Origin of the sequence: Mesorhizobium sp. LCM 4576, from assembly GCF_001854815.1 — a bacterium.
In the GTDB taxonomy this organism is placed as follows: Bacteria; Pseudomonadota; Alphaproteobacteria; order Rhizobiales; family Rhizobiaceae; genus Mesorhizobium; species Mesorhizobium plurifarium.
The window spans coordinates 461,370-519,040 of the sequence record NZ_MDDT01000089.1 but is presented as its reverse complement, the minus strand read 5'-3'; the positions used below and the strand labels follow the sequence as shown (position 1 = coordinate 519,040).

General features: G+C 65.3%; 45 protein-coding genes and 1 pseudogene (2 of these 46 cut by a window edge). 23 read left to right on the top strand and 23 right to left on the bottom strand.

Going from position 1 to position 57,671, the window contains the following annotated elements; translation table 11 throughout:
* The 4 genes from LCM4576_RS34065 to LCM4576_RS34050 all read right to left on the bottom strand — a co-directional run.
* On the bottom strand, nt 1–183 hold the 5' portion of the coding sequence (locus LCM4576_RS34065; protein WP_071036825.1) for a carbohydrate ABC transporter permease. The gene continues 630 nt to the left of window position 1, outside the view; 183 of the gene's 813 nt are visible here — the first part of the coding sequence; the start codon lies at nt 181–183; its stop codon lies off the left edge, out of view.
* Nucleotides 184–194: 11 nt separating this feature from the next.
* Entirely contained in the window at nt 195–1,061 is an 867-nt protein-coding gene (locus LCM4576_RS34060) for a carbohydrate ABC transporter permease (RefSeq protein ID WP_041009099.1), read from the bottom strand.
* A 98-nt stretch (nt 1,062–1,159) separates the two neighbouring features.
* A complete protein-coding gene (locus LCM4576_RS34055) occupies nt 1,160–2,434 on the bottom strand; it encodes an ABC transporter substrate-binding protein (protein ID WP_071036625.1) in 1,275 nt (424 codons plus the stop codon).
* 240 nt (nt 2,435–2,674) lie between these two features.
* A complete protein-coding gene (locus LCM4576_RS34050; RefSeq protein WP_071036823.1) occupies nt 2,675–3,592 on the bottom strand; it encodes an AraC family transcriptional regulator in 918 nt (305 codons plus the stop codon).
* Between the two features lie 240 nt (nt 3,593–3,832).
* Between LCM4576_RS34050 and LCM4576_RS34045 the strand changes: the two genes are divergently transcribed.
* Nucleotides 3,833–5,236 carry an MATE family efflux transporter gene (locus tag LCM4576_RS34045; protein ID WP_071036624.1) on the top strand — a complete coding sequence of 468 codons (1,404 nt, stop codon included), beginning with the start codon at nt 3,833–3,835 and terminating at the stop codon, nt 5,234–5,236.
* A gap of 40 nt (nt 5,237–5,276) precedes the next feature.
* Here the strand turns inward: LCM4576_RS34045 and LCM4576_RS34040 are convergent, their stop codons facing one another.
* The 4 genes from LCM4576_RS34040 to speB all read right to left on the bottom strand — a co-directional run bounded on the left by LCM4576_RS34040 (nt 5,277) and on the right by speB (nt 8,731).
* Nucleotides 5,277–5,924, bottom strand: coding sequence for an amino acid ABC transporter permease (locus LCM4576_RS34040; RefSeq protein ID WP_071036622.1), 648 nt, complete (start codon nt 5,922–5,924; stop codon nt 5,277–5,279).
* On the bottom strand, nt 5,921–6,589 hold the full coding sequence (locus tag LCM4576_RS34035) for an amino acid ABC transporter permease (RefSeq protein WP_040987022.1): 669 nt from the start codon (nt 6,587–6,589) through the stop codon (nt 5,921–5,923). The genes LCM4576_RS34040 and LCM4576_RS34035 overlap by 4 nt, the downstream gene beginning before the upstream one ends.
* Before the next feature lie 151 nt (nt 6,590–6,740).
* Complete coding sequence (locus tag LCM4576_RS34030; RefSeq protein WP_071036621.1) at nt 6,741–7,541, bottom strand: transporter substrate-binding domain-containing protein; 801 nt, start codon at nt 7,539–7,541, stop codon at nt 6,741–6,743.
* A 134-nt stretch (nt 7,542–7,675) separates the two neighbouring features.
* Nucleotides 7,676–8,731 (bottom strand): agmatinase, encoded by a 1,056-nt coding sequence (speB, locus tag LCM4576_RS34025; protein WP_041009112.1) that lies wholly within the window; start codon nt 8,729–8,731, stop codon nt 7,676–7,678.
* Nucleotides 8,732–8,936: 205 nt separating this feature from the next.
* On the opposite strand from speB, the gene gcvA reads away from it, so the two are divergent.
* The 8 genes and pseudogenes from gcvA (at nt 8,937) to LCM4576_RS33985 (ending at nt 18,095) form a co-directional block, all read left to right on the top strand.
* Nucleotides 8,937–9,911, top strand: coding sequence for a transcriptional regulator GcvA (gene gcvA / locus LCM4576_RS34020; RefSeq protein ID WP_071036620.1), 975 nt, complete (start codon nt 8,937–8,939; stop codon nt 9,909–9,911).
* A gap of 219 nt (nt 9,912–10,130) precedes the next feature.
* A complete protein-coding gene (pncB, locus tag LCM4576_RS34015; RefSeq protein WP_071036619.1) occupies nt 10,131–11,435 on the top strand; it encodes a nicotinate phosphoribosyltransferase in 1,305 nt (434 codons plus the stop codon).
* Between the two features lie 183 nt (nt 11,436–11,618).
* Complete coding sequence (locus LCM4576_RS34010; protein WP_071036618.1) at nt 11,619–13,058, top strand: hypothetical protein; 1,440 nt, start codon at nt 11,619–11,621, stop codon at nt 13,056–13,058.
* A 154-nt stretch (nt 13,059–13,212) separates the two neighbouring features.
* Nucleotides 13,213–14,517, top strand: coding sequence for an ABC transporter substrate-binding protein (locus LCM4576_RS34005; protein ID WP_071036617.1), 1,305 nt, complete (start codon nt 13,213–13,215; stop codon nt 14,515–14,517).
* A gap of 291 nt (nt 14,518–14,808) precedes the next feature.
* Nucleotides 14,809–15,687: pseudogene (locus LCM4576_RS34000) on the top strand (branched-chain amino acid ABC transporter permease); the annotation flags it as partial.
* A gap of 32 nt (nt 15,688–15,719) precedes the next feature.
* Complete coding sequence (locus LCM4576_RS33995) at nt 15,720–16,649, top strand: branched-chain amino acid ABC transporter permease (protein ID WP_071036616.1); 930 nt, start codon at nt 15,720–15,722, stop codon at nt 16,647–16,649.
* Complete coding sequence (locus LCM4576_RS33990; protein ID WP_071036822.1) at nt 16,646–17,374, top strand: ABC transporter ATP-binding protein; 729 nt, start codon at nt 16,646–16,648, stop codon at nt 17,372–17,374. The genes LCM4576_RS33995 and LCM4576_RS33990 overlap by 4 nt, the downstream gene beginning before the upstream one ends.
* A complete protein-coding gene (locus tag LCM4576_RS33985) occupies nt 17,367–18,095 on the top strand; it encodes an ABC transporter ATP-binding protein (protein ID WP_071036615.1) in 729 nt (242 codons plus the stop codon). The genes LCM4576_RS33990 and LCM4576_RS33985 overlap by 8 nt, the downstream gene beginning before the upstream one ends.
* Nucleotides 18,096–18,217: 122 nt before the next feature.
* On the opposite strand, the gene LCM4576_RS33980 is transcribed toward LCM4576_RS33985, so the two are convergent.
* Both LCM4576_RS33980 and pncA read right to left on the bottom strand, forming a co-directional pair.
* Nucleotides 18,218–19,639 carry a sodium:proton antiporter gene (locus tag LCM4576_RS33980; protein WP_071036614.1) on the bottom strand — a complete coding sequence of 474 codons (1,422 nt, stop codon included), beginning with the start codon at nt 19,637–19,639 and terminating at the stop codon, nt 18,218–18,220.
* 208 nt (nt 19,640–19,847) lie between these two features.
* Entirely contained in the window at nt 19,848–20,462 is a 615-nt protein-coding gene (gene pncA / locus LCM4576_RS33975; protein WP_071036613.1) for a bifunctional nicotinamidase/pyrazinamidase, read from the bottom strand.
* A gap of 308 nt (nt 20,463–20,770) precedes the next feature.
* On the opposite strand from pncA, the gene LCM4576_RS33970 reads away from it, so the two are divergent.
* The 5 genes from LCM4576_RS33970 to LCM4576_RS33950 all read left to right on the top strand — a co-directional run bounded on the left by LCM4576_RS33970 (nt 20,771) and on the right by LCM4576_RS33950 (nt 27,355).
* Nucleotides 20,771–21,628 (top strand): xanthine dehydrogenase family protein subunit M, encoded by an 858-nt coding sequence (locus LCM4576_RS33970; protein WP_071036821.1) that lies wholly within the window; start codon nt 20,771–20,773, stop codon nt 21,626–21,628.
* Nucleotides 21,625–24,408 (top strand): molybdopterin-dependent oxidoreductase, encoded by a 2,784-nt coding sequence (locus LCM4576_RS33965; RefSeq protein WP_071036612.1) that lies wholly within the window; start codon nt 21,625–21,627, stop codon nt 24,406–24,408. Before LCM4576_RS33970 ends, LCM4576_RS33965 begins: the two co-directional genes overlap by 4 nt.
* Nucleotides 24,405–25,946 (top strand): hypothetical protein, encoded by a 1,542-nt coding sequence (locus LCM4576_RS33960; protein ID WP_041003849.1) that lies wholly within the window; start codon nt 24,405–24,407, stop codon nt 25,944–25,946. The genes LCM4576_RS33965 and LCM4576_RS33960 overlap by 4 nt, the downstream gene beginning before the upstream one ends.
* The gene (locus LCM4576_RS33955; protein ID WP_071036611.1) at nt 25,946–26,830 is read left to right on the top strand and encodes a UPF0280 family protein; all 885 of its coding nucleotides are present in this window, start codon (nt 25,946–25,948) and stop codon (nt 26,828–26,830) included. Before LCM4576_RS33960 ends, LCM4576_RS33955 begins: the two co-directional genes overlap by 1 nt.
* 63 nt (nt 26,831–26,893) lie before the next feature.
* A complete protein-coding gene (locus LCM4576_RS33950) occupies nt 26,894–27,355 on the top strand; it encodes a MarR family winged helix-turn-helix transcriptional regulator (protein WP_071036610.1) in 462 nt (153 codons plus the stop codon).
* A 250-nt stretch (nt 27,356–27,605) separates the two neighbouring features.
* Here LCM4576_RS33950 and LCM4576_RS33945 read toward each other — a convergent pair whose 3' ends face one another.
* Complete coding sequence (locus tag LCM4576_RS33945; RefSeq protein ID WP_071036609.1) at nt 27,606–29,294, bottom strand: hydantoinase B/oxoprolinase family protein; 1,689 nt, start codon at nt 29,292–29,294, stop codon at nt 27,606–27,608.
* A 1-nt stretch (nt 29,295) separates the two neighbouring features.
* Nucleotides 29,296–31,368, bottom strand: a complete 2,073-nt coding sequence (locus LCM4576_RS33940; protein WP_071036608.1) for a hydantoinase/oxoprolinase family protein — start codon at nt 31,366–31,368, stop codon at nt 29,296–29,298.
* A 220-nt stretch (nt 31,369–31,588) separates the two neighbouring features.
* Between LCM4576_RS33940 and LCM4576_RS33935 the strand changes: the two genes are divergently transcribed.
* The 5 genes from LCM4576_RS33935 (at nt 31,589) to LCM4576_RS33915 (ending at nt 38,553) form a co-directional block, all read left to right on the top strand.
* Nucleotides 31,589–32,416 (top strand): ferredoxin--NADP reductase, encoded by an 828-nt coding sequence (locus tag LCM4576_RS33935; RefSeq protein WP_071036607.1) that lies wholly within the window; start codon nt 31,589–31,591, stop codon nt 32,414–32,416.
* A gap of 416 nt (nt 32,417–32,832) precedes the next feature.
* Nucleotides 32,833–33,888: a deoxyribose-phosphate aldolase gene (gene deoC / locus LCM4576_RS33930; RefSeq protein ID WP_071036606.1), complete on the top strand. Its 1,056-nt coding sequence runs from the start codon at nt 32,833–32,835 to the stop codon at nt 33,886–33,888.
* Nucleotides 33,889–34,054: 166 nt separating this feature from the next.
* A complete protein-coding gene (locus tag LCM4576_RS33925; RefSeq protein ID WP_071036605.1) occupies nt 34,055–36,430 on the top strand; it encodes an aldehyde dehydrogenase family protein in 2,376 nt (791 codons plus the stop codon).
* Nucleotides 36,431–36,804: 374 nt separating this feature from the next.
* Nucleotides 36,805–37,536: an SDR family oxidoreductase gene (locus LCM4576_RS33920; RefSeq protein WP_071036604.1), complete on the top strand. Its 732-nt coding sequence runs from the start codon at nt 36,805–36,807 to the stop codon at nt 37,534–37,536.
* 171 nt (nt 37,537–37,707) lie between these two features.
* Nucleotides 37,708–38,553 (top strand): fumarylacetoacetate hydrolase family protein, encoded by an 846-nt coding sequence (locus tag LCM4576_RS33915; RefSeq protein ID WP_071036820.1) that lies wholly within the window; start codon nt 37,708–37,710, stop codon nt 38,551–38,553.
* A 206-nt stretch (nt 38,554–38,759) separates the two neighbouring features.
* Here LCM4576_RS33915 and LCM4576_RS33910 read toward each other — a convergent pair whose 3' ends face one another.
* The 6 genes from LCM4576_RS33910 to LCM4576_RS33885 form a co-directional block, all read right to left on the bottom strand.
* On the bottom strand, nt 38,760–39,758 hold the full coding sequence (locus LCM4576_RS33910) for an ABC transporter ATP-binding protein (RefSeq protein WP_071036603.1): 999 nt from the start codon (nt 39,756–39,758) through the stop codon (nt 38,760–38,762).
* Between the two features lie 15 nt (nt 39,759–39,773).
* A complete protein-coding gene (locus LCM4576_RS33905) occupies nt 39,774–40,832 on the bottom strand; it encodes a Gfo/Idh/MocA family protein (protein ID WP_083361613.1) in 1,059 nt (352 codons plus the stop codon).
* 240 nt (nt 40,833–41,072) lie between these two features.
* Nucleotides 41,073–41,912 carry a carbohydrate ABC transporter permease gene (locus LCM4576_RS33900; RefSeq protein WP_071036601.1) on the bottom strand — a complete coding sequence of 280 codons (840 nt, stop codon included), beginning with the start codon at nt 41,910–41,912 and terminating at the stop codon, nt 41,073–41,075.
* A gap of 8 nt (nt 41,913–41,920) precedes the next feature.
* On the bottom strand, nt 41,921–42,850 hold the full coding sequence (locus LCM4576_RS33895; RefSeq protein ID WP_071036819.1) for a carbohydrate ABC transporter permease: 930 nt from the start codon (nt 42,848–42,850) through the stop codon (nt 41,921–41,923).
* A gap of 242 nt (nt 42,851–43,092) precedes the next feature.
* Complete coding sequence (locus LCM4576_RS33890) at nt 43,093–44,367, bottom strand: ABC transporter substrate-binding protein (protein ID WP_071036600.1); 1,275 nt, start codon at nt 44,365–44,367, stop codon at nt 43,093–43,095.
* A gap of 159 nt (nt 44,368–44,526) precedes the next feature.
* The gene (locus tag LCM4576_RS33885; protein ID WP_071036599.1) at nt 44,527–45,435 is read right to left on the bottom strand and encodes an N-acetylmuramic acid 6-phosphate etherase; all 909 of its coding nucleotides are present in this window, start codon (nt 45,433–45,435) and stop codon (nt 44,527–44,529) included.
* Between the two features lie 200 nt (nt 45,436–45,635).
* On the opposite strand from LCM4576_RS33885, the gene LCM4576_RS33880 reads away from it, so the two are divergent.
* The 4 genes from LCM4576_RS33880 (at nt 45,636) to nagA (ending at nt 49,575) form a co-directional block, all read left to right on the top strand.
* On the top strand, nt 45,636–46,517 hold the full coding sequence (locus tag LCM4576_RS33880) for an N-acetylglucosamine kinase (protein ID WP_040979935.1): 882 nt from the start codon (nt 45,636–45,638) through the stop codon (nt 46,515–46,517).
* Between the two features lie 90 nt (nt 46,518–46,607).
* Nucleotides 46,608–47,387, top strand: a complete 780-nt coding sequence (locus tag LCM4576_RS33875) for a GntR family transcriptional regulator (RefSeq protein ID WP_071036598.1) — start codon at nt 46,608–46,610, stop codon at nt 47,385–47,387.
* The gene (locus LCM4576_RS33870) at nt 47,384–48,418 is read left to right on the top strand and encodes an SIS domain-containing protein (protein WP_040979932.1); all 1,035 of its coding nucleotides are present in this window, start codon (nt 47,384–47,386) and stop codon (nt 48,416–48,418) included. Before LCM4576_RS33875 ends, LCM4576_RS33870 begins: the two co-directional genes overlap by 4 nt.
* Nucleotides 48,415–49,575: an N-acetylglucosamine-6-phosphate deacetylase gene (nagA, locus tag LCM4576_RS33865; protein WP_071036597.1), complete on the top strand. Its 1,161-nt coding sequence runs from the start codon at nt 48,415–48,417 to the stop codon at nt 49,573–49,575. The genes LCM4576_RS33870 and nagA overlap by 4 nt, the downstream gene beginning before the upstream one ends.
* Nucleotides 49,576–49,843: 268 nt before the next feature.
* Here the strand turns inward: nagA and LCM4576_RS33860 are convergent, their stop codons facing one another.
* The 5 genes from LCM4576_RS33860 to LCM4576_RS33840 all read right to left on the bottom strand — a co-directional run.
* Nucleotides 49,844–51,367 carry a malonyl-CoA synthase gene (locus LCM4576_RS33860; protein ID WP_071036596.1) on the bottom strand — a complete coding sequence of 508 codons (1,524 nt, stop codon included), beginning with the start codon at nt 51,365–51,367 and terminating at the stop codon, nt 49,844–49,846.
* A gap of 92 nt (nt 51,368–51,459) precedes the next feature.
* Entirely contained in the window at nt 51,460–52,197 is a 738-nt protein-coding gene (locus tag LCM4576_RS33855) for a GntR family transcriptional regulator (RefSeq protein ID WP_071036595.1), read from the bottom strand.
* 260 nt (nt 52,198–52,457) lie between these two features.
* Complete coding sequence (gene rpe / locus LCM4576_RS33850; RefSeq protein WP_071036594.1) at nt 52,458–53,135, bottom strand: ribulose-phosphate 3-epimerase; 678 nt, start codon at nt 53,133–53,135, stop codon at nt 52,458–52,460.
* A 192-nt stretch (nt 53,136–53,327) separates the two neighbouring features.
* On the bottom strand, nt 53,328–57,173 hold the full coding sequence (locus tag LCM4576_RS33845; RefSeq protein ID WP_071036593.1) for a hypothetical protein: 3,846 nt from the start codon (nt 57,171–57,173) through the stop codon (nt 53,328–53,330).
* On the bottom strand, nt 57,170–57,671 hold the end of the coding sequence (locus tag LCM4576_RS33840; RefSeq protein ID WP_116389958.1) for a hypothetical protein. Its footprint extends 1,493 nt past the window's final position; only the last 502 of its 1,995 coding nucleotides appear in the window; its start codon lies beyond the right edge, outside the window — the gene reads right to left on this strand; the stop codon is at nt 57,170–57,172. The genes LCM4576_RS33845 and LCM4576_RS33840 overlap by 4 nt, the downstream gene beginning before the upstream one ends.

Here is a 57,671-nt window from a genome sequence, read left to right as displayed (position 1 = left end):
GCTGTCGCGGCCGAGGATGTAGCTGATGTTGGCCAGCGTCGGCGTGAAGACCACTTTCGGCACGCGCGTGATGATGTCGACATTGTTCTTCAGCGCGTTGAGCGCCGTCCACACCAGCGGGAACACGGCCAGGAATCCGGCCAGCGCCAGTATGGCCTTGGCGATCAGTCGGCCCGGTCTCATCCGATATTGCTTCATGCCTGCACCCGCTTCCAAAGCATGGTGAAGGTGATGACCGTCGCGATCATCATCAGCACGGCCATGGCCGAAGCGTAGGAGACCTTGCCGGACTCGATGAAGCCTTGCGAGAAGGCGTACATGTCGAGCGTCTCGGTCGCGACGCCCGGTCCGCCGCGCGTCATCACATAGATCAGGTCGAAGGAGCGCAGCGACTCGATCATCTTGACGAACATCAGGCTGATCAGCGGTGCCTTCAGCATCGGCAAGGTGACATAGGCATGGATCTGCCAGCGCCTGGCGTGATCGAGCCGGGCCGCCTCGATCGGCTGCGGCGGCAAGGTCTCGAGCAGCTTCAGCACGATGACGGCGAAGAACAGCCCCCATTGCCAGACATCCACCGATGCGACGGCGAAGAGCGCGGTGCCCGGCTTGGACAGCGGATCGAAAATCAGCCCGCCGGTGATCAGCCGGTAGGGGTAGGTCGCGATGCCGTAAAGCGGGTGATAGGCGAACTTCCAAACGAAGGCGGCCGAGACGCGCGGCAAAAGCACCGGAATGATGAACAGAAGACAGTAGAAATTGCGCAGGCGTGGGCCGGCGACCTCGAACATCAGCACGCCGAGCCCGACCGCTACCACCATCGTCGCGATGACTGTGACGATCTCCCATTTCACCGAGACCCAGACGGCGTTGAGGAAGCGGCGGTCGAGGAAGAGATCGGCGAAGTTCGAGAACCACACCCAGGAATAGCCGGTCGTGCTCAGCTCGCGGTTCTGCAGCGCGATGACGATGGCATAGAGCGTCGGCACCATCGACAGCACCAGAAGGATGGCTAAGGTCGGAACCAGAAATGTGACTGGCAGGGAAGAGCGTCGGCGCATGGCCTATCCTCGGGTGTATTTGGGTCGTTGGTAGAACCCGCGGCGCGGATCCCGGCATTCCTTCGAATGCCGTGGACCGTACGCCGCGGGCGGGAGGATTACTTCTTCTTCACCAGCTCGTTGGCATAGGCCTCGAGCTCGTTGAGGCCGCCCTTGATGTCGGTCCGCGTGCCGGTGACCAACTCCTCCAGGATGATGCCCCAGCGGTCGCCGAGATCGGGCCAGCGCGGATCCTGCCAGAAGTTCACCGCGGTCACCTTGCCGGTTTCGGCCAGCGCCTGACCGAGATCGGCGCCGTAGATGTCGGCGAATTCCTTGCTGGAAAGAATGCTGGTGCGGTTCAGCTCGCCGAACTGATGCGCATCGAGCCGGCGCTTCTCGTTCTCCTTCGACGTTGCCCAGGCGATGAACAGGCCGGCGCATTTCTTAGCCGCGTCATCGGCATTGGCCTTGGTGCCGATGGCGAGCCCATGGCCATAGCCGCCGCCCGGCAACGGCGAGGGCGGCGGCAGGAAGCCGACCTTGCCGACCACCTGCGAGGTCTTCGGGTCGACCGCCATGCCCGACAGCGGCGTCGATTCGACGAGGATGGCGACCTGGCCGGAGAGGAAGGCGCCGGTCGATTCATCCCAGCTGCCGGTCTGCGTGCCGGGCGCCGAGTCCTTGAACAGCTTCAAATAGGTCTCGGTCGCCTTCACGGCGGCGTCCGAATTGAAAGCCGGCTTGTCGCCGTCGAACCACTTGCCGCCATAGGCCTTGAAGAACGGCATCCAGCGCCAGACATTGGCGCCCGAGCCGCGCGCGCCGCGCAGCGCGATGCCGTACATGCCCTTGTCGGCATTGGTCAGCTTCGGCACGTCGGCGATCAATTCGTCCAGCGTCTTCGGCGGCTGGACGCCGGCGGCTTCCAGCACGTCCTTGCGGTAGACCATCAGGTCGCCGCCGCCGGTCAGCGGCGCGAACCAGACCTTGCCGTCATAGGTGGCGACCTTCTGGCGGCCGGGATCGAAATCGGCGTAGTCGTAGTCTGCCGGGTAATAATCGGTCAGCGGCACGATCCAGCCCGAGGAGGCGAACAGAGCCACATTGGCCTCGTCGACATAGTAGACGTTGTAGTTGCCGAYGGTGGAGGCATCGGCGCGCGACTTGGCGCGGCGGTCGTTCTCGTTGAGGTAGTCGATCTGGAAGCCAGCGCCGGAGAGCTTCTTGAACTCGTCCTTGGAGTCCTCCAGAAGCGTCAGGCCGTCGCGCGGCTGCGCCAGCACCTTGACCGGCGCCGAGCAGACGGGCGCCTGGGCAAGTGCTGCGGTTGACACGGAAGCGGTAAGCACGAACGCTGCGCCGAGGCTGGCAGCGAGCCGGTTTGAATTCATTGGTTTTCTCCTCCAGGAACACTCGCGAAAAGCGGCAGGTCCTTGGATTAGGCGACCCTCACCGTCRCCCGCAGGACCTTCCACCCGTCGCCAAAATGAGCAGTTGGAGAGGGCGAGGCTAGAAGCCCCGTTGCAGCAGATCTGTACTTTTATGCATTGTGCGGCGCAAAAGATGGCGCGGGCAGAGTCTGTCCGTCACACGAGTATCAGTGCCATCGGAGCATTYGGCTCTCGGCTGTCCTACGCCCTTAGCGTCAGGCGCTGCCGCGACAGCTTGCGATAGGATGACGGCGTCATCTTGTGCTTGCGCAGGAAGGCGCGGTTGAAGTTCGAGATGTTCATGTAGCCGACCTGGAAGCAGATGTCGGTGATCGGGATATCGGTGTCGGCGAGCAGCTTGCAGGCCTGCCAGAGCCTGAGCTTGGCRAGGTGGTCGCTGAAGGAATTGCCGGTGTTCTTCTGGAAGAAGCGGGAAAAACTGCTTTCGCTCATGYCGGCCAATGCCGCGACGTCCGGCAGCCTCAGGTCCTCGGCGAAATGCTGGAACAGGTAGGTCAGCGAGCGTTGCACGATATCCAGCGACTCCGCGTCGAGAAGCGGGGAGAAATCCGGCGACGACAAAAGCTGGTATTCGTCGGTGGTGGCCAGAAGCTCGAGCAGCTCGAGGAACATGCGGAACCGCGCCAGCCCATGCACCTCGCCCATCCGTTCCATCAGCTCGGCGCCGTCGAGCGCCGTCCGGCCATGGAAGACCATGCCGCGCAGCGAGCGTTCCAGGAACGGCTCCAGCTCGCGCAGTTCCGGCAGCAGCCCGGATGAACCGCGCAGCCGCTCGGGATCGAACTGCAGCACGATATCGCGGCCCTCGATCAGTTCGCCGGGCTGCACCGCCGTCACCCAGTCATGCGGCAGCCCGCCGCCGACGATCGTCAGGTAGCCCGGCCCGAACTCGCCGATATGGTCGCCGACCAGCACCACGCCGGACGATTTCCTGAGCAGGTGGATTTCGTATTCCGGATGGAAATTCCAGACATTGCGCTCCCACGGATAGTCGTCCAGCCGCCACAGGAAACTTTCGCTTGCCTCCGTCACGATGTGCTCGAAGGCAGGCGCCGTGCGCGGAATCGCGGCTGTATTTTTTCTGCGCCTGAACGGCATCATTCCTCCCGGCACGGCGCGCCTGCGCATGCTCAGGCCATCCGTAACAGTCGAAGGCCGGCAAATGAAAGGGGCGTCGCGGAATCTGGGCTCCGCCTGGATCAATCGCTGCCCGGACCTCCTCCCTTGCCAAAATGTCGCTTTTCATTCACAAGGCGACGCAAATGGCGCCATTTCGCGCCATTGTTGTGCGGCTTCCGGCCCTTTGGCCGACGCGCCGTGTTCTGAAAGAGCGGAACAATGTCTGCGATCGAAGCCGGCGCTCGCGCGCCGGAAAACCTTTGGCGTCAGGAAATCAGGGCGACGATCGCGCTCGCCTGGCCGATGGTGCTGACCAATCTCGGCCAGACGGCCATGACCGCGACCGACGTCATGATGATGGGCCGGCTCGGGCCCGATACGCTCGCCGCGGGCGCGCTGGGCTCCAACCTCTATTTCATGCCGCTGATCTTCGGCCTCGGCCTGATGCTGGCGACCTCGCCGATGATGGCGACCGAGCTCGGCCGTCATCGACACTCCGTGCGCGACCTGCGCCGCACCGTGCGCCAGGGCCTGTGGCTGGCGATCCTGATCTCGATCCCGATCTGGATCTTCCTTTCGCATGGCGAAGAGGTTCTTCTGGCCATGGGCCAGAAGCCGGAGCTTGCGCATCAGGCCGGCATCTATCTGCACTGGCTGCAATGGGCGGTGCTGCCCTTCTACGGTTATATCGTGCTGCGCTCCTTCATCTCGGCGCTGGAGCGGCCCGGCTGGGCGCTGATCATCGTTTTCGTCGCGGTCGCCTGCAACGCCTTCTTCAACTGGGTGTTCATGTTCGGCAATCTCGGCGTCAAGTCGATGGGCATTGCCGGTTCCGGCCTCGCCACCACCTTGTCCAGCACGCTGATGTTCGTCGGCCTGGGGGCGGTGGTGATGCTCGAGAAGAAGTTCCGCCGCTACCGTCTGTTCGGCCGCTTCTGGCGTTCCGACTGGCCGCGTTTCCGCGGCCTGCTCAGGCTCGGCATGCCGATCGCCGGCATCCTTGCCTTCGAGGTGACGATCTTCAACGCGGCGGCCCTGCTCATGGGCCTGATCGACGCGGATTCGCTGGCCGCCCATGCCATCGCCATCCAGATCGCCTCGATCTCCTTCATGGTGCCGCTCGGTCTCAACCAGGCGGTCACGGTCCGTGTCGGCCTGGCGCATGGCGCCGGCAATCCGGAAGGCGTTTCGCGCGCCGGTTGGACCGCTTTCGTCATCGGGGTTTCCTTCATGGCGCTGATGGGCCTGGTGATGATTCTGTGGCCGCATCTCCTGATCGGCGCCTTCATCGATCTTGCCGATCCGGCCAATGCCAGGGTGATCACGCTTGCCGTGTCCTTCCTTGGGTTCGCGGCGCTGTTCCAGATTTTCGACGGCGCCCAGGCGGTCGCCGCCGGCATGCTGCGCGGGTTGCACGACACCAAGGTGCCGATGATCTATGCGGCGATCGGCTATTGGGGCGTCGGCCTGCCGCTCGGCGTGCTGCTCGCCTTCCATTTCGGCTTCAACGGCGTCGGCATCTGGATCGGCCTGGCGTCGGGACTGGCCGTGGTGGCGGCGCTRCTGCTCGCGCGCTGGCTCAGACGCGACCGCATCGCGCCGGCGCTGTCCTTCGGGCATTGACGAGAAAGGCTGCCGRCATGACCGGCAGTCTTGAGCCGGCTCAGCGCACCGGCGCCTGCTTTTCGAGCCGCCGTGCGTATTGCGTCAGCGGAAAACACATGACGAAGAAGATCAGCGCCACCAGCCCGTAGACCTTGAACGGTTCGAAGGTCGCGTTGTTGATGGCGTTGGAGGTCCTGACCAGCTCCTCGAAGCCGATGATCGAGGTCAGCGCCGTCGATTTGATGAGCTGCACCAGGAAGCCGACGGTCGGCGCGCGGGTGATGGCGAAGGCCTGCGGCAGGATGATCAGCCTGAGTTCCTGCAGATAGTGCAGCCCGAGGCTGGCGCCGGCGTCCCATTGGCCGCGTGGCAGTGCGTCCACGCCGCTGCGCCAGATCTCGGCCAGATAGGCGCTGGCGAAGAAGGTCAAGCCCAGCGCCGCCGCGGTCCACGGCTCGATGYGCAGCCCCAGCATCGGCAGGCCGAAGAACATCAGGAAGAGCTGCATCAAAAGCGGCGTGCCCTGGAACAGCGCGATATAGCCCGAGGCGATGCGCTTCACCCATTTGTTTTTGGCGATGCGGAAGAACAGCACGACCAGCCCGACCAGCGCGCCGCCGATGAAGGCGGCGAGCGACAAGAGCACCGTCCAGCGCGCGGCGAGCAGGAGGTTGCGCACGATATCCCAGAAGGTGAACTCGATCATGACACGCCTGCTCCAAGCGCCCGGCGCCCGCTGGCGACCAGCAGCCGGCGCAGCCCCATCGACAGGCCGAGATAGACCATCGTCACCACGAAATAGGTCTCGAAAGCGCGGAAGGTGCGGGCCTGCAGCATATCGGCCTCGTAGGTCAGTTCGCGTACCGCGATCTGCGACACCACGGCCGATTCCAGCATCATGATGACGATCTGGCTGGTCAGCGCCGGGTAGATCACCTTCAGCGCCTGCGGCAGCACGATCTTGACGAATACTTGGCGGGGCCTGAGGCCGAGAGCCAGCGCTGCCTCGGTCTGGCCGCGCGGCACGGCGTCGAGCCCGGCRCCGACGATCTCGATCGTATAGGCCGCCATGTTGAGCGTCATCGCCAGCATCGCGGCCAGGATCGGGTCCAGCCTGATCCCGAGCGTGGGCAGCCCGAAGAAGATGAAGAACAGCTGCACCAGGAACGGCGTGTTGCGCATGACCTCGACATAAACGCCGATGGCCAGCTGAAGCGGCTTGGGGCCGTTTCTTTTGCCGGCGGCGCCCAGGATGCTGAGGAAGGTGCCGGCGAGCGTGGTGACGGCGATCAGAAGCAGCGTCATCGCCGCGCCGCGCGCGATCACGCCCGCCGCACCCGCAAGCCAGCCGAAGTCGAGGCTGTAGCCCATGGCGATTGACCTTGTTGAAGGCGCCCGGCCTAGAGCAATTCCAGGAAAAGTGTGAAGCGGTGAGGTTCGGCTTCGCCGTAACTTTCCGTCCGGAATTGCGTGAAAACAAAGAGAAGGTTCGGCGCCCGTTACGGCGCCGAACCGATCGGCATCAATCCTTGAGGTTGTCGGGATTGAGCGGCGTCTTCAGCCAGGCCTTCGAGCTCTCGTCCAGCTTGCCGTCGGCAAGCATCTTGGCGACGGCGTCGTTCACCGCCTTCTTCAATCGCTCCTCGTTCTTGTTGAGGCCGATATGCGAAGGCGAAGTGAGCAACTGGAATTTCTGTTCGGGCTTCAGCGCATCCTRCTTGGCCAGCACCTGCGCGCCGACATCGTTGCCCACGACCATCAACTGCGTCTGGCCGGAGATGAAAGCCTGGATGACGGAATTGTAGTTGTCGAAGCGGCGGATATCGGCGGAAGCCGGCGCCGCCTGGGTCAGCGAGGTGTCCTCCAGCGTGCCGCGATTGACGGCGATCGACTTGTCGGCGAGGTCTTCCTTGCCTTTGACGGCGAGCTCGGCCGGGCCGATGACGGCGATGTAATAAGGCGCGTAGGCGGCCGCGAAATCGATCACCTCAGCGCGCTCCTTGGAGTAGCCGACGCTCATCAAGATATCGACGCGCTTGTCGGTGAGATAAGGGATGCGGTTCTGGCCGGTGACGCTGACCAGGTTGAGCTTCACCTTCAAGGCATCGGCGATCGCCTGCGCCACGTCGATATCGTAGCCCTTGATGCTCATATCGGCGCTCGCCGAGGAGAAGGGCGGGAAGTCCGAGAAGATGCCGACATTGATGGCGCCGGCCTTGGTGATGTCGTCGACGGCATCGGCCTTGGCGGCTTGGGTGGCGAGACCGGCGCCGAGCATCATGGCTGCCGCGATGGCGGATTTCAGAGCATTGCGAAGAGTCATTTTTGGGTTCCCCTGCTGGAAGCTTGTTTGTTGCGTCCGGCCGCCGGCTCCAGCGCGGCGGCCGTATTGGCTAAGCAATTCCAGGAAAAGTGTGACGCGGTTTTCCGTCCGGAATTGCGTGAAATTACGATGTCTCAACCCTTCTTGATCGCCGGGCTGAACACCATCAGGCTCAGGATCTCGAACAGGACCTGGGCGCCGACATGGGCGGTGTTCGTGGTCGCGTCATATTGCGGGGCCACCTCGACGACGTCGCCGCCGACGATGTTGAGGCCTTTCAGCCCGCGCAGCAATTCGAGCACCTCGCGCGTCGTTAGCCCGCCGACTTCCGGCGTGCCGGTACCCGGCGCGAAGGCCGGATCGATGCTGTCGACGTCGAAGGAGATGTAGGTCGGGCCGTCGCCGACGATTTTGCGCGCCTTCTCGATGATGGCCGGGATGCCGAGCCCGGTTACTTCCTCGGCATGCACGACGGTCATGCCGGACTCGTAGGTGAACTCCCACAGATATTCGGCCGAGCCGCGGATGCCGATCTGGATCGTGCGCGAGGGATCGAGCACGCCGTCCAGCACCGCGTTGCGAAACGGCCCGCCATGGTGGAACTTGGTCATGTCGAACAGCCCGCTGGTGTCGCAATGGGCGTCGATATGGATCATGCCGACCGGCGCCTTCTTGCCGACCGCCTTCAGGATCGGATGGCTGATCGAATGGTCGCCGCCGACTGAGAGCGGCAGCACGCCGGCATCGACGATCTGATTGGTGCGCTTTTCGATGTCCTCATGGCTGATCTCCAGCCGGTAGCGGCTGCGGAATGGCGTGTCGCCGATGTCGGCGACGCGAAGCTCATGCGTCGGCGCGCATTCCAGCACGTGGTTGTAGGGACCGATGCGCTCGATGGCGCGCAGCGCGCGCGGCCCGAAGCGCGAGCCGGGACGGTTGGTGACGCCGAGATCCATCGGCACGCCGATCATCGCCACCTGCAGGTCGCCGAAATCCGGGTTCTCGGCAGCGATTTCGCGATAGGGCGCGGCGAGGAAGGTCGGGATGCCGGAATAGGGGGCAAGCCGCGTGCCCGATTTGTTGAAGATCTTGTCGGCGACCTTGCGGAATTTCGGATCGAACATCTCGCCGCCATGGCTCTCGCCATATTTGCGGCGCAACGCTTCGAGCTTGCCGCGATCGTAACCCATGTCCGGTCTCCTCTGCCTGCTGCCCGCACGGACGATTTGCCAAGCCAGCCTGTTGTCAGGCCAGATCGTTACCCGCTGTCCCTTGCGGATTTTCACGTCTCTTGAAAGCTGTTCCGGACAAAAGTGTCGGGCAGCCGCATTGAAAAATCAATTGATATTGTTAGGGTCACTGCTGTGAGAAAATCTCACAAAGTAGGAGCTATCCATGGCCAAGCGCCTGCCGCCGCTGAATCCGTTGCGCGCCTTCGAAGCCGCGGCGCGGCACGCCTCGCTGACCAAGGCGGCGGGTGAGCTGAATGTCACCCATGGCGCCGTCAGCCACCAGATCAAGGCGCTCGAGCAGTCGCTCGGCGTGAAGCTGTTCGAGCGCACAGGTCAGCGGGTGAAACTGACGCCGCATGGCGCGGAGTTCCTGCCGGCGGTCTTGGCCGCCTTCGAGGGCATCGCCGCCGCCACCCAGCGCATGACCAGGCCGGCGAGTGCTGGCGCGCTCTCGGTCTCCTGCGTGCCGGCGCTGTTGCTGCTGTGGATGACGCCGCGGCTCGGCTCCTTCACGACGCAATATCCCGACATCCAGCTGACGCTGATCCCGTCCAACGATCCCAAGGACATCCGTGCCGCGGACATCGACGTCTGCGTGCACTATGGCGACGGCGGCTGGAGCGACTGCTGGATACGCAAATGGTCGGGGCTGGAGCTCTTCCCCGTGGTCAGCCCGACGCTGATCAACAACCGGCCGATCCGCAGCGTCCGCGACCTCGCCGACCATGTGTTCCTGCATGGCGACGATGGCCGCGAATGGCACACCTGGCTGGCCGCCGCCGACGCGCTCGACCTGGAGCGCGGCCGCCGCCACCGTCTGGGTGATGCGCGCATGGCGACGGAGGCCGCCGTGCACGGCCATGGCGTCGCGCTCGGCGATTCCGTCACCGCGCGCGCCCTGCTTGCTAGGGGCATGCTCGTCGCGCCATTCACTTTGTCAGTGCCGGCGGTCGACGATTTCTACGTCGTCTGCCGCAACGAGATGCGTTCGGCGCCGATCGTCCAGTTGTTCATCGACTGGCTGTTCGCAGAGAAGGAGCAGGACGAGGGCCGCGCCGATGCCCCCGTGGCCGGCCGCATGCCGAGCCGCAGGAAACGTCCCGCGCTGAAGGTTGTCGGTGCCAGGGCCCTGTCCTGACGGCTGGACTTGCATAGCTGCTTTTTGTCGGGCCAGCTTGCAAAGCTGCAAGCGCGTTCGAAAATACAATGCTAAGAGGCATTCCCGCGGCTCGATCATGATCCCGAAAAGTGGAAACCTGTTTTCGGAAAAGATCGTGCTCCAACAGAAAGCTGGATCAGAAAGGCGATTCAACGAGACGCCATCCTGATCCGGCGAGCAACGAAAGCGCATTGAGACATGGCAAAGACCGATATAGCGCGCCGCGTCTACAACCACACCTGGAAGCTGGACCCGATCGTCCGCAGCCTGYTGGACACCGACTTCTACAAGCTTCTGATGCTGCAGATGATCTGGGGCATGTATCCCAAGGTCGAGGCCACCTTCTCCCTGATCAACCGCACAACTTCGGTGCGCCTCGCCGACGAGATTGACGAGGGGGAACTGCGCGAGCAGCTCGATCATGCTCGTACGCTGCGCTTCWCGAAGAAGGAGATGATCTGGCTGGGCGGCAATACCTTCTATGGCCGCAAGCAGATCTTCGAGCCGGAATTCCTCGCCTGGCTCGAGGATTTCCGCCTGCCCGAATACGAGCTTTCCAGGCGCGATGGCCAGTTCGAGCTCTCTTTCGCCGGCCCCTGGATGTACACGACGCTGTGGGAAATCCCGGCCTTGGCCATCATCAACGAGCTGCGTTCGCGAGCGGCGATGCGCTCCTTCGGCCCGTTCGCGCTCGATGTGCTCTATGCCCGCGCCAAGGCCAAGATGTGGGACAAGACCGAGCGGCTGAAAGCGCTGCCGGGCATCCGCATTTCCGACTTCGGCACGAGGCGCCGCCATTCGTTCCTATGGCAGCGCTGGTGCGTCGAGGCGCTGAAGGAAGGCATCGGCGATRCCTTCACCGGCACGTCCAACGTGCTTTTGGCGATGGATAACGACCTCGAGGCCTTGGGCACCAACGCGCATGAACTGCCTATGGTCTTCGCCGCCCTTGCCAACTCCGAGGAGGAACTGAGRCAGTCGCCCTACAAGGTGCTGCAGGACTGGCAGCGCTACTATGGCGGCAACCTCCTGATCGTGCTGCCGGACACGTTCGGCACCGCCGCATTCCTGCGCGATGCGCCGGACTGGATTGCCGACTGGACCGGCTTCYGCCCCGACAGCGCGCCGCCGATCGAAGGCGGCGAGAAGATCCTCTCCTGGTGGCGTGAGAAGGGCAAGGATCCCAAGCAGAAGCTGCTCATCTTCTCCGACGGGCTGGAGGTCGAGACCATCGAGGAAGCCTATCGTCACTTCAAGGGCAAGGTGCGCATGTCCTTCGGCTGGGGCACCAACCTCACCAATGATTTCGAGGGCTGCGCGCCGACCGAAACCAAAAGCCTCGACGCCATCTCGCTGGWCTGCAAGGTCAGCGAGGCCAATGGCAGGCCGGCGGTGAAGCTGTCGGACAACCCCGCCAAGGCGACCGGGGATGAGAAGGAGATCAAGCGGTATCTGAGGATTTTCGGCGAGAAGGGGCGGGTGGAGCAGCTGGTGAAGGTGTGAGGCTTAAGGCCTGGACGAATGGAATTCCTGGACAAACCGAGTTCCTTCGCGCCCCCCTCTGTCCTGCCGGACATCTCCCCCACAAGGGGGGAGATTGAGCTCTCATTTCCGGTTTCGCCAATTTTCAACGCTGGAAGGAAAGAGCCGGCGCCCCATCAGCCGATCTCCCCCCTTGTGGGGGAGATGTCCGGCAGGACAGAGGGGGGCGCCGTAGAGCGCCAACCCTGGAGACTGGCGTTTCTTGCATCCACCTTCGCCTTCCTTCCCAACCCCGCCTTCGCCCAYGCCTCCGATCGCGGCCATGTGCTCCTTCTCCCGACGGGCTACTACATCGCCGGCGGCGCTTTTGCCGTGGCGGTCAGCTTTCTCGTCCTGGCGTTGCTGCCGCCCGCCGCGCTCGACAGTTTCTGGCGCCGGCGCCTGTCGCTCTTCACCCTCGGCGATCGCCCGCGCACCATCGTCAGCCTGGTTTCCTTTGCCGGCTTCRCACTTCTGATCGCCGCTGGCCTTTTCGGCAGCCGCGACCCGCTCTCCAACCCGCTCCCCCTTGTCATCTGGACGCTGCTCTGGGCCGGCTTCACCCTGCTGCAAGGCGTCTTCGGCGATCTCTGGTCATGGCTCAACCCGTGGTATGGGCCTTGGCGCTTCGCCTCTCGCATCCTCGGCCTTCGCGCGGACGTCGCAAAGCCGTCACGCCTGCCGTCATGGCTCGGCTTCTGGCCGGCCTTCATGCTGTTCTTCGCCTTCGCCTGGTTCGAGCTGATCGATCCGGCGCCCGACGATCCGGCCCGCCTGGCCTTTGCCGCCGGCCTCTACTGGCTGGCGAGCTTTGTCGCGATGCTCATCTTCGGCTACGACGCCTGGAGCAAGCGTGGCGAATTCTTGACCATCTTCTTCGCCATGGTCGCCCGTTTCGCGCCGTTCGAGCGCCGCGAAGGCCGCCTCTCGCTCTGCTGGCCCGGCGCCAAGCTGCTGGCCGCCGAGCCGCTGCCGATGAGCGGCACGGCCTTTCTTCTGCTGGCGCTGTCGTCGGTGTCCTTCGACGGCCTGTCGAAAACCTTCCTCTGGCTCGGCCTGTTCGGCGTCAACCCGCTGGAGTATCCCGGCCGCACCGCCCTGATCGGCATCGGCAGCTTCGGCCTCGTGCTCACCTTTGTCCTGCTCGCGGCGGTGTTCGCGTTGGCCGTCTTTCTTGGACAGCGGCTCRCCGGCGATGCGCAGCCGTTCGGAAAAGCCGCCGGCCTGCTGGTCTGGTCGATCGTGCCGATCGCGCTCGCCTACCACATCGCGCATTACCTCGCCGTGCTTCTGGTCGACGGCCAGTATGCGCTGGTCGCGCTCTCCGATCCCTTCGCGCTCGGCTGGAACCTGTTCGGCACCGCCAACAGGATGGTCGAGGCCGGCATCGTCGCCGGCGCTCAGTCGGCCTGGTGGCTGTGGAACCTGCAGGCGGGTGTCATCATCGCCGGCCATGTGCTGGCGGTCCTGATCGCGCACGGGCTCGCCTGGCGGCTGCATCCGCAAGCCTCCCGCGCGGCGCTCAGCCAGCTTCCGCTGACACTCCTGATGATCGCCTATACGATATTCGGCCTTTGGTTGCTTGCCACGCCGACGGCGGGATGAGAGAAGGGCGCCGCTGAATACCGTTGGGGAAGCTCGCTTGCCAGCTCACGGCTTTGGTGATTTAGTTTGTACACATGCAATTTTCGCATCCTCCGCGCGAGGAGGATCGAGCCGCCTTATCGCTGGTCAAAACTGAAAAAACAGGGGAACGGACATGGCTGACAAGAACGGATTTTTCGACCTTTCCAAGACGACGCTGTCGCGCCGCACGGCGCTGAAGGGCATGGCCGCAGGCGCCGGCCTCGCGCTGGCCCCCGGCTTCGTCCGCTACAGCCAGGCGCAGAGYTCGGCGCCCATCAAAATAGGTTTCCAGTCRCACCGCACCGGCATCGGCGCCGCCTATGGCCGCTGGTACGAGAAGACCAGCGCCGCCGCCGTCAAGACGATCAACGACGCCGGCGGCATCGGCGGCCGCAAGGTCGAGCTGGTGATCGAGGATGACGGCACCGATCCGGCGCGCGGCGCCGAGGTGGTCAACAAATTCGCCAAGCAGCACAAGACCGACATCGTCTTCGGCACGCTGTTTTCGCATGTCGTGATCGGCTCGGCGCCGGCGGCCGGCGAGAACAAGATCCCCTATTTCGTGGTCAGCGAAGGCCATCACGTCGCCTCCACCAAGCTCAACCGCTACGTCTTCCAGCCCGGCATCACCGACGTGAAGAGCCAGATCCAGTCGATGGCGCCGTGGATTGCCGCCAACGCCGGCAAGAAGGTGACCCAGATCTTCCCCGACTTCGCCTTCGGCTACGACCATCGCGACTACCTGCCGCCGGCGCTGAAGGCGCAGGGTGGCGACGTGATCGCGCAGATCGCCATCCCGCCGACGGAGTCGTCCTTCACGAAATACTTCCCGCAGATCCCAGCCGAGACCGAGGTGATCTACCACGTCATGGTTGGCCCTGCGGTGCTCACCTTCGTCAAGGAGCTCGGCGAGTTCTACGGTTCGCAAGGGCCGCAGCTCTTCGGCTTCATTGACTCACTCGAAGCCGTCGACATCAACAGCCCCGGCCTCGAATTCCTCGACGGCAGCCATTTCTGGGAAGGCTCGCCGCGCTACGCGCAGGCCGACGATTCGGCCGCGCAAAAAGCCTATCGCGCCGCCGTCGRCATCGACGACAATGGCGCCGCCGTCGGCGACCCCAAGGACGTCTCCACTGCCGCCCACATGTTCGGCTGCTGGGAGACGCTCTATGTCGTCAAGAAGGCGATGGAGGATGCCGGCTACAAGGGACCCGAGGACCGCGCCAAGCTGGTCGAGGCCACCGAGGCGCTGAAGGAATTCGCCGAAGGTCCAGAGCATCCGCAGGGCCCGAAGACCTTCAACGGCAAGATCCACCAGTGCTTCGGCATCCAGAACATCTCCAAGGTCGAAGGCGGCAAACTCAAGGTTGTCCACAAGACCAAGATCGAGGACGGCCTCTACGAGCCGGAAGGGGACTACACGACGCAGGCGCTGTAGGTTCATTCCAACCAGCGTGAGCGCCCAGGCCCCCCTCTCTGTCCTGCCGGACATCTCCCCCTCAAGGGGGGAGATCAGCAGCTTGTGCGAAGGCGGCCATCTATCGGCCTTTGCGATTGGCGAAAGCGGTAGGGACAGCCAATCTCCCCCCTTGCGGGGGGTGAGGAGCGGTCCGCGCAGCGGACGGAAAGCCAATTGCTTGGCTTTCCGAGCGACGAACGCCCGGAGCGATAGCGGAGGGCCGGGCCCGGCAGGGCAGAGGGGGGTGCCTCGCGCATCCGTTCGCGTGTAATGCATTTCGGACCCCATCTCCTCCTCGCCGCTCTCGAAGGCCTCGTCACCTCCGCCGTGCTGGCGCTGACGGCGCTCGGCCTGTCGCTGGTGTTCGGCGTCATGCGCGTCGTCAATGTCGCGCATGGCGAGTTCTTCATGCTGGGCGCGGTGCTCGCTTGGGCGGTCTCGACGGCGATTTCCGGCCATCCRGCCATCGGCTTCGTGGCGGCGCTTGTGATCGCGCCCTTGCTCGTCGGGCTGGTCGCGCTCGTCGCCGAGCGCCTGGTGCTGCGCCGGCTGAACTACAATCCGGAAGGCACCATCGTCGCCACCATCGGCATGCTCTACATCATCCAGCAGCTGGCGCTGACCTTCTACGRCCCCGAGGCCCGCCCCGTGGAGCCGCCTTTCAGCTACCGCATCCTTTTGCCGTGGTTCGGCTATTCCGGCTACAAGCTGTCGGTGGTCGCGGCCTCCGCCATTCTGCTCGTCATCACCTGGCTCGTGCTGACCCGCACGAAGATCGGCCTGATCATGCGCGCCACGCAGTATGACCGCGAGACGGCGCAGGCTTTCGGCATCCCGGTCGAGCGCGTCTATGCCGGCGTCTTCGCCGTCGGCGCCATGCTGGCGGCGATCGCCGCCGTGCTGATCGTGCCGATCAGCCAGGCGCATTACCTGATGGGRCAGGACCCGCTGCTGCTCTCCTTCATCGTCGTCATCATCGGCGGTCTCGGCTCGTTGCGCGGCACCGTGGTCGCCGCCGTCCTGATCGGCCTTTCCGACGGCATCGTCTCGATGTTCTTCTCGCCGACTTTGGCCAAGATCATCGCCACGCTGGTGGTCGCCATGGTGCTGGTGTTCCGGCCGCAAGGGTTGTTCGGGACGACGTCCAGAYGAGGRATGCTTCGCCGGCAACGACCTATGCCTTGCATATCGGCGTCATCGCGCTTCTCTTCGCGCTRAACTTCGTCCTGCCGGATTACCACCAGGGCCTCTTCGCCCGCATCATGGCGCTGGCCGTCTTCGCGATGGGCTACAATCTGCTCTTCGGCTATGTCGGCCTGCTCAGCCTCGGCCACGCCATGTTCTTCTCCGCCGGCCTCTATGGCGCGGGCCTAACCGTCTACCACCTCGGCTGGGGCGTCCCGGAAGCTTTTGTCGCCGGTGTCGCCTGTGGCGCGCTGCTCGCCTTGGTCATCGGCCTGCTCGCGCTGCGCACTTCGGGTGTCGCCTTCATGATCGTCACCATGATGTTCGCCCAGGTCTTCTATCTGCTGATTCTTTACTTCGCCGCCTGGACCGGCGGCGACCAGGGCTTGGTCATCCAGCAGGCATCGCGGGTTGTCGCGATCGGCGGCGCCTCCTTCGACCTGACCGATCCGACCGTGCGCTACATGAGCGCGCTGGCGTTGTTCGCGGTCGTGCTCCTCATCACTTTGGCCCTCGTCCGCTCCCGCTTCGGTCGTGTCCTGGTCGCCATCCGCGAGAACGAGGAACGGACCAAGATGCTGGGCTACGACACGGTCGCCAACAAGCTTGCCGCCGTCGTTGCTTCCGGCACCATTTGCGCGGCGTCGGGCGCCGCCTATGCGCTGCTGTTCGGCTATGTCGGCTCGAGCTTCGCGTCCGTGCAATATTCCATCCTGCCCTTGCTCTGGGTGCTGCTCGGGGGTGCCGCGACCACGCTCGGTCCGCTGGTCGGCACGCTGTTCATGTACTATGTCACCGACATCACCAGCGGCTTCACCTCCGCCTATCTCCTGATCGTCGGCGTGGCGCTGATCCTGCTCGTCCTGTTCGCCCCGAAAGGCATTATGGGCAGCATCCGCGAGCGCTGGCTGGGATGGCTGCCATGACGCCGCTGCTCACCACCAAGGGCCTGTCGCGTAATTTCGGCGGCCTGCGCGCCGTCGACGGCGTCGACTTCGCGCTCATGCCCGGCGAGATACGCGCCATCATCGGCCCCAATGGGGCCGGCAAGACCACCTTCGTCAGCCTGCTCTCGGGCCGTATCCGGCCGTCCTCCGGCATGATCGTCTTCGACGGCGCCGACATCACCGCGATGCCGGCTTATAAACGGGTTCGCCTTGGCGTCGCCTATACGTTCCAGATCACCAGCGTCTTCGCCAACCWTACCGCCTTCGACAATGTCGCGCTGCCGGTGCAGCGCACGCTGACCGACGGCCGCTCCAAGGGGCAGGTGAGAAGCGGCGTCATGGCGGCGCTGGAGCGCACCGGCCTTGCCGACCKCGCCGGCACTTTGGCCGCACACCTTTCCTATGGCCATCAGCGCCTGCTGGAAGTGGCGATGGGCCTGGCGCTGAAGCCGCGTTTGCTCATCCTCGACGAGCCGACGCAAGGCCTGGCTGACGGCGAGATCGACAATTTCATCACTTTGGTGCGCGAGATCGCCAAGGACGCCACCGTGCTTTTGATCGAGCRCAACATGCCGGTGGTCATGYAGCTTGCGAACCGCATCACCGTCTTCAATTCGGGAAAGATCCTCGCCGAAGGCACGCCGGGTGAGATCCGCGCCGATGCCGAAGTGCAGGACGCCTATCTCGGAGCGACTCATGGCTGAGCCGGTTGGAACCGATGGCGGACTGCTCACCATCTCCGGCCTCGACTGCTTCTATGGCGAGGTGCAGGTGCTGTACGGCCTCGACCTCGTCTTGAACAAGGGCGAAGTGCTTTGCCTCTTCGGCCGCAACGGCGCCGGCAAGACGACCACGCTGAAGGCGATCGTGGGGCTGGTGCCGGCATCGGCCGGCTCGATCAAGCTGGACGGCAGGGAACTGACCGGGCTTGCCGCGCATGACGTGCCGAAGGCAGGCGTCGCCTATGTGCCGCAGGGCCGGCGTCTGTTCGCCGAGATGAGTGTGGCGGAAAACATCGAGATCGGCTTGATGGCGCGGGGCAAGGGCAAGCAGGCGCGTGAAAACGTCCTCGACCTTTTTCCTTTGCTCAGGGAGCGGCTGAAGCAGCGTTCCGGCACGCTGTCCGGCGGCGAGCAGCAGATGCTGGCGATGGCCCGCGCGCTCTGCCTCGAACCRCAAGTGCTCTTGCTCGACGAGCCGACCGAGGGGCTGATGCCGTCGATGATCGCGAAGATCCGCGAGACGGTGGCCAAGCTGCGCGAGCTAGGCGTCTCCACCATCCTTGTCGAGCAGCGTGTCGATGCGGTGCTATCGGTGGCGGATCGGGTTTGCTTCATCGAGAACGGCCGCAACCGCGAAACGGTCGATGTCGAGGCGTTGCGGGCGGATCCGTCGGCGGTGCGGAGATATGTGGGTGTTGGCTGAGGATTACCCTCCCCCTTTGTGGGGAGGGTCGCTGCGAAGCAGCGGGGAGGGGGCAGCGCCGACCCCCACCCGGACCTGCGGTCCGACCTCCCCACAAGGGGGAGGTAAGGCTCCGCGCCGCCTCAGTTGAAAAACAAAAACCCTGCGATCAGAAACGTCGGGATCAGCACCGCACCCGACCACGCCATATAGCCGAAGAAGCCCGGCATCTTGAAGCCGCGATGCCTGGCGATGGCGAAGACCATGAAGTTCGGCGCGTTGCCGATATAGGTGTTGGCGCCCATGAACACGGCGCCCGCCGAGATCGCGGCCAGCGTCGAGGCTGCCTCAGTCATCAGGTGCTGGGCATCACCGCCGGCAAGCTCGAAGAACACCAGATAGGTCGGCGCGTTGTCGAGGAAGGAAGACAGCGCCCCGGTCAGCCAGAAATAGGCGAGATCGTTGGGCTGGCCGTCGGCGGAGGTGACAAGCGCCACCAGCGGCGCCAGCGCGCCGTCATGGCCGGCCCGCAGGATGGCGATGACCGGCACGATGCAGATGAAAATGCCGGCAAACAATTTCGCCACCTCGGCGATCGGCCCCCAGGTGAAGCCGTTGGCCTCGCGGTGGCTCTTGTAGGAGACGCGAAGCGAGAGAAACGCCAGCGCCAGGATGACGGCGTCGCGCACCAGGTTCTGCAGCTCCAGGCCGACGCCGAAAATCGGGATGCTGACGCCCGGCTTCCAGCCCGCCGAAAGTAGGATCGCGCCGATCACGCCGGCGAGCAGCGGCAGGTTGGCGAGCCCGCGCAGGCGCACCTTTGTATCAGGCGTCGGGTCCTTGATCTTCGGCATGCCGCCCTCGCGCCGGTGCAGCACGATATCGAGCGCCAGGAAGACGATGAGCACCAGTCCGCCGGTGAACAGCGTCTCGCGCCACAGGTTAGCGGTGGTCCAGAAGAAGTCGACGCCGCGCAGGAAGCCGACGAACAAGGGCGGGTCGCCGAGCGGGGTCAACGAACCGCCGATGTTGGACACCAGGAAGATGAAGAAGATCACCACATGCGCGTTGAACGGCCGGTTGTCGTTGGCGCGCAGCATCGGCCGGATCAGGATCATCGAGGCGCCGGTCGTGCCGATGACCGAGGCAAGCAGCGMCCCGATCAGCAGCAACCCGGCATTGACGAGCGGCGTGCCATGGAYGTTGCCGGCAAGCAGGATGYCGCCCGAGATGGTGTAGAGCGCGAACAACAGGATGATGAACGACATGTATTCGGTCAGCAGCGTGTGCAGCACGGCCTCGCCTGCCGTCGGAATGCCGAAGGCGACCGCCAGAGGAACCGCGACCAGCGCCGCCCAGGCGGCGGCGATCTTGCCGTAGTGATGCTCCCACACATGATGAAACAGCAGCGGCCCAGTCGCGATCGACAAGAGCAGGCCGGCAAAGGGCAATCCCCACCAGAGCGACATGGCGGCGCCCGGCAGTTCGTGGATCTCGGCCGCAAGAGCCTGGGCTGGGAGTAGTAGCAATACGGCAAGCGAAGCGAATGAGAAGWAACTCTTCATTCGGCCGCCGCGCGCCTTCCCCTTCTCCCCTTGTGGGAGAAGGTGGATCGGCGCRTAGCGCCGAGACGGATGAGGGGTGYTCCAGCGGAGTGAGACGCTGGCTTKCCCTGGAGCGCCCCTCATCCGTCGCCTTCGGCGACACCTTCTCCGACAAGGGGAGAAGGGGGAGCCCGCAATCCGGGTGAGGGGGACCTTCCCCACAGTCCGGTCAATCCGCCGAATGATCTTCGAGCCTCACGCCGGCCTCGCGCATGCGCTTCAGCATCGCCTCGACCGAGCCGTTGAGGTCGATGCCGCGGCAGGCATCGAGCCGCACCGTCGTCTTGAACCCCTGCTTAACCGCATCGAGCGCCGAGAAGGCGACGCAGAAGTCGGTGGCCAGCCCGACCAGCGTGATTGTGTCGATGCCGCGTTCCTTGAGATAGCCGCCAAGGCCGGTCGGCGTTGTGTGGTCGTTCTCGAAAAAGGCCGAATAGGAATCGATCGCGGTACGAAATCCTTTGCGGATCACCAGCTCCGCCTTCGTCCAGGCGAGCCCGGAATGGAAATCGGAGCCGAGACTCCCCTGGATGCAATGATCCGGCCACAGCGTCTGCGGCCCGTAAGGCATCTCAATGGTTTCGAAGGCCTGCTTGCCGGGATGGCTGGAGGCGAAGCTCGAATGTCCGGCCGGATGCCAGTCCTGCGTCAGGATCACATGCTCGCTGCGCCGGATCAGGTCGTTGACCAAAGGCACGATCTCGTCGCCGCCGGCGACCGCCAGCGCGCCGCCCGGGCAAAAATCGTTCTGCAGGTCGATGACGATGAGCGCTTCTTCGGCCATGCGGCTTCCTCTCGTTCGGCCCTCTGGTTCAGCATCGGGGCTGCAGTCAAAAGCCGCTGACGCGACCGGAGAGGGAACCTTGACCAGATGGCCGGCGGCGTCAACCTCCGGCGCCATAACAATCGCGTTCAGGTCTTCGCGGCGCCAACTCCGGCCCAACTCCGGCTTTGACAATTCCGACCGGCCTGATATCATTTGCATACGAATGAATTTGACCGGTGTGAAACCGGCGGAAAGCTCGAAGCCAGGTGCTTTGGGAGGGCCAAGTGGGAATGGTCCGTTTCTGGGAAGGTTCTGGAAGGCAAAGCGTGATCCGTTACGCGAAACCCACCACGGTCGACGAAGCGCTCGCTCTGCTCGGCGAGGACCGCTGGCGCATTCTGGCCGGCGGCACGGATTTCTATCCGGCGCAGGGCGCGAAACCTTTCCGCGACAACATCCTCGACATCAATGGTCTCGCTGAACTGCGCGGCATCGCCGAGACCGACGAGCATTGGCGGATCGGCGCCCGCACGACCTGGACCGACATCGTGCGCCAGCCGCTCCCGGCCGCGTTCGAGGCGTTGAAATCGGCCGCGCGCGAAGTTGGCTCGGTGYAGATCCAGAATGTCGCCTCCGTTGCCGGCAATCTCTGCAACGCCTCGCCCGCGGCCGACGGCGTGCCGGCGCTGCTGACGATCGACGCCGATATCGAATTGCGCTCGCTGAAAGCCATCCGCCATCTGCCGCTTGGCGCGTTCATACTTGGCAATCGCCGCACGGCGCTGCAGCCGGGCGAGATGGTCACCGCCATTCGCGTGCCGAAGCGTTCCGCAGCCGGCGCCTCGGCTTTCGTCAAGCTCGGCGCACGGCGCTATCTCGTCATCTCGATCGCCATGGCGGCGGCGCGCCTCGTGGTCGAGAACGGCGTCGTCGGCGATGCCGCGATCGCCGTCGGCTCCTGCTCGGCGGTCGCCCGCCGTCTCGCCGGCGTCGAGGCGGCCTTGCGCGGCCAGCCGGTCACGTCCGCGCTCGCCGATGCCGTGCTGTCGGCGCCGTTCGATGAATTGTCGCCGATCGCCGACGTACGCGGCAGCGCCGAGTACCGGCAGGACGCGGCGCGCGAGATCGTCGTCCGCGCCGTGCGCGATGCGGTCGGCCTCAAGCAAGGCAAGGTGGCGGCATGAGCATGGCCCAATCCGGCATGGCCCAATCGGGCATGCAGCGCGCCGACATCGCCTTTGAGGTCAATGGCGCTGCCGTCAGCGTGTCGGTGCCGCCGGTGCGGCGCCTGTCCCAGGTTCTGCGTGACGAGTTGCGGCTGACCGGCACCAAGGTCGGCTGCGATGCCGGTGATTGCGGCGCCTGCACGGTGCTGGTCGATGGCAATCCGGTCTGCGCCTGCCTGATGCCGGCGGCCTCGGTGTCTGGCGCTTCCGTCACGACCGTCGAAGGCCTCGCCAATGGCCGGCTTTCGGCCTTGCAGGCGTCCTTCCTCGAACATGGCGCCGCGCAATGCGGCATCTGCACGCCCGGCCTGCTGGTCGCGGCCACCGCGCTCCTGGAACGCAATCCCACGCCGAGCGAGGCCGAGACGCAGGACGCGCTGGGCGGCGTGCTCTGCCGCTGCACCGGCTACAGGAAAATCGTCGCGGCGGTGATGCAGGCCTCGCGGCATACGAACGGCGTCGACCTTCGCCTGCCGGAAGCCGGCAACGCGGTCGGCGCCTCGCCGATCCGCCTCGACGGCGTGCCGAAAGTCACCGGCGACGAGAAATTCGGTGGCGATTCCTTCCCGGCCGACGCGCTGGCCATACTTGTCGTCCGCTCGCCGCATTATCATGCCGGCTTCAGCTTCGGCGATCTCGATGCGTGGACGAAAGCTCACGCTGGCATAACCGGCGTCTTCACCGCCAGGGACATTCCGGGCCACAACTGCTTTGGCGCGATCGGACCGTTTGCCGATCAGCCGGCCCTCGCGGAAGGCTTCGTCCGTCTGCGCGGCGAGGCGGTGGCGCTGGTGGCGGGCGAGCGCGAAGCGATCCTCGATCTCGACCTGACGGATTTTCCGATCACCTGGACCGAGCTGCCGCATATGCTGCAGACCGGCGAGGCGAAGGCCGAAGGCGCCGCGCTGATCCACGGCCACCGTCCGGCGAACCTGCTCACCTCCGGCCTGGTTGAGCGCGGTGACCCGGAAGCAGCGCTTGCAGGCGCGGCCGCCACAGTCTCCGGCGCCATCGAGACCTCGTTCGTCGAGCACGCCTATATCGAGCCGGAAGCCGGCTACGCTTATATGGATGGCGACACGCTGGTCGTCGTCGCCTGCACCCAGGCGCCTTATATGGACCGTGACGAGACGGCAAAGGTGCTGGGCCTTGCCGTCGACAAGGTGCGCATCGTGCCGACCRCCACCGGCGGCGGCTTCGGCTCGAAGCTCGATGTCTCGCTGCAGCCGCTTATTGGCCTCGTGGCGATGAAGACCGGACGGCCRGCGGCACTTGCCTACACCCGCAACGAATCGATGATGTCGACCACCAAGCGCCATCCCGCCGAGATGAAGGCGACCATCGGCGCCGATGCCGAAGGCCGCATCACCGGCATGGTCTTCGAGGGCGATTTCAACACCGGCGCCTATGCCAGCTGGGGGCCGACGGTCGCGAACCGCGTGCCGGTGYATGCCTCCGGTCCTTATCTCACGCCGAACTGCCGGGCGACCGGCTACGCCATCCACACCAATGGCCCGATCGCAGGCGCCTTCCGCGGCTTCGGCGTGCCGCAGTCCACCATCATGCAGGAAACGCTCTATGACGAGCTCGCCGGCAAGCTCGGCATCGATCGRCTCGATTTCCGGCTGAAGAACTGCCTGCGCGACGGCTGTGAGACGGTGACCGGCCAGCGCCTGGAATCGGGCGTCGGCATCGGCGAATGCCTGGAGCAGCTTCAGCCGCATTGGGCRCGCGCGCTGGCGGACGCCGAGGCGTTCAACGCGACCCATGCCGCGAGCAAGCGCGGCGTGGGCGTCGCCTCCTGCTGGTATGGCTGCGGCAACACTTCGCTCCCCAATCCTTCCACCATCAAGGTCGGCATCTCGGCCTCCGGCGAGGTCATCCTGCATCAGGGCGCGGTCGATATCGGCCAGGGCTCCAACACGGTCATTACCCAGATCTGCGCCGACGCACTCGGCCTGCCGCTGGACAGGTTCAAGCTGAAGAGCGCCGACACCGCCATCACGCCCGACGCCGGCAAGACATCCGCCTCGCGTCAGACTTTTGTGACAGGCAAGGCGGCGGAGAAGGCAGGCCGCGCGTTGCGCGAGAAGATCCTGCGTTTCGCCAATGTCTCGGAGCAGGCGACGATCGCGCTCGAAGGATCGAGCCTGTCGATCCGTGAAGGCGACGCGGCGCGGCGCATCGATCTGGCTGCGCTCAAGGCCGATGACGGCGGCTTGGTGTTCGTCGCCGAGGAAACCTACGACCCGCCGACGCTGCCGCTCGACGCCAAGGGCCAGGGCAAGCCCTACGCGGTCTACGGCTATGGGGCGCAGATCGCCGAGCTCGAGGTCGACCTCAAGCTAGGCACCGTCAAGCTGATCAAGATCACCGCCGCGCATGACGTCGGCAAGGCGATCAACCCGGTTCTGGTCGAGGGCCAGATCGAGGGCGGCATCGCGCAAGGCATCGGCATGGCGCTGATGGAGGAATATATCCCCGGCCGCACTGAGAATTTGCACGACTATCTCATCCCGACCATCGGCGACGTGCCGCCGGTCGAGCACATATTGGTCGAGGTTCCGGATCCGGAAGGACCTTTCGGCGCCAAGGGCCTGGGCGAGCATGTGCTGATCCCGACAGCGCCTGCGATCCTCAACGCCATCCGCCATGCCACGGGCGTCCTGGTCACCAAGGTGCCGGCGACGCCGAGCCGCATCCTGGCGGCGATCCGCGAGAAGGAGGCGCGCCGATGAGCGAGCTTGCCGAACGTTTCGAAACCCACGATCCCGGCGAGAAGCAGGTGGCGGAAAAGATCCGCTGCGATGCCTGTCCGGTCATGTGCTACATCGCCGACGGCCGCACCGGCGCCTGCGACCGCTACGGYAATGTCGGCGGCCGCATCGTGCGCATGGACCCGCTGACCATTCTCGACCACGCGGCCGAGACCGGCGGCGCGGTCGTGCCTTTCGTCGCCGAGGGCGAAGCCTGGAACGGCGAGCTGGTCAACACCGGAAGGCGTTTCGTCACGGCAATCGGCGCCGGCACCACCTATCCGGATTACAAGCCCGCGCCCTTCATCGTCAGCCAGGAAGTCGAGGGTGTCGATCTCGTCACCGTCGTCACCGAAGGCATTTTTTCGTACTGCGGCGTCAAGGTGAAGATCGACACCGACCGCCACATCGGCGACGAGACGGCGACGGTGCGTTCTGAAGGCGAGGCGATCGGCCATGTCACGACCGGCGAATATGGCTCGCAGATGCTGTCGCTCGGCGGCGTCCATCACCTCACCGGCGGCTCGAAGCAGGAAGGCCGTGCCACCTGCGACGCGCTGCTCAATCTCTGCAACAGGAAGCCGGTCGAGCTCACCATCGATGGCGGCGCGACGGTCATCGTCGAGGCAGGCAAGGCGCCGGTCATCGACGGCAAGGTCGAGCACCGTATGCGCGTCGGCTGTGGCTCGGCAACCATCGGCATGTTCGCCACGCAGTGGCGCGGGCTGGTCGACGAGGTGGTGGTTGTCGATGACCACATCACCGGCGTCGTCTCCGAGCATCAGGCCGGCAAGGTGCTGGGCTGGGAGGATACCGGGATAAAGATCGTCGGCCGGCGTTCGACGCCCGGCCGCTACTTCAAGGTGTCGGAGCCCGGCCTCGGCTGGGGCGGCACGACGATTTCCGACCCGCTGTCGATCCTCGGCGACTGGAACGCCAAGAAGGGCGCGCGCCCCGGCCTGTCGCTGCTGATGGTGTCGACCACCGGCGAGCAGTTCGCCTATTACGAGCTGGACGACCAGTTGAAGCCGGTCGAAAAGCCGTTCCCGGATCGGCTGCAAAAATCCGTCGGCCTGATCGAGGACAATTGCGAGCCGGCTTTGTGCACGGTTCTCTTCGTCGGCGGCGCCGGCGGCTCGCTGCGCGCCGGCGTCACCGAAAACCCGGTCAACCTCACCCGCTCGGTACAAGGCCTGAGGACCTATGTGACCGTCGGCGGCGCGCCGGTCTATGTCTGGCCGGGCGGCGGCATCACGCTGATGGTCGACGTCACCCGCGTGCCGGAAGGCGCCTTCGGCTATGTGCCGACGCCCGCCTTGGTGGCACCGATCGAATTCACCATGCGCCGCGACGACTATGTCCGGCTCGGCGGCTATGAGAACGAGATACGCAGCGTCGAGGACATCCTCGCCAAGGGCGGCGAATATCTCAATCCGCGCAGCAACACCGGCGCGCCCGCCGGCAATCCCTGGCCGCCGCTGGCGCAACTGCGGCGCGCGGCGGCGAACGGTGCCGGCTGATGAACGGCCCGCAGGCGCATTGGCTAGCCGACGGCCGGCGGCTTCATCTCAATCATGGGCCGATCGATCTGATTGTCGAGGCCTTCGGCGGGCCGGAGGAGTGCCGCGCCGCTTACGAACAGGCTGTCGCCCGCTTTCAGACGATCCTGATCGAGGTGGTCGAGGAGCTGCCCGAGTTGCGCTTGYCGGCCTTCTTCCTGGCGCCGCGCGACTTCGCCGGCCCGACGGCCCGCCGCATGGAAGCCGCCGTCATGCCGTTGGCGGAATGCTTCATCACACCGATGRCCGCCGTTGCCGGTTCGGTAGCCGACGAAATTCTTGGCGCCATGCTCGCCGGCCGCCGGCTCGACCGCGCCTACGTCAACAATGGCGGCGACTGCGCTCTCCATCTTGGCGTCGGCCAGTCGATGACGGTAGCGATCGCCGGCACCGGCAATGACATGGCCGATCGCGTCGCCATCCGTTCTGAAGATGGCGTGCGCGGCGTCGCCACCAGCGGCTGGCGCGGCCGGTCGTTTTCGCTGGGCATTGCCGACGCCGTCACCGTGCTTGCGCGAACCGGCGCGGAGGCCGACGCCGCGGCGACGCTGATTGCCAACGCTGTCGACCTGCCTGGACATGCTGCCATCGCCCGCGCCGCTGCGCGCGACCTCGCGCCTGACAGCGATCTCGGCGAGCGGCTGGTGACGCAGGGCGTCGGCGCGCTCACGCCCGGCGAGGTGGCGCGGGCGCTGGACAACGGCCTTGCCGTCGCCGAAGATTTTCGCCGGCGCGGCCTGATCGCCGCCTCGGCGCTGTTTTTGGCGGGCGAGGCCCGCATCAGTGGCTCGGTGACGCTCGCCGCGCCCAACAAGGATGCACAGGAGGAATTTGCCGATGCCTGAGTTTTCGATCCGCAAGATCGCGGTCCTGACGGCCCAAGACATCAAGGCATGGGATGGCCTCAGATGAGCGGCGAGGACAATTTGCTGCGGCTGGTCGAGGCCGAAGACRGCGACGAGAGCAACTATCACCTGCAGGACCAGGTCGGCTTCATCCTGCGCAGGGCGCATCAGCGCCATGTCTCGATCTTCGCCTCGCATATCGGCGACCTGACGCCGCCGCAATTCGCCGCTCTGGCCAAGCTCTACGATATCGGCGAGACCTCGCAGAACCAGTTGGGAACGCTGATCGCCATGGACGCCGCCACCGTGAAGGGCGTCATCGACCGGCTGAAGGCGCGCGGGCTGGTCGAGGTCTCCAAGCATGAGGTCGACAAAAGGCGGCTGCTGGTCAACCTGACGCCGGAGGGCCGCCAGGYGATCGAGTGGCTGATCCCGCTGGCGCGCGCCATCACCGAGGAGACGCTGGCGCCGCTGACGGCCAAGGAGGCCGCGACGTTTTTGCGACTGCTGGCGAAGCTGGCGTAGAAGCCGCTTTCGACAGGGTGATATCGTTAGACGCTGGCGGGACAGCACCCCCCTCTGGCCTGCCGGCCATCTCCCCCGCAAGGGGGGAGATTGGCAGTTCCAGCGCCGGCGCATCTCTTCCATCGTTGGCGATTGGCGAAAGCGGCGGCGACATCCGATCTCCCCCCTTGCGGGGGAGATGCCCGGCAGGGCAGAGGGGGGTTGGCGGGAACTCGACCTGGGGCTTTGGCTTGGGTCGCGGCCTATCCGCCTACATGTCCACCCCGAACATCTCCCTGGCCTGCTCGGCCGTATAGTAGCCGAGCCTGATGTCCTCGGCGACCTGCTTCGGATCGCGCTCGCGCGGATCGCCATAGCCGCCTCCGCCTGGGGTGCCGACCCGCACGCGGTCGCCGGCCTTGAGCGCGATGTCCTGCTCCTTGGAAAGATGCGGCGGCACATGGGCTTCGCCACCGCGGAACACGGTCACGCTGTTCGGCGCGCCGTCCCGGCCGCCCAACGCACCCTGCGGACCGAAACGGCCGTGATCCATGACGAAGGACGCGCGGGCTTCACCCCGCAATATCTCGACCTCATAGGCAAGCCCGAAGCCACCGCGATGTTTTCCCGCGCCGCCGGACCCCTCGCGCAGGGCGTAATGCCGGTAGAGCACCGGAAAAGCCTGCTCCATGATCTCGACCGGCGGCGACTTCGAGATGCCGATGGTCGAGCAGCCATTGCTCAGACCGTCATGACCGRCATTGCCGCCATAGCCGCCGCCGGAGATCTGGTACATCACATAGTCGCGGCCGCGCGCCGGATCGTTGCCGCCGAGCGCGAAATTGCCGCTGGAGYCGGCGGGCGCGGCCGTCACCTTTTCCGGCAGCGCCTGCACCATCGCCGCGAACACCGCCTCGGCGATGCGTTGCGAAACCTCCGCCGCGCAGCCCGACACGGGCCGGGGATATTTTGCGTCGAGGAACGTGCCTTCCGGCCGCTTGACGTGCAGCGGTTCGAAAGCGCCGGCGCTGATCGGTACTTCCGGRAAGATATGGCGCATGGCGAGATAGACCGACGACAAGGTCGTCGCCAGCACGCTGTTCATCGGCCCGGCGCATGGCTTCGACGAGCCGGCGAAATCGAAAGTCAGCGTGTCGCCCTTCTTCTCGACGGCGAGATTGATGGTCAGCGGCTCGTTCACCACCCCGTCGGAATCGACGAAGGCCTGCGAGCGGTAGACGCCGTCGGGTATGGCGGCGATCGAGGCGCRCATCTGCTCGGCGGCGCGGCGGCGCAGCTCAGCGATCGCCTCGACGACGGTTTCGTCGCCGTAACGATCCAGGATTTCATTGAGCCTGTCCTGGCCGATCAGCAGCGCGGCGGCCTGCGCGCGGATATCGCCGATGCGCTGGTCGGCGACCCGGATGTTCGAGCAGATGATGGCGTAGATCTCCGGATCGAGCACGCCCTTCTTGAACAGTTTCACCGGCGGCAGCCGCAGGCCTTCCTGCTCGACAGCGGTGGCCGAAGCAGAGAAGCCTCCCGGCACCGAGCCGCCGATGTCCGGCCAATGGCCGGTGTTGGAAAGCCAGCAAAAGATTTTTCCGCCCCGATAGACCGGCATGACGAAGCGCACATCCATCAGATGCGTGCCGCCGAGATAGGGATCRTTGACGATGTAGATGTCGCCGGGCTCCGGCGGCAGGCATCGGCCGTCGGCGATCATCTCGATCACCGTCCTGGTCGAATACTGCATGACGCCGACAAACACCGGCAGGCCCTGGCTGCCTTGCGCGATCAGCGAGCCGTCGACGRYCGAATAGATGYCGTCCGAGCGGTCGTTGGCTTCGGCGATGACCGGCGAGAAGGCCGCGCGGGAAAACGTCAAATCCATCTCGTCGCAGACCTGCTGCAGGGCCGCCTGCAGCACCGAAAGCGTGATCGTGTCGAGGTTTGCCATCTTAGGCCTCGCCGATGTCGATGATGATGTTGCCGTCCGCGTCCGAGCGGGCGCGGTCTCCGGGTTCGAGCACCGTGGTGGCGTCCATCTGCTCCAGGATCGCGGGGCCTTCGATTGTTGCGTCGAGCGGCAGCTTTTCGCGGGCATAGACCGGCGTGTCGTGCCAGGCGCCGCTATACCAGACCGGCCGGATCTCGCGCCGCGCCTCTTCGAGCGTCGCCGCGCGCCCTGCCGGGTCGATCAGCCGCGACAGATCGATCTGCGGCCGCACGCCGGTGACCGAGGTGTTTAGGTTGACGAGGTTGGCGCGGATTTCCGGCAGCTCGACCTTGAAGCGGGCGAAATAGGCCTTTTCGAACAGAAGCTGAAGTGTTTCTCGTGAAACCGACGAGGAAGGCAGCGGCACGTTGATGATGTGTGTCTGGCCGACGAACTGCATGTCGGCCGAGTGCGTCACGCGGATCGCGTCCGGCTTCACCGCTTCCTTGGCGATCAGCGTCTCGCCTTCGTTTCGGTGCCGTTCCAATACATCGCGAAGCGCAGCTTCGTCGAGGCTCGCCACGGGCTGGTTGATCGTGTTGACGAAGTCATGGCGAAGGTCCGCGACGACGCAACCGAGCGCGTTTGTGATGCCCGGGCGCGCCGGCACCAGCACCCTCGGCAGGCCGAGCTCACGGGCGAGCGCCGTCGCATGCAGCGGTCCGGCGCCGCCAAAGGCGAACAGCGCGAAATCGCGCGGGTCGTGGCCGCGCGACACCGACACCATGCGGATGGCGCCCGCCATCTTCATGTTGCCGAGCCGAAGCACGGCGCCCGCGGCCTCGACCCCGGACAGGCCGGTGCGCTTGCCGATCTTGTCCTCGAAGATCGAGGTGACACGCTCGACGGTGACGGGATTGTCAACCGAGAGCAGCTTCTTCGGCGCAAGGCGGCCGAGCACCAGATTGGCGTCGGTGATGGTCGGCTCGGTGCCGCCGCGCCCGTAGCAGATCGGGCCGGGATTGGCGCCGGCGCTCTCGGGGCCGATCTGGATCAGCCCGGCCGCATCGACGCGCGCGATGGAGCCGCCGCCGGCGCCGACCGTGTGCACCGCCACCATCGGCACATGGATCGGCATCGCATATTCGATCTCGATCTCGTTCGAGACGGCGGGTTCGGCATTGCGGATCAGCGCCACGTCGGTCGAGGTGCCGCCCATGTCGTAGGTCACGAGGTTGCCGAAGCCGGCGCGCTTTCCCGTATAGGCGGCGGCGATCACGCCCGACGCCGGGCCGGACATCACCGTCTTGGCCGATTCCAGCGTGACGAAGCGGGCCGAGATCATGCCGCCATTGCCGTTCATGATCAGGAAGTCGCGGGCGTAGCCCTTTGCCGCCAACTCCTTGCGCAGCCGTTCGACATAGCGCTCGAGGATCGGCTGGACCGATGCGTTGACCGCCGCCGTCACGCCGCGCTCGAACTCGCGCGCTTCCGAAAGCAACGCGTGTCCGGTGGTGATGTGGCTATTCGGCCAAAGCTCCGCCGCGATCTCGGCCGCGCGCCGCTCGTGCGACGGGTTGGCGTAGGAATGCAGGAAATGGATGACAAGCGACTCGCAGCCGGCGGCGAGCAGCCGCTTCACCGCGTCGCGCATCTCGTCCTCGTCGAGTTGAATGCGGACAGTGCCCGACGCCTCGACCCGCTCCGACACTTCGAGCCGAAGGTCGCGGGGAATGACGGGGACGAAAGTGCCCGTCATGCCGTAGGCTTGCGGCCTTGTGCGCCGGCCAAGCTCGATCACGTCGCGAAAGCCGCGCGTGGTGATCATGCCGGTCCGCGCCAGCCGGCGTTCCAGCACGGCGTTGGTCGTGGTCGTCGTGCCGTGCACGATGAGGTCGATGCCGTCGATCGGGAAGCCGGTGGCGCCGAGCGCCGCGACGACGCCGAAGGCCTGGTTTTCCACCGTGGTCGGCGTTTTGGCGATATGGACTTTCCCGCCCGCCTTGCCGTCGATCAAGAGCAGGTCGGTGAAGGTGCCGCCGACATCGATGCCTGCTACGACGCTTCCCGCGGACGCCGAAAATTTCTCATTCATTGCCGAAACCCGAAACAGCAGGACTACGGATATGCCTTGGTTTGGAAAGGCATTTTACGTCRCCATCTTGACCTCGAGATCATTTGTATACTAATAAGTTTCGGACACAAGAGCTTACCGCTTGGCAATATGCAGCGGGCACGTCGGAACCTGACCGTTCGGACGCGCAGGAGAAAGTTTGGCGCCCAGTGCGTTTGTCTGGGCCGGAAAGTTGGGTTTGATGAACACGACATCCGCGTTGAACACCGCCGGTGCAAGGCCGCTGCAGTTCCCGATCCCAGCCAATGTCTATGCCGAGACCGTGGTGTCGGTGAAGCATTACACCGACCGGCTGTTCTCCTTCCRCATCACCCGCCCGCAGTCGCTTCGCTTCCGCTCCGGCGAGTTCGTCATGATCGGTCTGCCCAATGCCGAGAAGCCGATCTTCCGCGCCTATTCGGTCGCCAGCCCCGCCTGGGATGATGAGCTCGAATTCTTTTCGATCAAGGTGCCGGACGGCCCGCTGACCTCCGAGCTGCAGAAGATCCAAGTCGGCGACACCGTCATCATGCGGCAGAAGGCGACCGGCACGCTGGTGCTCGACGCGCTGACGCCCGCCAAGCGCGTGATCATGATCTCGACCGGCACCGGCATCGCGCCCTTCGCCAGCCTGCTGCGTGACCCCGACACCTACGAGAAGTTCGACGAGGTCATCCTCACCCACACCTGCCGCGACAATGCCGAGCTTACGTACGGCCAGGAACTGGTGGCGGGGCTCGAGAGCGACCCGCTGATCGGCGAGCTGACCGGCGGCCGTGTCACGCTCTACAATTCGACAACGCGGGAAGAGTCGGCGCGCATGGGCCGCATCACCGCGCTGATCGGCTCCGGAAAATTCTATTCCGACCTCGGCATCGACAAGCTCAATCCCGAGACCGACCGCATTATGATCTGCGGCTCGATGCATATGCTGAAGGACGTCAAGGAGCTTGCCGAAAGCCTCGGCTTCCAGGAAGGTTCTTTGAGCCATCCGGCAAGCTTCGTGGTCGAGCGCGCCTTCGTCGGCTGAAGGTATCGCAGCCCGCTGGTCTGTTGCAGGCGTCAAGATTAGCGACGACATTCGAGCTTCGTCATTCTAGGGCGGAGCAAGGAGCGGAGCGACGCGCGCAGACCCTAGAATCCATGCCGTTACGTTAAAGCGTTGCAGCGGTTATAGAATTCTGCACCGTTGCATTCTGCCGCAGAGGTCACGGCATGGATACTCGGGTCAAGCCCGAGTATGACGAAGCGATGGGCGTTTCGGCCAATCTCCAACGCTGGGAGAGTCTACTCAGCATGATGTTTTGACCATGCGGTCAAAAATCTGCTGCCTGAGCTGGCTTTTTCCGTTATGACGCTTTGAAAGACTCGTGAAGCGTCGCTTCACGGGCTATCTTCATGCTCGTCGCCCAACGACACGCATGAAGGCAAACGAAAGGGCAGGAGATGAGCAGCACGATCCGCGAGGCTGGTGCAGGCGCAGGCGCGTCCAAGGTGATGCCGCTGCCGGCGCGCGCCGCCGCCAACACGCCGCTGCCGCTGGAACACGGCATTGCCCGCAATTCCGGCATGAAGCTCGATCTCGGCTTTCTGGAATCGGTGCGCAGCGTCAACCGCTCGGCGCTGGAGCGTCGCGTCGCCACGCTCACCAAGCGGCGCTCGATCAAGGCCGACAACCAGGCCGCCTGGCTCCTGCGCGCCATCGCCTGCATGGACCTCACCACACTGAATTCCAACGACACCGACGAGCGCGTGCGCCGGCTCTGCGCCAAGGCGATCAATCCGCTGCGCCGCGATATCGTCGAGGGTCTCGGCATATCGGGCGAAACCATCCGTCCGGCGGCGGTCTGCGTCTACCATCCCTTCGTCGCCACCGCGGTCGATGCCCTGCGCGGCACCGGCATCCACGTCGCGGCGGTCTCCACCGCATTCCCGCATGGCTTGACGCCGCTGTCGACCCGCCTGCAGGAGATCGAGGCCTCGGWCAAGGACGGCGCCGACGAGATCGATGTCGTCATTCCGCGCGGCCTGGTCTACGGCGCAAAATGGCGCGAGCTGTTCAACGAGATCGTCGCCATGCGCGCGGCCTGYGGCGATGCGCATCTCAAGGTCATCCTCGGCACCGGCGACCTTTCCACGCTGCGCAATGTCATGCTGGCCTCGATGGTGGCGATGATGGCCGGCGCCGATTTCATAAAAACCTCGACCGGCAAGGAAAGCGTCAACGCCACGCTTCCCGTCGGCCTTGCCATGGTCCGCGCCATCCGCGCCTATTTCGAGGAGACCGGCCATCTGATCGGCTTCAAGCCGGCCGGCGGCATTTCGACAGCCAAGGTCGCGCTCGACTGGCTGGTGCTGATGAAGGAGGAGCTCGGCCGGCCCTGGCTGGAGCCGGACCTGTTCCGCTTCGGCGCGTCGAGCCTGCTCACCGACATCGAACGCCAGCTCGAGCATCATTTGACCGGCCACTATTCGGCCAACCATCGCCACGCGATGGCTTGAGCACCCACCCCCCCCTTGTGGGGGGGTCGCCGCGCAGCGGCGGGGTGGGGGTCGAAAGAACAAAACAGCCTGTCCCTATGAACAAGTCCATCAGCCACTTTCCCCCACCCCGATCGGCTTCGCCGATCGACCCTCCCCACAAGGGGGAGGGTAAAGGAGGCGCCCCATGAACATCCTCGAACGCTATCACGCCATGGAATACGGTCCGGCCCCGGAAGCCCGCAACGAGGCCGACGCCTGGCTGGCCTCGCGCGATTTCTCCAAGGCCMTGTTCATCGACGGCGCCTGGAAAGCGGCGGCCAGCGGCAAGACCTTCGACACCTCCGAACCGTCCTCCGGCAAGCTGCTGGCCAAGGTCTCGGATGCAGGCRCTGCCGATATCGATACTGCGGTCGCGGCCGCCGCTAAGGCGCTGCCGAAATGGAGCGCCAGCTCGGGCTATGCCAGAGCCAAAGTGCTCTACGCCATCGGCCGCGCCATGCAGCGCCATCAGCGCCTGTTYGCGGTGCTGGAATCGATCGACAACGGCAAGCCGATCCGCGAGAGCCGCGACATCGATGTGCCGCTGGCGATCCGCCACTTCATCCACCACGCCGGCTGGGCGCAGACGCTCGACAGGGATTTCCCCGACCACAAGCCGGTCGGTGTCGTCGGCCAGGTCATCCCGTGGAATTTCCCGCTGCTGATGCTGGCCTGGAAGATCGCGCCGGCGCTTGCCGCCGGCTGCACGGTGGTGCTGAAGCCGGCCGAGTTCACGCCGCTTACCGCCATCCTGTTCGCCGAGATCTGCGAGCGTGCCGGCGTGCCGAAGGGTGTCGTCAACATCGTCCAGGGCGGACCGGAGGCGGGTGCTGCGATCGTCAATCATCCCGGCGTCCAGAAGATCGCCTTCACYGGCTCGTCGGAAGTCGGCAAGATCATCCGCAAGGCCACCGCCGGGTCGGGCAAAAAACTGTCGCTGGAGCTCGGCGGCAAGTCGGCCTTCATCGTCTTCGAGGACGCTGATCTCGACAGCGCCGTCGAAGGGTTGGTCGACGGCATCTGGTTCAACCAGGGCCAGGTCTGCTGCGCCGGCTCGCGGCTCCTGGTGCAGGAAGGCATCGCGGAAGCCTTCATCGCCAAGGTCAAGGTCAGGATGAGCCGGCTGCGCGTCGGCAGCCCGCTCGACAAGAACACCGATATCGGCCCGTTGGTCGACCGCACCCAGCTCGATCGTGTCAAGGGCCTGATCGCCGAGGGCGCGAAGCAGGGCGCCGTCTGCTGGCAGCCGGACGCCGCCTTGCCGGCGACAGGTTACTACCACTTGCCGACGCTCGCGACCGCTGTTTCGCCGGCTAATATCTTGGCGCAGGAAGAAGTCTTTGGCCCGGTGCTGGCGACGATGAGCTTCCGCAACACCGAGGAAGCGATCGAGCTCGCCAACAACACGCGCTACGGCCTAGCCGCTTCCGTGTGGAGCGAGAACGTCAACCTTGCGCTGCATGTCGCGCCGCAGCTGAAAGCCGGCGTCGTCTGGGTCAACGGCACCAACATGTTCGACGCCGCCTGCGGCTTCGGCGGTTATCGCGAGAGCGGCTTTGGCCGTGAAGGCGGTCGCGAAGGCATGTTCGAATATCTCGCCGCCAAGCTCCCCGTCGGCCCCGCTATCAAACCGGCCGCGGCCGGCTCGGCGCAGCCGGTCGAGCAGGCCGACGGCACGGCCGTCGACCGCACGGCAAAGCTGTTCATCGGCGGCAAGCAGGCGCGGCCGGACGGCAACTATTCTCTGGCCGTCGCCACCGCCAAGGGCAAGCTGGCCGGCGAAGTCGGCCTCGGCAACCGCAAGGACATCCGCGACGCCGTCGCCGCTGCCCGCGCCTGCAAGGCCTGGCCGGATGCGACCGCCTATAACCGCAGCCAGGTGCTCTATTATTTCGCCGAGAACCTTTCGGGCCGCGCCGATGAGTTCGCCGCGCGCCTCGTCCAGCTCACCGGCGTCACCGCCAAGGCCGCGCGCGAGGAGGTCGAGCAGTCGATCGAGCGGCTGTTCCTCTATGCCGGCCTCGCCGACAAGTTCGAGGGCCGCGTCCATCAGCCGCCGGCCCGTGTCGTGACGCTTGCGCTGCATGAGCCTGTCGGTGTCGTCGGCATCGTCGCGCCGGACAACCAGCCGCTGCTCGGCTTGATCTCGCTGCTGGCGCCGGCGCTCGCCATGGGCAACACCGTGGTCGCCGTTCCGTCCGAGCGGCATCCGCTTCTTGCCACCGACCTCTACCAGGTGATCGAGTATTCCGACATTCCGGCCGGCGCCATCAACATCGTCACCGGTCGCAGCGCCGAGCTTTGCGGCGTGCTGGCCAAGCATGACGATGTCGATGGGCTCTGGGTGTTCGCCGATGYCGACACCTGCGCGAAGGCGGAGGCCGACTCCACTGGCAATCTCAAACGCGTCTGGACCGGCAATGGCCGCACGCTCGACTGGGCCTCGAACGAGGCGGCCGGCGAGGCCTTCCTGCGCCGTGCCATCGAGGTCAAGAACGTCTGGGTGCCTTACGGCGACTGATGCCTCGAGGCGTGTCGCGTCCGGTTGAGCCAGGCAGCGTGACCTATTGTCCTGTTGTCATACAAGCTGTTGCATCCGGGCTGGCGATATGCATTAAAGCAGCCGCGAAGATGATCGCGTTCGGGCTTGACGCTCGTCGGCGTGTTCTTTAACGAGAAAAAACATCTTCATCTGTGAACCGGGAATCTGACCGCACGATGCCGTCTGTCTGGCACACGACGCTGGGGTCAGCCCTCGATAGAGGCGGATGCGCGAGAGCAATTCCAGGAAAAGTGTGAGCGGTTTTCCGCCGGGAATTGCGTCGGACAAGGAGATAGAGCGGTTCGCCGTTTCCGTGAAACAGTGAGACGCTCCGGGCAGGCGAGGAGAAAAACATGGCGGATTTGGCAGGCAAGGTGGTCGTCGTCACCGCGGCGGCGCAAGGCATCGGCCGGGCGAGCGCGCTGGCTTTCGCCAAGGCGGGCGCCACGGTTCATGCCACCGATATCAATGAGTCGCTGCTGGCGGAGCTGGGCAAGACGGCCGGCATCAAGACCCGTAAGCTCGACGTCCTGAACGACGCGGCTGTCGCTTCCGCCTTCGCCGAGATCGGCCGGGTCGATGTGCTGTTCAACTGCGCCGGCTTCGTCCATGGCGGCTCGATCCTCGAGATGAAGGACGAGGATCTCGACTTCGCGGTCAACCTCAACGTCCGTTCGATGATCCGCACCATCCGTGCCGTGCTGCCGGGCATGCTGGAACGCGGCGACGGCTCGATCATCAACATGGCCTCGCTGGCAAGCTCGCAGAAGGGCGTGCCGAACCGCTTCGTCTACGGCCTGACCAAGGCGGCCGTGGTCGGCCTGACCAAAGCGGTCRCCGCCGATTATGTCGCCAAGGGCATTCGCTGCAACGCCATCTGCCCCGGCACGGTCGAAAGCCCGTCGCTGCAGGACCGCATGCATGCCCAGGGCGACTATGAGGCTGCCCGTGCGGCCTTCATAGCCCGCCAGCCGATGGGCCGGCTTGGCACGCCGGAGGAGATCGCCGATCTCGCCGTCTACCTTGCCGGCGCGACTTACACGTCAGGGCAGGCCTACAATATTGACGGCGGCTGGTCGATCTGACGAAAGGCTCGGACATCGGGGCTATCGGATCGAAACGTCTGAAAATCTCGACGATTTGGCCTGCATGGCAGCAAGACTCGCTTGTCGCCGGTGTGGTCGGCGACTAGGGTCCGCGGGCTTTGATGGGAATTTGCAAAACCGGCCCCTGGCCGTAAGGTGGAGAAAGTTGAGATGAAGTTGTTGCGCTATGGCGAAGCTGGCAGCGAGAAGCCCGGCCTGCTTGATGCGGATGGGAACATTCGCGATCTTTCCGCTCATGTCGCCGACATCGCCGGCACGGCGCTTCATCCGGCCTCGCTGGAGATGCTTTCGAAGCTCGATCCGAGGTCGCTGCCGGTGGTCTCCGGCAAGCCGCGTCTGGGCGCCTGCGTCGCCGGCACCGGTAAGTTCATCTGCATCGGCCTGAACTATTCCGATCACGCCGCCGAGACCGGCGCCACCGTGCCGCCGGAGCCGATCATTTTCATGAAGGCAAGCTCGGCGATCGTCGGGCCCGATGACGACGTGCTGATCCCGCGCGGTTCGGAAAAGACCGACTGGGAAGTCGAGCTCGCCGTCATCATCGGCAAGACGGCGAAGTATGTCTCGCAGGACGACGCGCTGGATTATGTCGCAGGCTACGCCGTCGCGCATGACGTGTCGGAGCGCGCCTTCCAGGCCGAGCGTCAGGGCCAGTGGACCAAGGGCAAGTCCTGCGACACGTTCGGCCCGACCGGCCCGTGGCTGGTCACCAAGGACGAGGTCGCCGACCCGCAGAACCTAAAGATGTGGCTGACCGTCAACGGCAAGACCATGCAGAACGGCTCGACCAAGACCATGGTCTATGGCGTGAAGTATCTGGTCTCCTATCTCAGCCAGTTCATGTCGCTGCATCCCGGCGACATCATCTCCACCGRCACCCCGCCCGGCGTCGGGCTCGGCATGAAGCCGCCGGTGTTCCTGAAGGCCGGCGACGTGGTGGAGCTCGGCATCGAAGGGCTGGGTCAGCAGAAGCAGACGTTCAAGGCGGACGAGTAAGCACAGACCTCCCCTTCCCCCCTTGTGGGGGAAGGTGGCCGCGAAGCGGCCGGATGAGGGGTGCTGGAAGGATCTCGGTGCAGCAGGATTAAGCGCCTGGAATCCATCAATCTTCGAGGCAGTACTCCGCTGGAACACCCCTCATCCGTCTCGGCGCTGACGCGCCGATCCACCTTCTCCCACAAGGGGAGAARGAAAAAGGCGTTCTATTTCAACACTCTTCCATCCGCGCCGAACCGGTACGTCTTCGCCGCATCCGGYGTCGCGTAGAGCGTCGCACTCGGCTCGGCATTGTAGACGCCGAAGATGCGCACGGTGATCAGCCCCGCCTTCTCGCAGTCGAGATAGAGATTGGTGTCGGYGCCGAGATGCTCGGCATGCACCACCGTGCCTTTCCAGGCGCCGGACTTCGCGTCGACGGTGAGGTGTTCCGGCCTCACGCCGATGGTCTTGGCGGTTTCGCCGAGCCTGGCGCCGTCGATGAAATTCATCTTCGGCGAGCCGATGAAGCCGGCGACGAATTCGTTTGCCGGCGCATTGTAGAGCTCCATCGGGCTGCCGATCTGCTCGATGCGGCCGGCATTTAGCACCACGATCTTGTCGGCCAGCGTCATCGCCTCGACCTGGTCGTGCGTGACGTAGATCATCGTCGCCTTCAGCCGCCGGTGCAATTGCGCGATCTCCAGGCGGGTGTTGACGCGCAGCGCGGCGTCGAGGTTCGACAGCGGCTCGTCGAAGAGAAACAGTTTTGGCTCGCGCACCACGGCGCGGCCGATGGCGACGCGCTGGCGCTGGCCGCCCGACAGCTCCGCCGGCCGGCGTTCCAGATAGGGCTCGAGCGACAGCATGGCGGAAGCGATCTTGATGCGCCGCTCGATCTCGGCCGCCGGCGTGCCGGCCTGCTTCAGGCCCAGCGCCATGTTGTTCTTCACCGTCAGGTGCGGGTAGAGCGCGTAGGTCTGGAACACCATGGCGATGCCGCGCTTCGCCGGCGGCGTGACGGAAACATCCGCGCCGTCGATCAGCACGCGGCCGGAGGTCGAATCCTCCAGGCCGGCGATGACGCGCAGCAGCGTCGATTTCCCGCAGCCGGAGGGGCCGACGAAGACGACGAATTCGCCATCCGTCACTTCGAGGTCGATGCCCTTCAGCACCTCGACCGGCCCGAAAGCCTTCTTCACATTCTCGATCTTCAGCGAGCCCACGGCTTCGTTCCTGTTCTAGAGTTTGACGGCGTTGCCGCTGCGCACGCTCTCGTCGGCGGCAAGGCAGACGGCGAGCGATTTCACGGCATCGTCCATGTGGCGGGTGAGGTCGATACCGTCGCGGATAGCCTTGAGCAGGAAAGCCTGCTCCAGGTCGCAGAGCTCCTGGTGGCCCGGCTCGCCCTCCATCGACAGCAGCTGGTCTTCTTTTGTGAACTTGCCGTCCGGCCCGGTTGCCGCGCTGTGCAGCCGGATGGTCGAGGTCTTGGTGTGGGTGTCGATGTCGTCGGACTTGACGCCCTCCTTCATCACGATCGAGACGCAGCCCCTGGGCGACATCACGTCCTTCACGAAGAAGGCCGTCTCCGAGATCATCGGCCCCCAGCCGGCCTCGTACCAGCCGACCGAGCCGTCCTCGAACAGCACCTGCAGGTGGYCGTAATTGTACATCGAGGGTGCGATCTCGTCGGTGAGGCGCACGCCCATGCCGCGCACCTCGACGGGTCTTGCGTCGGTGATTTGCAGCATCACGTCGAGATAATGCACGCCGCAATCGACGATCGGCGAGGTCGTCTGCATCAGCTGCTTGTGCGTCCCCCAGGTATGGCCGGAGGACTGCTGGTTGAGATTCATGCGAAAGACATACGGGCCGCCGAGCTTGCGCGCCTCGGCGATGAGGCGGATCCAGGACGGATGGTGGCGTAATATATAGCCGATCACCAGCTTCCTGCCGTTGGCCTTGGCGGCGTCGACCACGCGTTGCGCGTCGGCAACCGTCGTCGCCAGCGGCTTCTCGACGAAGACATGGCAGCCCGCCTCGAAGGCTCGCACCGCGTAGTCGGCWTGGCTGTCGGAATAGGTGGCGATCGCCGCCACGTCCGGCTTCTCGTCGCGCAGCGCGTCCTCGAAGGAGCGCCGGATGCCGTAGCCGGAAAGCCCTTCCGGCAGCGTCACGTCGGACCGGTTGACCAGCGCGGCGATCTCGAAGCCGGGATTGGTGTGATAGGCCAGCGCATGGCTGCGGCCCATATTGCCGAGCCCGGCGACGACGACGCGAAGGGGTTTATCGCTCACGGACTGCTCCACTTTCTCTCGAAACGGTGTCACCCCACCCGGCGCTACGCGCCGACCTCCCCATCAAGGGGAGGTAAGGCGTTGGCGCGAAAATCCCCACCGCCAAAGAAGCGGCCCTGAACCGAGGACCCAGGCGGTCGAGAATAAAGCGGCGACCTCCTACCTCCCCTCGATGGGGAGGTCGGCGCGAAGCGCCGGGCGGGGTGAAGCGCCGACCGAATGCGATTAGCAACCCCCCGCTCACTTCACCGCTCCCGACGTGATGCCGCGGATCAGCTGCCGCGAGAAGATGACATAGAGGATAAGCACCGGCAGGATCGCCAGCGACAGCGCTGCCAGGATCGCGTTCCAGTTGGTGACGAACTGGCCGAGGAAGAGCTGGGCGCCGAGCGTCACGGTCTTGGTCTCTTCCGAAGGGGCCAGGATCAGCGGGAACCACAGGTCGTTCCAGATCGGAATCATGGTGAAGACCGCGACCGTCGCCATGGCCGGCCGCACCAGTGGCAGCACCAGCCGGAAGAAGATCGTGTATTCGGAAAGCCCGTCGATGCGGCCGGCATTCTTCAGGTCGTCGGACACCTGCTTCATGAATTCCGACAGGATGAAGATGGCCAGCGGCAAGCCCTGCGCGGTGTAGACCAGGATCAGCGCCGCCAGTGTGTTGACCAGCCCTGTCGCCACCATCAATTGCAGGATGGCGACGGTGCCGAGGCGGATCGGGATCATGATGCCAAGCGCCAGGTAGAGCCCCATCAGCGTGTTGCCGCGGAAGCGGTATTCCGACAGCGCGAACGCCGCCATCGCCCCGAACAAAAGCACGAAGAACAGCGACAGCACGGTGACGACGAGGCTGTTCTGGAAATAGTGGAAGAAATCGCCCTGGYCGAACACCGTCGTGTAGCCGATCAGGTCGAAGGTCTTCGGCGTCGGCGGCGTCAGCGGCGCGCCAAAAATGCCCGCGCGCGACTTGAACGAGTTCATCACCACCAGGATCACCGGGAACAGCGCGATCACCGWGTAGGTGATAAGGATCGCATGCGCGCCGATGGTGCGGGGAAGCGAACGGGTAGCTGTGCTCATGGCGCGCCTCAGAACTGGTAGCGACGCAGGCGCGTCTGCACGAGGAACAGGTAGACGCAGACGCCGGCGAGGATGATCAGGAACATGATCGTGGCGATCGCGGCGCCCATATTGGGATCGCCGACCTGCAGCTGGAAGCCGAAGAAGGCGCGGTAGAGGAAGGTGCCGAGGATGTCGGTCGAATAGTTCGGCCCGGCGAGCGCCCCTTGCGCGGTGTAGATCAGGTCGAAGGCGTTGAAATTGCCGACGAAGGTCAGGATCGAGATGATGCCGATGGAAGGCAGGATCAGCGGCAGCTTGATCTTCCAGAACTGCGCCATGCCGGTGACGCCGTCGCATTCKGCTGCCTCGATCACCTCGTCCGGGATCGACAGCAGCGCCGCGTAGATCAGCATCATCGGGATGCCGACGAATTGCCACACCGAGACCAGGCTGAGCGCGGTGAGCGCATACTGCTCCTTGCCGAGCCACGGCGTGAAGAAGCTCTTCAGCCCGACGAAATCCATCAGATGCGGCGCCACGCCCCAGATCGGCGACAGGATCAGCTTCCAGGCGAAGCCGACGATGACAAAGGACAGGATCGTCGGCACGAAGATCGCCGTGCGATAGAAGGCGGTGAAACGCAGCCTGGGGCTGGAAAGCAGCGCCGCGAGCAGGATGCCGATCGGGTTCTGCACCAGCATATGGATGATGAAGAACCAGACATTGTTCCTCAGCGCATTCCAGAAATTCACCGACCAGTTCGGATCGCCGAACAGCGTGCGGAAATTGYCAAACCCGACAAAGACCTGGGATTGCTCGATGTTGCGGAACAGGGAAAGCTGTAGCGTGCCGAACAGCGGCAGGATCATGAATGCGGTGTAGACCAGCACCGCCGGTGCCAGGAAGACGCCGACATGCCAGCGGATCGGTCTTTTCGCTCGCGTTTCTGCAGCCATGGTTTCGGTGTCCATGAGTTCGGTTCCCCGCGGTCTCTGGGTTCCAGTTCAGGTGATGCTAGCTGATGCCTCGATGCACGGCCTGGCTGTCCCCTCGGGGAAAGACAAGACCAGCGACAGATCGGCTCCGTCTTCCCCGTGGGATCGAGGGTAAGACCGGRAGGCTGCGCCGACAATCGCTATCTGGAGCTTGTTCGAACGCCGGCCGGGCCTGGGCCCGGCCGGCATCGCGATCGATCTGCTTACTTCGCCGGCTTGTACCAGCTGTCGAGGCCGTCCTGCAGCTTCTTGGCCGCGGCCTCCGGCGTGTCRGTGCCGTTGATCACGTTGGCCGATTCAACCCAGGTCTCGTTCTCGAGGTTCGGCGTGCCGCGCGACAGGATCTGGTAGGTCGAGCGGATCGTCGACTTGCACTTGCCGCGCCAGGAGACGAATTCCTGCGCCAGCGGGTCTTCCATCTTCACCGGCGAGGAGTTCAGGCTGAAGAAGCCCGGCAGCGCGTTGGCGTAGATGGCGGCGAAATCCGGCGAGGCGACCCAGGAGAGGAACTTCTTGGCCTCTTCCGAATGYTTCGACGCCGCGTTCAGGCCCATGCCGATGTCGGTATGGTCGGAGATGTAGCAGGTGTCGCCGGCTTTCTCGACCGGCGGCGGGAAGGCGCCCATCTTGAACTGGGCCTGGGTGTTGAACAGGCCGATTTCCCACGAGCCGGCCGGGTAGATGGYGGCGCGGCCGAGCGTGAACAGGTTCTGGCTRTCCGGATAGGTCTGCGCCTCGAAGCCGTCGCCGAGATAGGGCTTCCACTTGGCCAGTTCCTCATAGGGCGCGACCCAGTCCTTGTCGGTCAGCTTCTGCTCGCCCTTGATCAGGGCGGCGCGGCCTTCCTCGCCCTTCCAGTAGTTCGGGCCGATATTCTGGTAGCCCATGGTCGCGGCTTCCCAGAGGTCCTTGGTGCCCATCGCCATCGGAATGTAGGTGCCGTCGGCCTTGATCTTGTCGAGCACGGCGAAGAACTCGTCGCGGGTCGTCGGCACCTTGAGGCCGAGCTTGTCGAACGCGTCCTTGTTGTAGATGAAGCCGTGGATGACCGAGGCCATCGGCACGCAGAAGCTCGACTTGCCGTCATCGGTCTGCCAGGCGGACTTGGCGACGGGCGAGAAGTTCTCCATGCCCGGCAGCGAGGTCAGGTCGGCGAGATTGCCCTTCTTGAACAKCTCGAGCGACTTGTCGAACGGGCGGCAGGTGATCAGGTCGCCCGCAGAGCCGGCGGCGAGCTTGGCGCCAAGCGCTGCGTCATACTCCGTCGGGGCCGAAGGCGCGAACACCACCTTGATGCCGGGGTTCTTGGCCTCGAAGGCCGGGATCAGCTTGTCCTTCCAGATGGTCAAGTCGTCGCCGCGCCAGCTTTCGATGTTGAGCGTCACGTCCTCGGCCAGAGCCATCCCGGTCGTGCCGAGAATGYCCGTGCCGAGAATGCTTGTGCCGAGCAGAAGGGCCGTCAGTAGTTTGGTCTTCATCTTCAGTCTCCCTGTTGACCTTTTTCAGGTTCGGTTCTGATGAGAACAGAGGCTCAGCGCCCCTTGCTCCCCTCGCAAGCCCGTTTCACCCCGATGGAAATCGGGATGAAACAAGCCCTACTTCCTTGTCAGGGCATGATCTTTTCCGAAAAGCGGGTTTCACTTTTCGGGATCATGCCCCAGCGCGGAAAGCGCCGGCCGAAGCTTCTGGCCGGCTCCTTCCAGTATCTTCTCGGCCGCGTCGGCGTTGGCGGCGCCCGCGGCGAGCAGAATGGCTGTCTTGACGACACCGCCGCTTTCCTCGAGCAGGCGGGCGGCGTCCTCGCGGCTCTTGCCGCTGATGGCGGCGACCATGCGCACGGCGCGGTCGCGCAGCTTGATGTTGTCGGCGGTGAGATTGACCATGTAGCCGTCATGGACATGGCCGAGATGGATCGCGGTCAGCGTCGACAGCATGTTGAGCGCGATCTTCTGCGCGGTGCCCGCGCCCATGCGTGTCGAGCCGGCGATCAATTCCGGCGGGGTTTCGAGCAGGATGGCGACGTCGGCCTGCTTGAACAGCGCGGCGCCCCGGTTGTTGGCGATGGCGATGGTGGCCGCGCCGCGGCTGCGCGCGTCCTGCAGCGCCTGGACCGCGTAAGGCGTCGAGCCGCTGGCGGAGATGGCGATCAGGCAGTCGCCCTTGCCGATGGCAGCCGCGGCGACGGCTGCCGACGCCTCCTCGGTGTCGTCCTCCGGTCCGCCGGCCAGCGTGCGGAAGGCGTCGTCGCCGCCGGCGATCAGGATGGCGATGCGGTCACGGGCGATGCCGAACGTGCCGGGCAATTCCAGCGCGTCGGCCATGGCCATCAGGCCGGAACTGCCGGCCGCCGCATAGGCGAGCCTGCCGCCGCTTTTCAACTGCTTCGCGATGAGTTCGGCGGCGGCGGCGATCGCCGGGATGGCCCCGTGCACGGCCTTCGAGGCCTCGATCTGGGCATTGGCCAGGAACGCCAAAATGGCGTCCGGGGACTGGACATCCAGYCCCTCGGCATTCTGGTGGAGCGCTTCCGTGCGCGTCTCGGCCATGCATTTTCCTCCAACTGAACGAACAATACCAAAAAAATACCACTTGTCCACACGCATTAACGAATTTTGGGCTACGGACCTAGCTTGCCGGCAAATTACCGTTGGTTTTCAATAAAATACGGCTTAATCTTTTTTGAGCTGAAATTAACCCTTGGCTATTGGTATTTTATTGGTATTATCCGGGCCGAGGAGAAAATCGCGTGAAATTCGTGCTTGGCATCGATGGCGGCGGCACCAGCTGCAGGGCGGCCCTTGCGACCGTCGACGGCTCGGTCGTCGGCCGCGCCAAGAGCGGCGCCGCCAACATCCGCACCGACCTCACGGGCGCCCGCGCCAACATCGTCGAGGCGGCCAGGCAGGCTTTCCTTGCCGCCGGCCATGATCCGGAGCTGATCCCGCAGACGCCTGCCATCCTCGGCCTCGCCGGCGCCAATGTCGGCACCTACCGGCAGCAACTCGAGGCGATCCTGCCCTTCAGCCGGAGTCGCGTCGAAACCGACGCCGAGATCGCGCTCGAGGGCGCGGTCGGCTCCGGTGACGGCGCCATGGCCATTCTCGGCACCGGCACCGCCTATATGGCGCGTAAGGGTGGAAAATCGCGCGCCATCGGCGGCTGGGGTTTCCAGGTCGGCGACCAGGGCAGCGGCGCCCGCATCGGCCGCGACCTGCTGGAACAGACGCTGCTCGCCTATGACGGCATCCGTCCGGGCTCGCCCTTGACCGACGCCATGCTCGCCGTCTTCCGCAACAATCCCGAAGACGTGGTCGAATTCACCACCAACGCCAAGCCGGGCGATTTCGGCGGCTTCGCGCCAAAAGTCTTCGAGCATGCCGAAAAGGGCGATCTTGTCGCCAACTTCATCCTGGACAAGGCTGTGGCCGATGTCGAGGCCTCGCTCGGCGCGCTCGATCTTGCCGACGACGCTCCGCTTTGCCTGCTCGGCGGCCTGGCGCCGCTTTACGCGCCGCGCCTGTCGGCGCGTTATCAGGCGCTGCTGAAACCTCCACTCGACGACGCGCTGGGCGGCGCCGTGCAGATGGCCGTGCGCCTCTTCGCCAGCGGTTCGGAGGCGTCGCGATGAGCGTCGCCGACCAGATCTTCGCCATGCTGCCGGAGGCGTCGCGATGAGCGCCGCCGACCAGATCTTCGCCATGCTGCCGGAGGCGTCGCGATGAGCGCCGCCRACCAGATCTTCGCCATGCTGAGAGAGTCGTCGCAGAGCGGCGCGCCGCTTTACCTGCAGCTCAGGCGCAGCATCGAGGAAGCGGTCAATCGCGGCCTGATCGGCCCCGGCGACGCGCTGCCCTCCGAGCGCGACATCGCCAGCAAGGCCGATATCTCGCGCGTCACCGTGCGCAAGGCGGTGCAGGACCTGGTCAAGGGCGGCATCCTCGTCCAGCGTCACGGCTCGGGCACCTTCGTTGCGCCGCGCATGGAGCGCGTCGAGCAGTCCCTGTCGCGGCTCACCTCCTTCACCGAGGACATGGCGCGCCGCGGCATGAACGTGCGCTCCGTCTGRCTCGACCGCGGCCTCTATGCGCCGTCGCCGGACGAAATGATGGTGCTTGGCCTTTCCTCGACCGAACTGGTGGCGCGCGTCGCGCGCCTGCGTATCGCCAACGACACGCCGCTGGCGATCGAGCGCGCGGCGCTGTCGGCCAGCGTCCTGCCCGATCCCGAAGCGATCGGCTCCTCGCTCTATGCGGCGCTGGGCACGACCGGCAATCGCCCGGTGCGCGCCGTGCAGCGCATCTCGGCCACCAACCTCGGCGATGCCGATGCGCGCCTGCTGGAAGTGCCGCCGGGGGTTGCCGGACTGCAGATCGAACGCATTTCCTATCTGGCGAGCGGCAAGGTGATCGAGTTCACCCGCTCGGTCTACAGGGGCGACGCCTATGATTTCGTCGCGGAACTCCGGCTGACCGGGCCGGGAGAGGAGATCCGGCCATGAGCGCCAACACCACCACCCATATGCGGCGCGAGATCGACGAGATCCCGGAAGCCGCCGCCCGCCTTCTCGACGGCTCGGCCTCGGCCTTGGCCGAGGCAGGGCGCGGCCTGCGCGAGCGCGACCCGCAATTCGTCGTCACCGTGGCGCGCGGATCGTCCGACCATGCCGCGACCTTCATGAAATACGCCGTCGAGCTGACAGCGGGTCTGGCGGTCGCTTCCGTCGGGCCGTCGATCGCGTCCATCTACGGCGCGAAGCTGAGACTCCGCGGCTCCGCCTGCCTGGCGGTCTCGCAGTCGGGYAAGAGCCCCGACATCGTCGCCATGGCCGAAACGGCAAGGGCCGGCGGCGCGCTCACCGTGGCCATCACCAACACGGCCGACTCGCCACTCGCGCGGGCTTCCGATTACGCCATCGATATCCTCGCCGGGCCGGAACGCTCCGTCGCGGCCACAAAGACCTTCGTCAATTCGGCCGTYGCCGGCCTTGCGCTGATGGCGCATGCCACCGACGACCAGGCACTGCTCAAGGCGCTCGCCGGCCTTCCCGGCCATTTCGAGAAGGCGATCGCCTGCGACTGGATGGCGCTCGCCGGCGCTTTGGAGAACCCGCAATCGCTGTTCATCCTCGGCCGCGGCCCGTCCTTCGCCATCGCCAGCGAGGCGGCGCTGAAGTTCAAGGAAACCTGTGCCATGCATGCCGAGGCCTACAGTGCCGCCGAGGTCATGCATGGCCCGCTGGCGCTGGTCGGACCGGGTTTCCCGGTGCTGGCGCTCGCCGCGCGTGATGCGTCGGAACCCTCGGTCGCCGAGGCGGCTGATGGTCTGACGGCCAAGGGCGCCGCCGCCTTCATCACCTCCGACAAGGCTAAGGCCGCGAGGCTTCTTCCGCATGTCGCAACCGGCCATCCGCTGACCGATCCGCTGCCGCTGATCGTGTCCTTCTACGGCTTCGTCGAGGCCTTCGCGCGCCATCGCGGCCTTGACCCCGATACGCCGCGCAACCTGCGCAAGGTGACGGAAACCGTATGAGCGACCGTTTCGCACTMACCGGCGCCCGCATCTTCGACGGCGCCGACTGGCACGACGATGCCGCCCTYGTCGTCAAGGGCGACGTGATCGAGGCGATCCTGCCCGCAGGCGCCATTCCGTCCGGCGTTCCGGCGGTCGAGACCGGCGGCGGGCTGCTTGTGCCGGGTTTCGTCGACATCCAGGTCAATGGCGGCGGCGGTGTCATGCTCAACGACCATCCCRATGTCGCCTCGATCGAGACCATCTGCCGGGCGCATGCGCCCTTCGGCACCACGGCGCTGCTGGTGACGCTGATCACCGACACGCCGGCGATCACTGCCGCGGCCGTTGCCGCCGGCGCCGAGGCTGCGCGGGAAAAGGTGCCGGGCTTCCTCGGCCTGCATCTGGAAGGTCCGCATCTCTCCATAGCCCGCAAGGGCGCGCATGACCCGGCGCTGATCCGCCCGATGACCGACGCCGACCAGGCGGCGCTGATCGCCGCGCGTCGGGAGCTTCCCGTGCTGCTCACCACGATCGCGCCGGAATCCGTGCAGCCGGGTCGCGTCACCGCGCTGGCCAAAGCCGGCGTCGTCGTCAGCCTCGGCCACAGCGACACCGATTACGCGACGGCRAGCGCCTTCGCCGGGGCCGGCGCCACGGTGGTCACGCATCTCTTCAACGCCATGAGCCAGATCGGCAACCGCGAGCCGGGCCTGGCGGGCGCGGCGATCGACGCCGGCGGTCTGTATGCCGGGATCATCGCCGACGGCATCCATGTCCATCCGGCGACGATGACCCTCGCGCTGCGCGGCAAGCAGGGGCCAGGCAAGATCGTGCTCGTCACCGACGCCATGGCGACAATCGGCACGGACATGACGTCCTTCACGCTGAACGGCCGCACCATCTACCGCAAGGACGGGAGTCTCAGGCTCGCCGACGGCACGCTGGCCGGCGCCGATCTCGACATGATTTCCGCCATTCGCTACGTCCACCGCGTCGTCGGCMTGGAGCTCGACGAGGCGCTCCGCATGGCCTCGCTTTATCCGGCCGAGGCGATCGGCCAGGCGCACCGGCTCGGCCGCTTCGCCAACGGCACGGCCGCCGACATTGTTGGGCTGTCGGAGGGGCTGGATGTCAGGAACGTCTGGATCGGCGGTGAGAAGGTTTTTGCCGGCTGAGATTTCCCGGTGCTGCAGCGGTGGAGAAGCTTTGAGACGCTGGCGGGACAGCACCCCCCTCTGTCCTGCCGGACATCTCCCCCGCAAGGGGGGAGATCGGACGTCACCGCGGCTTTCGCCAATCACCAACGTCGCAGAATTGAGCGAGGCGCGGAAGCTGCCAATCTCCCCCCTTGCGGGGGAGATGGYCGGCAGGCCAGAGGGGGGTGCGAAGGATCACGACGGATCTCACCCTTGCATCGCCTTCTTCTCCGAATGCCATCCAGCGTCAGCCGGCTTTGCCGGCGTACATATCCTTGTACGTCTCGCGCAGCACGTTCTTCTGCACCTTGCCCATCGTGTTGCGCGGCAGCTCGTCGATGAAGATCACCTGCTTCGGATGCTTGTATTTCGCCAGCCGTTCGGCGATTGCCGCGGCAATGTCGGCGGCGCTGATCGCCGATCCCGGCTTGCGCACCACGACCGCGGTGACGCCTTCGCCGAAGTCGGGATGGGCGACGCCGATCACCGCGCTTTCGGCGACACCGTCAAGCGCGTCGATCTCGCTCTCGATCTCCTTCGGATAGACATTGTAGCCGCCCGAGATGATGAGGTCCTTGCCGCGCCCGACGATGTGGACATAGCCGTCGGCGTCGATCAGGCCGAGGTCGCCGGTGATGAAGAAGCCGTCGCCGCGGAATTCGGCTTTGGTCTTCTCGGGCATGCGCCAATAGCCGGCAAAGACGTTCGGTCCCTTCACTTCGATCATGCCGATCTCGCCTTGGGCCAACGGCTTGGCCGTCTCGGGATCGGTGATGCGCAGCGAAACGCCGGGCAGGGGAAAGCCGACCGTGCCGGCGCGCCGCTCGCCGTCATAGGGGTTGGACGTGTTCATGTTGGTCTCGGTCATGCCGTAGCGCTCGAGGATGGCGTGGCCGGTGCGCTCGCGCCAGGCCTTGTGCGTCTCGGCGAGCAGCGGCGCGGAGCCGGAGATGAACACGCGCATGCCCTTGGCCACATCCTGGTTCAGCCCCTCCTGCTGCAGCAGCCGCACATAGAAGGTCGGCACGCCCATCAAGGCCGTCGCGCGCGGCATCAGCGACAGGATGCGCGCCGGATCGAATTTCTGCTCGAAGAACATTTTCGCGCCGGCCATCAGGATGACGTTGGTGGCGACGAACAGGCCGTGCGTGTGGAAGATCGGYAGCGCGTGGATCAGCACGTCGTCGGCGCCGAAGCGCCAGTGCTCCACCAGCACGCGGGCATTGGACGCAAGGTTCTCGTGGCTGAGCATCGCGCCCTTGGAACGGCCGGTGGTGCCGGAGGTGTAGAGGATCGCGGCAAGATCGTCCGACCCGCGCGCGACATCGCTGAACTCCGTCGCTTGCCGCGAAGCCTGGACGGCCAGCGTTCCCTGCCCGTCGCGGCCGAGCGTCAGCACCGTCGCGCCGACCGCCGCGGCAAGCGGTTCGACGCCGGAAAGACGGTCCGGATCGCACACGATCAGCTTAGGCTCGGCGTCGCGGAAGAAATAATCGAGCTCGGGCAGCGTGTAAGCGGTGTTGAGCGGCAGGAAGACCGCGCCGGCGCGCAACGAGGCGAGATAGAGCAGCGCCGCCTCGGGGCTCTTCTCGACCTGGACCGCGACGCGGTCGCCGGGCTCGACGCCCGCCTGCGCCAACGCATGCGCCAGTTGCGCCGACTTTGCCAGCATGTCGCCATAAGTGATCGAACGACCGTCATCCGTCTCCATCAGCAGCTTGCCGGGTGCCGGCATGCGGGAACGGAAAGCGCTGAAGAGATGATTGATCATGAAACGTCCTCAGGGCGCACCGGCGGCACAGCGCCGTGCTCGGCCGAGCGCATATCAGATTTCAGCAAAACTGCGCACCGCTTTTGCGTCCGCTATCTGCGGCCGCGTTTGGACTTGCCGGCCCTCGGGTCATAGCCCTGGGCGAAGCGTTCCATGCACATCGCCGCGGTGAGGCGGTAATGGTTGAGAAGCGCCTCGACCGCGCCGTCGGCGTCACCGTCCAGCGTGCGCTCGGCGATGATGCGGTGCTCGCCGAGATCGTCACGCCCCGTCCCCGGCGCGCTTTGCGAGATCAAGCGGTAGCGCGAGGCCTGGTCGGAAAGCTGGTCGCAGAAGCCGATCAGCCAGTGCGACCGGCATGCCGCGATCAGCGCGCGATGRAAGGCGCGGTGCAGCTTTTCCCACTCCGGATTGTTGGTGGCTGGGTCATCCGGCAGGCGGCGCTCGGCGCGCRCAAGGCGATGCAGCGCCAGCACCAGCTGCTCTTCCCATTCGGCGGTGCGGTGAGCGATGGATTCGCGCAGCGCCCGCTCCTCCAGCCAGCAGCGCGTGCGCGTCAATTCCTCCAGTTCCGCGGCACTGACCGGCATCAGGAAGAAGCCGCGCTGATCGTGACGGCCGAGCAGGCCCTCGGCGGCCAGGCGGTTGAGCGCCTCGCGCACGGGCGAGGCGCCGGCGCCATAGCGCGAAACGACCCATTCCACACGCAGCTTCGTTTCGGACTCCAGAGCGCCGCGCAGCAGGTCGTCGCGCAGTTGCTGGTAGACCGAGCTCGCAAGCGTGCTTTTGCCGCCCTTGCTTTCGCCCGGCTCGGTGTTTCCGTTTGTCAATCGAACTCCTGTCGCTTGCCCCTGTTGWGCCAGGGCCCCTCGGCGAAGCAATTCCCGTACATGTATCATACAGCCGGGCAGTGGCGCCTCAAGCGGAAGATTGCGATATTCGACTTTAAGACAAGATGGGCTGTTTATTTATCGGGCAAAGTAGAATCTCGACAAAAAGCTGATATTTCTACACTGCTTCACATATTGAACAGTCGTTCAATCTCTATCGAGGTCGTGCAACTTACGCGAGAGATCGGACGGCTACACGTTCAACTGGCGGTGCTGTCGGCAGCAGTGCGAATTGCTTCGATATTTGCCCTATAGGCTTCGACGTTGCCGCCCTTGAAGACGGCGGCGCCCRCCACCAGCACATTGGCGCCGGCCGCGGTCACTAGCGGCGCCGTTTCGGCCGAGACGCCGCCATCGATCTCGWTATGGATTGGCCGGTTGCCGATCAGCGCCTTCACCCGCTTCACCTTGTCGACGATCGCCGGGATGAAGCCCTGCCCGCCGAAACCCGGATTGACCGTCATGATCAGGATCAGGTCGAGCCGGTCGAGCACATATTCGATCGCCGTTTCCGGCGTTGCCGGATTGAGCGAGACGCCGGCCTTCTTGCCGAGGCTCTTGATGGTCTGCAACGAGCGGTCGAGGTGCGGGCCCGCCTCGGCGTGCACCGTCATGCCGTCGCAGCCGGCTTCGGCGAAGGCCGCCAGGTAAGGATCGGCCGGAGCTATCATCAGATGGCAGTCGAAGAAGGCCTTGGTGCGGTTGCGGATCGCCTTGATCACCGGCGGGYCGAAGGTGATGTTGGGCACGAAATGGCCGTCCATCACGTCGAGATGGATCCAGTCGGCACCGGCCGCCGCGACAGCCTCGACCTCATCGCCCAGCTTGGAGAAATCCGACGCCAGCACCGATGGCGCGATCAGGGTCTTCTTGCTCATGGCGCAAATTCTCCGTGCAGTCCTGGGCGCGCGGCCGCGCGCCTGTCAGGGCGATTGCCTAGACCATGATCCAGCCGAGGGGAAGCATGTTTTCGGCAGGCCGATTGGCCTGCCTGCTCACCGGGCTGCCTTCGATGTGGAAAAGAAAACCCGCCGGATCGCTCCGGCGGGTCTGGGTCTTCAGCCACAGGATTACGGCTTGAAGTTCTGGATGTTGGCGCCCGCCGGATCCTGCAGCACCCGTCGCGGCTGGCGCTGCGGCACCAGTTGCTGCAGCACGTTCGGGTTGAGCAGGATGCCGGGGTTGATCTCGACGCCCGGCCGCCTGCGCATCGGCGTGCAGTCCGGGAACCGGCCGGTCGTGCCGACGGGGCAGCGCCGCCGGGTGAAGACCGGCTGGCACTGTCCGTCGATGAACTCCGCGCCCGGCGCGCATTCCACTTGCGGCTTGCGGCAGGCGCCGTTGCGAACCTCGGTCCCGCGCGGGCAGACGCAGTCGCCCCGCTTGTTATGGACCTGGCCGCGGATGGTGCACTGCTCCTGCTTCGGCTTTGGCGGCCTGCAGGCCTTGCCCTGCACCTCCAGGCCGTCCGGGCAGGCGCAATTGCCGTTGGCGTCGCGCACCTGGCCGCGGACCGGGCACTGCTTCGACACGATCGGCCGGCAGGCGCCACCGCGCACCTCCGTGCGGCTCGGGCAGACGCAATCGCCGTCGGCATTGCGGGACTGGCCGCGGATACGGCACTGGGCGGGCGGCTGCTGGTCTGGCGCGCAGGCCTTGGCCGCGCGGTCGAAATGYGTGCCGTCCGGGCAGGTGCAGCCGTTGGCTGTCGGCACCGCGCCACGGATCGTGCACCTCGGCGGGACGACCTGGCACACGCCGTTCRCCAGCTCGCCGCGGCGGCAGACGCAATTGCCGTCCTGGTCGCGGTACTGGCCGGGACGCAGCGTGCATTGCGGCTCCTGCGGCTCTTCGCCCTTGACGCACTTGCCGTTTTGCAGCTCCGTGCCGCGCGGGCAGACGCAACGTCCGTCCGCCGTCCGGATCTGGCCCTGCAGCAGGACGCAGCGCGGCGGCACCGGCAGCGGCACGAGCTTGGTGCCTCCGCCACCCGAACATTGGCCGTCACGGAAGGTGGTGCCTTCCGGACAGACACAGCGGCCGGCCGAGCTTAGCACCATTCCATACAAGCACTGGTCCTTGACCTTTCGGCTGATGGTGAAGGGATGGCACGCATAGGCCTTGCCGCGATCGCCCTGGACGGTGGCCAGGTCGCGCGACAGCACGTCGCCGCCGCCTTGCACCGGCGTGTTCGGGGGAAGCACGCCGACACAGTTCTGGCCGTCGACCGTGCCCTGCAGATCGGCAAGGCGCGCATCCTCGGGAAGGATCACGGTGACGTGGTGGCTGTGGCTTTCGCCGGCGCCCAGCGTCAGGTTGGCGATGCAGGACAGAGGCAGCGTCGTCGGCTCCGGCGAGCAGCCGAAGGGCGGGTCGATCGAGGTGATCCGAACGCCTTCCAGCCGCCCGAGACCTTCCACGCCRATCGCATCGCCGATGCGGACCGGACCGGAGAAGGGGTTCGGCCCATCGTTCGTGATGGTGATCTCGAACGAGCAGGGTTCTCCCGGCTGGCACTCGGCATCGCCGGTCTTCTCGACGCGGATGGTCGAGGCCCCGCCGCCTTTCGCGCAGGCCTGGCCGATCGGATAGACGATATCATCACCCGGCGCCGGCCCGAAGGAGCCGCGCGCGCAGTTCTCGAACGCGCCATTGCCGCTTACCGTCACGTCGAAGTGCCTGGAGGTTCCTGGCGTCATCGCGGCGCCGGGAATCTGGCACGACAGCGTGTCGGCGGGCACCGGTCCGCAAGCCCAGTCCGCACCGTCAGGGGTGACGGTCTGGATTTGCACCGGCGCGCCGCCCGACACCAGGGTCGCGGCATCGCTCACCCRCACCGGACCGGTGGGGGCGGCGGTGCCGGCATTGGTGATGCTGATGCGGCAGGAAACAGCCGCGGCACCGGCCAGCGAGCCGTCGCAGGTCTTGGTGATGCGCATGCCGGGCTGGCCGCCATGCGGATGGCGGATGCGCTCGGTGGCGCAGGCCTTGTTGTTGGCAAGGTCGACCTCGCCGGGAATGCCTTTCACCTCGGCGCAGTTCTCCACCGTGTCCGGCCGGTAGTTTGCCGGCATCACCGCCTTGACCACGATCGCCGTCGAGGCGCCCGGAGGCAGCGCGATGCCGGCATTGTCGCAGCGGAACTGTCCAGGCCCGTTCGGTCCGCAAGCCCATGGCGGGCTCGGCCCGAAGGTCGACGAGGCCGGCGCGCCGCCGGGGTAGTTGTCGATCACCGTCAGCGGCCCGTTATAGGTGCTGGTGCCGTTGTTGATGATGTCGATCACGAAAGAGCAGACGCCGTCCGGCGTGCAGACCGGGCTGCGGGCCCGCTTCTTCAGGATCAGGTCGACCTTCTTCTCGACAGGCGGATTGCATTGCGGATCGCGATCGCCACGCCGGCAGATCGCAATCGAGGCGCAGCCGCGGTCGTTCTGCTGRCTGCCGAACAGCGGCTTGCCGCTGGCGTCGTAATCATAGGCGGCGCAGTTGCGCAGCACGCGGCCCTGCCAGCCGCCCGCCGGCTTGAAGCCGAGCTTGAGGTCGACGGAGGCGCCGGGGTTGAGCGTCGTCGCCGGATAGGTGCAGGTCATCGGCGTCGTGCCGGGCACGCAGACCCAGGGCGCGTTCGGCCCGGAGGTCAGCACGGAGCCGGCCGGCAACGTGACTTCGTCGAGCACGATCTTGCCGTTATAGGGCGCGTCGCCGACATTGGTGACGGTAATGGTGAAGTCGCAGCCGCCGGCCATCGTGCAACGCGGCACGTCGGCATGCTTCTCGACCTTGAGGTCCGGCTCCTTGTCCTTCGGCGGGCATCTCAAATCGCGCGGGATGACGATGTCGATCACCTGCGTGCAGCAGAGTCCCCAGCCCTCCTTCGGTCCGGCATAGGTCTCGATGCCGGTGACGATGAGGTGGATGGTCTCGCCGGGCGAGGCGCCGATGATCTTCCAGTTCAGCACGCCGCCGCCGACCGGCACCTTCTGCSTGTCGGGAACGATGCTGATGCCGGTGGTGGTGGTCGACACTTGCACCCATTTGCCACCCATCTCCGGGCCGACCGGCATATGGTAGATGAAGGCGCCGCCGCCGGGCACGCAATCGACCGTGCCGCGCTCGACCTTGAAGCATTCCTTGCTTGGAGGCGGAGGCGGCGGGTTGCATTTGGTCGGGTCGATCCCGATCGAGGTTTTCACCCCGGTGAGGAAATCGCCGTCGTCTGGCTTGTCCGGATCCTGCGAGGGGATCGTCGTTGCCGGCCCGCCCCGCAGCGAGACCTTGATCTCACCCTGGTTGTCGACCGTCGTCGGCACGGGAAAGGTCGCGTGGTCTATCTTGGCGGTGATGCGGAAGGTGATGACGCGTTCGTTCGCGGCGCCGACGCCGTCGAGGTTGGCAGCGCTGATGCGAAAGTTGGAGACGCTCGCCGTGTCGTTCGGGCCGGCCGACGTGCCGATCGAAGCAGTGGGCAGCGGTCCGCCCGAGGCGCTGGTGCCGTCGCCGGCGACATCGACGCTGACGATCTGCAGGCCGTGYGGCAGCTGGTCCCTGAAATCGAGCCTTGTCGCCTTGAGCAAGGCAGCCACRCTTGGCCGGTCGAAGTCCTGCGGGTCGCCATGGATGCCGAAGCTCAGGACATACTCGACGGAATCGCAGCTTCTCTGGCCGCCTTTCTTGGTGAAGAACGGCACGATCCGCGCAAGTTCCGCATTGATGCCGCGTGACGCTGGATTGGCGGCCTGGTCGGTCGCGGCCGGAGCCTGGTCCTGGGCGAGCGCCGGCAAGGCCGGCATCATGGCGACCGCGATACCGGCCGCCATCAGCCAGCGCGCGCCGCGCCTGGCATATGACAGTGGTTTCATGATCGTCTCCATGACGGTYTTGCGCGAGGCGGGGCGGGAATGGGCGAGATCGCTCATCTTTCCCTCCTCGGCGCTTCGCAGTCGACGGCTGGCGTTCTGAGCGGCAGCGTCATCTTGCAGCAAGGGTAGTAGCCACCCTTGTCCTGGTCGGACTTGCGGTAGAAGCAGAGGCCAACATTGACGGTGTCGCCGGGATTGTGGCCGGTGATGTCGACCGTGTAGGGCTTGCCCGGGACATGCGACATGGGGGTGGTCACCCCGACGCCGGACGTCCTGGACTGCGCCTTGATCGAATCGCCGCCGAAGCCGGCATGGTCATGGAGAGTGAGTTCGGCCCGCAGACCGCGCGGCGTGCAATAGTAATGCACGTCCTCGACGTCCACGCAGGGCGGCAGGTTGCCGGGCGGCGGGAAGTCGGGCGGATAGAACGGAGGCAGATAGCCGCCGGGGATTTCCTCGTAATAGCCGGCGCGGCCCTCGCAGGGGCGCCAGACCCTGACGTCGCCGACATGGCCCTGGACGTCCGGGTCTTCGAAATAGCCGTCGAAATCGACG

Bases quoted from the DNA above. Each gene is read 5' to 3' on its own strand.
- LCM4576_RS34060 (WP_041009099.1), bottom strand. From the start codon at position 1,061: ATGCGCCGACGCTCTTCCCTGCCAGTCACATTTCTGGTTCCGACCTTA.
- speB (WP_041009112.1), bottom strand. From the start codon at position 8,731: ATGGGTTACGATCGCGGCAAGCTCGAAGCGTTGCGCCGCAAATATGGC.
- gcvA (WP_071036620.1), top strand. From the start codon at position 8,937: ATGGCCAAGCGCCTGCCGCCGCTGAATCCGTTGCGCGCCTTCGAAGCC.
- pncA (WP_071036613.1), bottom strand. From the start codon at position 20,462: ATGGCCGAAGAAGCGCTCATCGTCATCGACCTGCAGAACGATTTTTGC.
- LCM4576_RS33940 (WP_071036608.1), bottom strand. From the start codon at position 31,368: ATGAATGAGAAATTTTCGGCGTCCGCGGGAAGCGTCGTAGCAGGCATC.